Annotated in this window: 51 protein-coding genes and 1 pseudogene (1 of these 52 only partly in view); 25 read left to right on the top strand and 27 right to left on the bottom strand. The window is 55.7% G+C overall.

The annotated features are described in order from the left end of the window. The first annotated feature begins 27 nt into the window (after positions 1–27). Positions 28–1,038 (top strand): alcohol dehydrogenase AdhP, encoded by a 1,011-nt coding sequence (gene adhP, locus CKK19_RS05860; protein WP_022648199.1) that lies wholly within the window; start codon positions 28–30, stop codon positions 1,036–1,038. Positions 1,039–1,077: 39 nt separating this feature from the next. On the opposite strand, the gene CKK19_RS05855 is transcribed toward adhP, so the two are convergent. Next, positions 1,078–1,587, bottom strand: coding sequence for an RrF2 family transcriptional regulator (locus CKK19_RS05855; RefSeq protein WP_022648200.1), 510 nt, complete (start codon positions 1,585–1,587; stop codon positions 1,078–1,080). A 130-nt stretch (positions 1,588–1,717) separates the two neighbouring features. Here CKK19_RS05855 and CKK19_RS05850 point away from each other — a divergent pair, with 130 nt between their 5' ends. After that, positions 1,718–2,920 carry an NAD(P)/FAD-dependent oxidoreductase gene (locus CKK19_RS05850; RefSeq protein ID WP_022648201.1) on the top strand — a complete coding sequence of 401 codons (1,203 nt, stop codon included), beginning with the start codon at positions 1,718–1,720 and terminating at the stop codon, positions 2,918–2,920. A gap of 39 nt (positions 2,921–2,959) precedes the next feature. Here the strand turns inward: CKK19_RS05850 and araJ are convergent, their stop codons facing one another. Beyond that, positions 2,960–4,135, bottom strand: a complete 1,176-nt coding sequence (gene araJ, locus CKK19_RS05845; protein ID WP_023306256.1) for an MFS transporter AraJ — start codon at positions 4,133–4,135, stop codon at positions 2,960–2,962. Positions 4,136–4,296: 161 nt separating this feature from the next. Here araJ and ppk2 point away from each other — a divergent pair, with 161 nt between their 5' ends. Genes ppk2 through CKK19_RS05830 form a run of 3 tightly spaced genes read left to right on the top strand, consistent with a single transcriptional unit; the run spans position 4,297 to position 5,728 of the window. Continuing rightward, positions 4,297–5,115, top strand: a complete 819-nt coding sequence (gene ppk2, locus CKK19_RS05840; protein WP_022648203.1) for a polyphosphate kinase 2 — start codon at positions 4,297–4,299, stop codon at positions 5,113–5,115. After that, positions 5,112–5,405 (top strand): hypothetical protein, encoded by a 294-nt coding sequence (locus tag CKK19_RS05835; protein ID WP_126514228.1) that lies wholly within the window; start codon positions 5,112–5,114, stop codon positions 5,403–5,405. The genes ppk2 and CKK19_RS05835 overlap by 4 nt, the downstream gene beginning before the upstream one ends. Further along, positions 5,405–5,728, top strand: a complete 324-nt coding sequence (locus tag CKK19_RS05830; RefSeq protein ID WP_022648204.1) for a CcdB family protein — start codon at positions 5,405–5,407, stop codon at positions 5,726–5,728. The genes CKK19_RS05835 and CKK19_RS05830 overlap by 1 nt, the downstream gene beginning before the upstream one ends. Positions 5,729–5,779: 51 nt before the next feature. Here CKK19_RS05830 and fdnI read toward each other — a convergent pair whose 3' ends face one another. From fdnI to fdnG, 3 genes are read right to left on the bottom strand one after another with little or no spacing between them, the layout of a single operon-like run. Then, complete coding sequence (gene fdnI, locus CKK19_RS05825) at positions 5,780–6,436, bottom strand: formate dehydrogenase-N subunit gamma (protein WP_063853477.1); 657 nt, start codon at positions 6,434–6,436, stop codon at positions 5,780–5,782. Beyond that, positions 6,429–7,313, bottom strand: a complete 885-nt coding sequence (gene fdxH, locus CKK19_RS05820; protein ID WP_003857048.1) for a formate dehydrogenase subunit beta — start codon at positions 7,311–7,313, stop codon at positions 6,429–6,431. The genes fdnI and fdxH overlap by 8 nt, the downstream gene beginning before the upstream one ends. 11 nt (positions 7,314–7,324) lie before the next feature. Further along, positions 7,325–10,372, bottom strand: a complete 3,048-nt coding sequence (fdnG, locus tag CKK19_RS05815) for a formate dehydrogenase-N subunit alpha (RefSeq protein ID WP_154819155.1) — start codon at positions 10,370–10,372, stop codon at positions 7,325–7,327. A 220-nt stretch (positions 10,373–10,592) separates the two neighbouring features. Here fdnG and yddG point away from each other — a divergent pair, with 220 nt between their 5' ends. Continuing rightward, positions 10,593–11,471, top strand: a complete 879-nt coding sequence (gene yddG, locus CKK19_RS05810; RefSeq protein ID WP_063853475.1) for an aromatic amino acid DMT transporter YddG — start codon at positions 10,593–10,595, stop codon at positions 11,469–11,471. 624 nt (positions 11,472–12,095) lie between these two features. Next, positions 12,096–13,169: a porin OmpC gene (ompC, locus tag CKK19_RS05805; RefSeq protein ID WP_063853474.1), complete on the top strand. Its 1,074-nt coding sequence runs from the start codon at positions 12,096–12,098 to the stop codon at positions 13,167–13,169. Between the two features lie 44 nt (positions 13,170–13,213). Here the strand turns inward: ompC and CKK19_RS05800 are convergent, their stop codons facing one another. Next, entirely contained in the window at positions 13,214–14,704 is a 1,491-nt protein-coding gene (locus tag CKK19_RS05800) for an MFS transporter (protein ID WP_063853473.1), read from the bottom strand. 116 nt (positions 14,705–14,820) lie between these two features. Between CKK19_RS05800 and CKK19_RS05795 the strand changes: the two genes are divergently transcribed. The 6 genes from CKK19_RS05795 (at position 14,821) to narI (ending at position 23,713) form a co-directional block, all read left to right on the top strand. Continuing rightward, positions 14,821–15,396 carry a TetR family transcriptional regulator gene (locus tag CKK19_RS05795; protein ID WP_015570471.1) on the top strand — a complete coding sequence of 192 codons (576 nt, stop codon included), beginning with the start codon at positions 14,821–14,823 and terminating at the stop codon, positions 15,394–15,396. 210 nt (positions 15,397–15,606) lie between these two features. After that, the gene (locus CKK19_RS05790; protein WP_063853501.1) at positions 15,607–16,992 is read left to right on the top strand and encodes a NarK family nitrate/nitrite MFS transporter; all 1,386 of its coding nucleotides are present in this window, start codon (positions 15,607–15,609) and stop codon (positions 16,990–16,992) included. A 67-nt stretch (positions 16,993–17,059) separates the two neighbouring features. Beyond that, positions 17,060–20,800 (top strand): nitrate reductase subunit alpha, encoded by a 3,741-nt coding sequence (locus CKK19_RS05785; RefSeq protein WP_225455054.1) that lies wholly within the window; start codon positions 17,060–17,062, stop codon positions 20,798–20,800. Beyond that, positions 20,797–22,341, top strand: a complete 1,545-nt coding sequence (gene narH, locus CKK19_RS05780) for a nitrate reductase subunit beta (RefSeq protein ID WP_225455053.1) — start codon at positions 20,797–20,799, stop codon at positions 22,339–22,341. The genes CKK19_RS05785 and narH overlap by 4 nt, the downstream gene beginning before the upstream one ends. After that, the gene (narW, locus tag CKK19_RS05775) at positions 22,341–23,036 is read left to right on the top strand and encodes a nitrate reductase molybdenum cofactor assembly chaperone (RefSeq protein WP_022648213.1); all 696 of its coding nucleotides are present in this window, start codon (positions 22,341–22,343) and stop codon (positions 23,034–23,036) included. Before narH ends, narW begins: the two co-directional genes overlap by 1 nt. Next, entirely contained in the window at positions 23,033–23,713 is a 681-nt protein-coding gene (gene narI / locus CKK19_RS05770) for a respiratory nitrate reductase subunit gamma (protein ID WP_022648214.1), read from the top strand. The genes narW and narI overlap by 4 nt, the downstream gene beginning before the upstream one ends. A 76-nt stretch (positions 23,714–23,789) precedes the next feature. Here the strand turns inward: narI and nhoA are convergent, their stop codons facing one another. Further along, complete coding sequence (gene nhoA / locus CKK19_RS05765; protein WP_063137777.1) at positions 23,790–24,635, bottom strand: N-hydroxyarylamine O-acetyltransferase; 846 nt, start codon at positions 24,633–24,635, stop codon at positions 23,790–23,792. Between the two features lie 105 nt (positions 24,636–24,740). Here nhoA and CKK19_RS05760 point away from each other — a divergent pair, with 105 nt between their 5' ends. From CKK19_RS05760 to CKK19_RS05750, 3 genes are all read left to right on the top strand, one after another. Beyond that, a complete protein-coding gene (locus CKK19_RS05760; protein WP_045622528.1) occupies positions 24,741–25,313 on the top strand; it encodes a flavin reductase family protein in 573 nt (190 codons plus the stop codon). A 125-nt stretch (positions 25,314–25,438) separates the two neighbouring features. After that, positions 25,439–25,801: a CHAP domain-containing protein gene (locus CKK19_RS05755; protein WP_074174386.1), complete on the top strand. Its 363-nt coding sequence runs from the start codon at positions 25,439–25,441 to the stop codon at positions 25,799–25,801. Continuing rightward, positions 25,801–26,226: a DUF3828 domain-containing protein gene (locus CKK19_RS05750; protein WP_063853471.1), complete on the top strand. Its 426-nt coding sequence runs from the start codon at positions 25,801–25,803 to the stop codon at positions 26,224–26,226. Before CKK19_RS05755 ends, CKK19_RS05750 begins: the two co-directional genes overlap by 1 nt. A gap of 67 nt (positions 26,227–26,293) precedes the next feature. Here the strand turns inward: CKK19_RS05750 and fusA are convergent, their stop codons facing one another. Next, positions 26,294–28,396, bottom strand: a complete 2,103-nt coding sequence (fusA, locus tag CKK19_RS05745) for an elongation factor G (protein WP_225455052.1) — start codon at positions 28,394–28,396, stop codon at positions 26,294–26,296. 161 nt (positions 28,397–28,557) lie between these two features. On the opposite strand from fusA, the gene CKK19_RS05740 reads away from it, so the two are divergent. Continuing rightward, on the top strand, positions 28,558–28,860 hold the full coding sequence (locus tag CKK19_RS05740; RefSeq protein WP_022648218.1) for an ArsR/SmtB family transcription factor: 303 nt from the start codon (positions 28,558–28,560) through the stop codon (positions 28,858–28,860). Here CKK19_RS05740 and CKK19_RS05735 read toward each other — a convergent pair. Then, positions 28,855–29,790 (bottom strand): LysR family transcriptional regulator, encoded by a 936-nt coding sequence (locus CKK19_RS05735; protein ID WP_063853469.1) that lies wholly within the window; start codon positions 29,788–29,790, stop codon positions 28,855–28,857. The genes CKK19_RS05740 and CKK19_RS05735 overlap by 6 nt on opposite strands. Before the next feature lie 85 nt (positions 29,791–29,875). Between CKK19_RS05735 and CKK19_RS05730 the strand changes: the two genes are divergently transcribed. Then, on the top strand, positions 29,876–30,352 hold the full coding sequence (locus tag CKK19_RS05730) for a GNAT family N-acetyltransferase (protein ID WP_022648220.1): 477 nt from the start codon (positions 29,876–29,878) through the stop codon (positions 30,350–30,352). A 140-nt stretch (positions 30,353–30,492) separates the two neighbouring features. Here CKK19_RS05730 and CKK19_RS05725 read toward each other — a convergent pair whose 3' ends face one another. From CKK19_RS05725 to CKK19_RS05670, 12 genes and pseudogenes are all read right to left on the bottom strand, one after another. Further along, positions 30,493–31,128, bottom strand: coding sequence for a helix-turn-helix domain-containing protein (locus CKK19_RS05725; protein WP_063853500.1), 636 nt, complete (start codon positions 31,126–31,128; stop codon positions 30,493–30,495). A 90-nt stretch (positions 31,129–31,218) separates the two neighbouring features. Beyond that, the gene (locus CKK19_RS05720) at positions 31,219–32,220 is read right to left on the bottom strand and encodes a Kdo(2)-lipid IV(A) acyltransferase (protein ID WP_022648222.1); all 1,002 of its coding nucleotides are present in this window, start codon (positions 32,218–32,220) and stop codon (positions 31,219–31,221) included. Positions 32,221–32,404: 184 nt separating this feature from the next. Beyond that, entirely contained in the window at positions 32,405–32,635 is a 231-nt protein-coding gene (pptA, locus tag CKK19_RS05715) for a tautomerase PptA (protein WP_022648223.1), read from the bottom strand. 37 nt (positions 32,636–32,672) lie between these two features. Then, positions 32,673–33,290 (bottom strand): glutathione S-transferase family protein, encoded by a 618-nt coding sequence (locus CKK19_RS05710; RefSeq protein WP_022648224.1) that lies wholly within the window; start codon positions 33,288–33,290, stop codon positions 32,673–32,675. 166 nt (positions 33,291–33,456) lie between these two features. Next, positions 33,457–34,344: a transporter substrate-binding domain-containing protein gene (locus CKK19_RS05705; protein WP_022648225.1), complete on the bottom strand. Its 888-nt coding sequence runs from the start codon at positions 34,342–34,344 to the stop codon at positions 33,457–33,459. Between the two features lie 9 nt (positions 34,345–34,353). Next, positions 34,354–35,127 (bottom strand): amino acid ABC transporter ATP-binding protein, encoded by a 774-nt coding sequence (locus tag CKK19_RS05700; RefSeq protein ID WP_063853468.1) that lies wholly within the window; start codon positions 35,125–35,127, stop codon positions 34,354–34,356. Continuing rightward, positions 35,111–36,037 (bottom strand): amino acid ABC transporter permease, encoded by a 927-nt coding sequence (locus tag CKK19_RS05695; RefSeq protein ID WP_023300190.1) that lies wholly within the window; start codon positions 36,035–36,037, stop codon positions 35,111–35,113. The genes CKK19_RS05700 and CKK19_RS05695 overlap by 17 nt, the downstream gene beginning before the upstream one ends. A 9-nt stretch (positions 36,038–36,046) precedes the next feature. Further along, positions 36,047–36,556 (bottom strand): GNAT family N-acetyltransferase, encoded by a 510-nt coding sequence (locus tag CKK19_RS05690; protein WP_063853467.1) that lies wholly within the window; start codon positions 36,554–36,556, stop codon positions 36,047–36,049. Positions 36,557–36,565: 9 nt separating this feature from the next. Further along, a pseudogene (locus CKK19_RS05685) lies at positions 36,566–38,829 on the bottom strand (NtaA/DmoA family FMN-dependent monooxygenase). Between the two features lie 16 nt (positions 38,830–38,845). Then, positions 38,846–39,967: an amidohydrolase gene (locus tag CKK19_RS05680; protein ID WP_017382285.1), complete on the bottom strand. Its 1,122-nt coding sequence runs from the start codon at positions 39,965–39,967 to the stop codon at positions 38,846–38,848. Further along, the gene (locus CKK19_RS05675) at positions 39,964–40,965 is read right to left on the bottom strand and encodes an MsnO8 family LLM class oxidoreductase (RefSeq protein ID WP_063163010.1); all 1,002 of its coding nucleotides are present in this window, start codon (positions 40,963–40,965) and stop codon (positions 39,964–39,966) included. Before CKK19_RS05675 ends, CKK19_RS05680 begins: the two co-directional genes overlap by 4 nt. Before the next feature lie 108 nt (positions 40,966–41,073). Continuing rightward, complete coding sequence (locus CKK19_RS05670; protein ID WP_032624190.1) at positions 41,074–41,472, bottom strand: cupin domain-containing protein; 399 nt, start codon at positions 41,470–41,472, stop codon at positions 41,074–41,076. Between the two features lie 112 nt (positions 41,473–41,584). On the opposite strand from CKK19_RS05670, the gene CKK19_RS05665 reads away from it, so the two are divergent. Beyond that, positions 41,585–42,475: a LysR family transcriptional regulator gene (locus CKK19_RS05665; RefSeq protein ID WP_063841748.1), complete on the top strand. Its 891-nt coding sequence runs from the start codon at positions 41,585–41,587 to the stop codon at positions 42,473–42,475. A gap of 327 nt (positions 42,476–42,802) precedes the next feature. Beyond that, positions 42,803–44,299 (top strand): L-asparagine permease, encoded by a 1,497-nt coding sequence (ansP, locus tag CKK19_RS05660; RefSeq protein ID WP_022648235.1) that lies wholly within the window; start codon positions 42,803–42,805, stop codon positions 44,297–44,299. 92 nt (positions 44,300–44,391) lie between these two features. Here ansP and CKK19_RS05655 read toward each other — a convergent pair whose 3' ends face one another. Beyond that, the gene (locus CKK19_RS05655) at positions 44,392–45,453 is read right to left on the bottom strand and encodes a YncE family protein (protein ID WP_022648236.1); all 1,062 of its coding nucleotides are present in this window, start codon (positions 45,451–45,453) and stop codon (positions 44,392–44,394) included. Positions 45,454–45,700: 247 nt separating this feature from the next. On the opposite strand from CKK19_RS05655, the gene pqqU reads away from it, so the two are divergent. Then, positions 45,701–47,818: a TonB-dependent receptor PqqU gene (gene pqqU / locus CKK19_RS05650; protein WP_225455051.1), complete on the top strand. Its 2,118-nt coding sequence runs from the start codon at positions 45,701–45,703 to the stop codon at positions 47,816–47,818. Positions 47,819–47,950: 132 nt separating this feature from the next. Here pqqU and CKK19_RS05645 read toward each other — a convergent pair whose 3' ends face one another. The 3 genes from CKK19_RS05645 to CKK19_RS05635 form a co-directional block, all read right to left on the bottom strand. Beyond that, positions 47,951–48,619: a GntR family transcriptional regulator gene (locus tag CKK19_RS05645; RefSeq protein WP_022648238.1), complete on the bottom strand. Its 669-nt coding sequence runs from the start codon at positions 48,617–48,619 to the stop codon at positions 47,951–47,953. Positions 48,620–48,875: 256 nt separating this feature from the next. Then, positions 48,876–49,910: an NADP-dependent oxidoreductase gene (locus CKK19_RS05640; protein WP_022648239.1), complete on the bottom strand. Its 1,035-nt coding sequence runs from the start codon at positions 49,908–49,910 to the stop codon at positions 48,876–48,878. A gap of 66 nt (positions 49,911–49,976) precedes the next feature. Then, positions 49,977–50,552, bottom strand: coding sequence for a helix-turn-helix domain-containing protein (locus tag CKK19_RS05635; RefSeq protein WP_017382277.1), 576 nt, complete (start codon positions 50,550–50,552; stop codon positions 49,977–49,979). 148 nt (positions 50,553–50,700) lie between these two features. Here CKK19_RS05635 and CKK19_RS05630 point away from each other — a divergent pair, with 148 nt between their 5' ends. Together CKK19_RS05630 and CKK19_RS05625 are read left to right on the top strand one after the other, a co-directional pair. After that, a complete protein-coding gene (locus CKK19_RS05630; RefSeq protein WP_023306282.1) occupies positions 50,701–51,219 on the top strand; it encodes a GNAT family N-acetyltransferase in 519 nt (172 codons plus the stop codon). Beyond that, on the top strand, positions 51,216–51,665 hold the full coding sequence (locus CKK19_RS05625; RefSeq protein ID WP_022648242.1) for a DMT family transporter: 450 nt from the start codon (positions 51,216–51,218) through the stop codon (positions 51,663–51,665). Before CKK19_RS05630 ends, CKK19_RS05625 begins: the two co-directional genes overlap by 4 nt. 3 nt (positions 51,666–51,668) lie before the next feature. Here the strand turns inward: CKK19_RS05625 and CKK19_RS05620 are convergent, their stop codons facing one another. Then, positions 51,669–51,902, bottom strand: coding sequence for a YdcY family protein (locus CKK19_RS05620; protein ID WP_058646539.1), 234 nt, complete (start codon positions 51,900–51,902; stop codon positions 51,669–51,671). Between the two features lie 100 nt (positions 51,903–52,002). Beyond that, positions 52,003–53,601: an ABC transporter substrate-binding protein gene (locus CKK19_RS05615; RefSeq protein WP_058646538.1), complete on the bottom strand. Its 1,599-nt coding sequence runs from the start codon at positions 53,599–53,601 to the stop codon at positions 52,003–52,005. Positions 53,602–53,883: 282 nt separating this feature from the next. Here CKK19_RS05615 and CKK19_RS05610 point away from each other — a divergent pair, with 282 nt between their 5' ends. Continuing rightward, entirely contained in the window at positions 53,884–55,221 is a 1,338-nt protein-coding gene (locus CKK19_RS05610; RefSeq protein WP_063853464.1) for an SrfA family protein, read from the top strand. 4 nt (positions 55,222–55,225) lie between these two features. Continuing rightward, on the top strand, positions 55,226–57,671 hold the 5' portion of the coding sequence (locus CKK19_RS05605) for a virulence factor SrfB (RefSeq protein WP_063853463.1). It continues 536 nt past the right edge of the window; the window shows 2,446 of its 2,982 coding nt (coding positions 1–2,446); its start codon is at positions 55,226–55,228; its stop codon lies beyond the right edge, outside the window.

The following is a 57,671-nucleotide window of genomic DNA, read 5'->3' as shown; positions in this document are numbered from 1 at the left end:
GATACTCATTAGTAAAAGGAGAAACACATGAAGGCTGCTGTTGTCACTCAGGATCATCAGGTTAACGTTACAGAGAAAACCTTACGCGCGCTCAAACATGGTGAAGCGCTGCTGAAGATGGAGTGCTGTGGCGTTTGCCATACCGATCTCCATGTTAAAAATGGCGATTTTGGCGACAAAACCGGGGTGATCCTCGGCCATGAAGGGATTGGTATTGTCAAAGAGATTGGTCCGGGCGTCACGTCACTGAAAGTTGGCGATCGTGCAAGCGTGGCGTGGTTCTTCGAAGGCTGTGGCCACTGTGAATATTGTAATACCGGCAACGAAACTCTGTGCCGTGACGTAAAAAACGCGGGTTACTCCGTCGACGGCGGCATGGCAGAAGAGTGCATCGTGACCGCGGATTACGCGGTTAAAGTCCCGGAGGGGCTGGACTCTGCGGCGGCCAGCAGCATCACCTGCGCTGGGGTCACCACCTACAAAGCGGTAAAAGTCTCTGAGATCAAACCCGGCCAGTGGATTGCGATCTATGGCCTTGGCGGTCTGGGCAACCTCGCACTGCAATACGCCAAAAATGTCTTTAATGCGAAAGTTATCGCCATTGACGTGAATGACGAGCAGTTGAAGCTCGCTGCCAGCATGGGCGCAGACTTAACCGTGAACTCCCGCAGTGAAGATGCGGCAAAAGTGATTCAGGAGAAAACCGGCGGCGCACATGCGGCAGTGGTGACGGCGGTAGCGAAAGCGGCCTTCAACTCTGCTGTTGACGCGGTTCGCGCCGGAGGCCGCGTGGTGGCTGTTGGCCTGCCGCCGGAAGCGATGAGCCTGGATATTCCACGTCTGGTCCTGGATGGGATTCAGGTGGTGGGCTCTCTGGTGGGTACTCGTCAGGATCTGCTCGAAGCCTTCCAGTTTGCGGCTGAAGGTAAGGTGGTTCCGAAAGTCACGCTGCGCCCACTGGAAGATATCAACGCCATCTTTAAAGAGATGGAACAGGGCCAGATCCGTGGCCGTATGGTGATTGATTTACGTTCTTAACCGCGGTGGCCGGGTAGCGGGTTTGCCCTGCCCGGCCTGTCACGTAGACGAACGGCGATCGGAAATCCACTCCTGAACCTCGATCTGGAATGTGTCCGGCGCTTTTCGATACATCTTCCGCGCCAGATCCAGGATGGTATGGCGTCCTAACTCCTCTTCCATCCGCTGCTGCGCGCTATCCATAACCGATCGCACCCCGCACGGTCCGTCACAGACCCAGGCCGGTGGCGTTTCATCAAATACCGCCAGGCGCTGACGCACTTCCCGACATTCGAACATATTCTTATCGCCGTCGATGGCGTGCGCCACGTCCAGCACGCTGATCAGCTCTGCCGGACGCGCCAGCCGGAATCCTCCCCCCTTGCCTTCGGTGCTGATAACCAGCCCCGCGCGTGACAAACGAGTGAAAATCTTCCCAAGATAGTCGTACGGTACGCCCTGCAAGGCCGCCATCTCCCGGACGCTCATCTCACGCTCATTGCCTTTTGCATCCACCATACACATCAGGCTATGAATGCCATATTCCACACCAGAACTGTAAAACGCCATGGCTCACTCCGGGTCATTGTTCGCTGCATTATAACGAATTTTAACTCAGAAAGAAGTTGTCGCAGTTAACTCCGACAAGTATAGTGGCAGTTATGTCAGACACACAGCCTGACGAACAAAAGGATCGAGTATGAAAAAGCAGATTTTAATTGTGGGTAGTGGGTTTTCCGGTATGTGGGCTGCGGTCAGCGCCGCGCGTCTTTCTGCTCTGGAAGGTAATAATAGCCTCAGCATTGCCGTGCTGGCCCCGGTGCCGGAACTGCGCGTTCGTCCACGTTTTTATGAAGAGAACGTGTCGACGATGGTCGCGCCACTGACCGAACTGTTTGCTGAACTGGGTATTGCCTTTATTTCGGGCGAAGCACAACGTATTGATACCTCTTCTAAAACCGTTTTGTATCGCGATTCAAACGGCGCCATTGCCGAAGTCAACTGGGAACGTCTGATCCTCGCAACCGGTAGCCAGACTAAACGTCCGCCGATTGCCGGTCTGACTGAATACGCATTTGATATCGACCAACTCGACTCCGCCAGGTTGTTCGAGCAACATCTTGATTCGCTGGTTTCGCGCCCCTCCACCCCAGAACGCAATACCGTGGTCGTGTGTGGAGGCGGTTTTACCGGCATTGAGCTGGCAACGGAACTCCCTGCTCGTCTTCGCACCCGCTTCGGTGTAAATACAAAGACTAAAGTAATCGTAGTTGAAAGGGGTGAAACCATTGGCGGGCGTTACAGCGAGGCGCTGCGTAACACCATTGAAGAAGCAAGCAACGCGCTGGACGTTGAATGGCGTTTAAACAGTGAAATTGAAGCTATTGATGCCAGCGGCGTGACGCTGAAAAACGGAGAGCGCATTGCCAGCGCGACTGTAGTGTGGACGGCAGGGGTAGAAGCTAACCCCCTCAGCCTGCAAATTGACGGGGAACGCGACACTCAGGGACGCCTTATCGTTACCGACACGTTGCAGATCCCTGCGCATCCGGAGGTTTACGCGACGGGTGATATGGCGCACGCCAAAACGGACGATGCGGGCAACACGGCACTGATGACCTGCCAGCACGCGATCCAGCTGGGGAAATTCGCCGGACATAACGCAGCTGCCAGCCTGTTAAATCTGGAGCCGTACCCTTACCGTCAGGTGAATTACGTCACCTGTCTGGATCTGGGTGGCTGGGGCGCGGTGTACACCGAGGGCTGGGAACAGCGTGTTAAATCCGTGCGCGAGGAAGGCAAAAAGATCAAAGTCGCCATCACCAACGAACTGATTTACCCGCCAGCAGCAGACAAAGCTGTCGCATTTGCCGCCGCTGACCCGCTGGCGAAATTCGTGTAGTCACCTCCTGTGCCCGCGACCAGCGGGCAAAGCGTGAAATCAGGCCAGCGCTCCTGCGTTGGCCTGACGCTTTTTGGCACATAAAAAACCGTACATCAACAGAGAGGTCATTGCTGAGAAGGATAAGATCGCTGCCGGAAGCGTGACATAGCTCCAGCTAAAGCCGAGCGTAATCATCATTCCACCGAAATACGCGCCTATTGCGCTGCCGAGGTTAAACGCCATTTGCCCGCCTGCGGCCCCCAGCATTTCGCCGCCTTTCGCATTTTGCAGCAGCAGTATTTGCAGCGGCGCAGAGAGCGCAAACAGCCCGGCGCAGCAAACAAATCCCATTACCAGTGAAGCTGTTTTAAGCTCGCCAAACGCGAACAGTAACAGCAGCGAAGCCACAATCACCATGTCGGTGGTGGCAGCAATGCGCAGCGGGCTAAAGCGCGACGACAGCTTGCCGCTGAAGACATTACCCAGCACCATGCCCAGCCCCATCAGCATCATGATCGCGGTCATGACGCCCTCGGAAAAGCCTGACACGTTGACCATAAACGGCTTCACGAAGCTAAACCAGGCAAACACCCCGGCATTGCCAAACATCGTTGCGGCAAAAATTAGCCACGGTTCCGGTTTTTTCAGGAAGTGGAATTGTTCTGTCAGCCGGGTGGTTGTCGTGTCGTGAATGTCTGGCACCCACAGCAGAACAGAGAGGATCACCAGCGCATCAAAGACGGCAATCAAAAAGAAGGTGTAGCGCCAGTTAAATTCATGTCCCAGCCACGTCCCGAGCGGGACGCCAAGCAAATTGGCAACGGTCATCCCGGCAATCATCCCTGCTACAGCAACCGTCACCTTACCCGGTGGCGCAATTTTTGACAGGATTATCGCCCCCACACCGAAAATCGCGCCATGCGGGAAACCAGAGATTAAGCGCCCCGCCGCCAGCCCTATGTAGGTGTCAGAGAAGGTAAAGAGCGCGTTACCGACGACGCACATCGCCACCAGAAACAGCAGCGTTGTTTTCAGCGAAAATTTACTGGAGAACAGCGCCACAATCGGCGCGCCGATCACTACGCCAAAAGCGTAAAACGAAATCATATTTCCGGCGGAGGGAATCGAAATGCCCGTATCATGAGCCAGTTCTGTCAGCACGCCCATGATGCCAAATTCAGCCATACCCAGGCCAAAGGTAGCCAGTGCTAACGAAAAAATTGTTTTTTTCATACCGCGACCACTGTTAAAAAATACGCAGCGTGCATTATTGATTAAACTTGTATGGTGAACCAGTTCAAATCAGCTTTCTGACACATTAATCCATTCATTCAGGCCGATTACACGCTTAGTACGGCCTCGATCCCGCGACCGGACCCATAGGGAGACCCGCCATGGTCAGTAAGAAGAAAACCCGTGTTGTTGATGATGTCGTTAAAAACGCGCCGCTCAAAACCAAAGCGTACGAGCAAGAGCTTCGCCGCCTCCATGTTGAACTGGTTAAGCTCCAGCAATGGGTGGTCGCCAAAGGGTTAAAGGTCTGTATTGTTTTTGAAGGGCGAGACGGCGCGGGTAAAGGCGGCGCCATCAAAGCCATCACCGAACGCGTCAGCCCCCGGGTGTTTCGCGTTGTTGCATTACCGGCCCCCACCGATAAAGAGAAAAGTCAGCTCTATTTTCAGCGTTACGTTCCCCATCTGCCCTCTGCCGGTGAAATCGTCATTTTTGACCGTAGCTGGTACAACCGCGCAGGCGTGGAAAGAGTAATGGGTTTCTGTACCGAAGAGCAGGCCGACAAATTTCTTGATGGAACGCCGGTGATGGAAAAAGCGATGGTCGATGCCGGTATCATATTGTTGAAATACTGGCTCGAAGTAACGCCAAAAGAGCAGGAACGCCGCCTGCGCGATCGAATTAATGATGGTCGCAAGATCTGGAAGCTGTCTCCAATGGACATAAAATCTTTCAATCTGTGGGATGAATATACCCTCGCCCGTGATGCGATGTTTAAAGCGACCGACACCGCCTGGGCGCCGTGGTTTGTGGCGCGCTCAGAAGATAAAAAACGGGTTCGGTTGAATATTATTTCGCATCTGCTTTCACAGATCCCCTATAAAGAAATTCACGTTGACAAGGTGGATTTACCGAAACGCAAGATCGGCAAAGTGAAGCCAACAAAATATCCCTTCCGGTATATTGCAGAGCGGTTTTGATATTACTGGAAGACGGCTCGCATAATGTAGATTACCAGGGGAAACAGTATTGTTTTTTGTTGGCTGCGGTTGATAATGACCGCACCAACAAAGGAGAAAACATGAAACCGAACCGCACAGAAAGATGTGCTACGACAGAGCGCCCTACGGGGAATAGACCTCGCCCACTCTCTACAGCAGGAGAGCTCAAGCGGCAGCGTCAACAGGATCAAGGATTTATTAAAGCAATGAATGAATTAACGGCCAAAGCCGGGCTATTATCGGATGACCCTTATTTCGGAGGGCTTTGATGTGTTTTCAGTTTGACGTTTACCGCAATCCATCAAACAGAACGTGTGAATATCAACCCTATTTTATGATTATTCAGCACGATTATTATGACGACTTATCAACGAGACTTATTGTCCCGTTAAGCTATCACAATCATTTAAGAGGATATTCAAACGCTGCAACGCCACTGGTGAACCTTGAATTCCAGACATATTTTCTTAATACAGCCAACATCACACACGTGGAGACAAAAAAACTTAATAATAAGGATTATGTATGTAATCTGCGCAGTGCAAGAAGCAGTGTTCTTGCAGGAATTGATGCGTTAATTACCAATACGTAGCTAAAAGCCGCGCAAGCGCAGCGCCGCCGGACAATGCCGACGGCGCAAGGTTTACTTCAACCCTTCCGAACTCTCTTTTTGCGCTTCAAGACGCTCAATGTCGCGGTACCAGCGCGGATGGTGCTTCTGCGCCCAGCGGCGGCTCACCTTCCCTTCAATCATGCCTTTAATCGATCCTTTCACCCAGAATGCCATATACATATGGATCAGAATGGCGTGGATCAGAATAATGGCCGAGGTCGCGTGGATCAGCAGCGCATAACGCACCACCTGAATCGGGAAATAGTGCGCAAAATACGGACGCCAGATGATCACCCCGGTCACCAGCAGCACAAAAATCATGCTCATGATGGTCCAGAACATCATCTTCTGCCCGGCGTTATATTTGCCCACCCTCGCGACTTTATGCTCGTTGCCTTTCAGAACCTCAATAATCCCTTTTAGCCACGGAATATCCTGCTTGTCAGGGATGTTGTGATGAACGAAACGTACAAACATAAACATCAGCACCACGAAAATCAGTACGCCGAAGAACGGATGCAGAATGCGCCCCATCTGCGGTGTCCCGAAGGTTTCCGTTAGCCACTGTAGCGTCGGGAAGAAGAACGAAATGCCGGATACCGCCACCAGGAAGAAGCAGATGACCACCGTCCAGTGACAGGCGCGATCGACAAATTTTGTGCGCACTATCATTTTCGACTTACTCATGATGCTCCTCCTCGTCGTCATCCACCTCTTTATTCGGCCCGATACCGATGTAGTGATAAATCAGCCCGGCAAAGGTGGCGATAAAGCCCGCCGCTGAGAGCGGCTTAAGCGCCCCTTTCCAGAGGTTGATTGAGGTATCGATCGCCGGATCCTTCGGCAGATTGTGATACAGCTCCGGCTGGTCATTGTGGTGCAGAACATACATGACGTGCGTACCGCCCACGCCCTGCGGGTTATAAATCCCGGCCTTGTCATAGCCGCGCGCTTTGAGCTTATCCACCCGCTGCTGCGCCACTTCCAGCATCTCTTTTTTGGTGCCGAAGTGGATAGCCCCGGTAGGACAGGTCTTCACGCAGGCAGGCTCCTGTCCGACGCTGACGCGATCGACACACAGCGTGCATTTATAGACCCGGTTATCTTCTTTATTGAGGCGCGGGATATTAAACGGACAGCCTGCGATGCAGTAGCCGCAGCCGATACAGTTATCCTGCTGGAAGTCGACGATCCCGTTGGCGTACTGAATAATTGCACCCGCAGACGGGCATGCCTTCAGGCAGCCCGGATCTTCACAGTGCATACAGCCGTCTTTACGGATTAGCCACTCCAGCTTGCCGTTCTGGTCGGTTTCGCTAAAGCGCATCACCGTCCAGGACTTGGCGCTCAGATCAGCCGGGTTATCGTAAACGCCAACGCAGTGCCCCACCTCGTCGCGGATATCGTTCCACTCCGAGCAGGCCACCTGGCAGGCCTTACAGCCCACGCAGGAGGAGACATCGATCAGCTTGGCGACTTCTGCCTTGTAGTCCCGCGCGCGAGGCGCGGGCGTTATCGGGTTGGTCGCGGAGCGTTTAATAATGTCTTGTGTTTCCATCGCCATTTAATCGCTCCTTACGCTTTCTCGATGTTGACCAGAAACGCTTTATACTCCGGCGTTTGCGAGTTGGAATCGCCGACGTTTGGCGTCAGGGTATTGGCGATGTAACCTTTCTGCGCCACCCCTTCAAAGCCCCAGTGCAGCGGGATGCCGACGGTTTCTACCTGCTGGCCGTGTACGTTCAGACTTTGCAGACGACGGGTGACCACCGCTACCGCGCGAATAAAGCCGCGTTTGCTGCTCACCGTCACGCGATCGCCATTGGCAATGCCTTTCGCCTTCGCCAGCGTTTCGCTTATCTCCACAAACTGTTCCGGCTGCGCGATGGCGTTAAGCCGCGCATGTTTGGTCCAGGTATGGAAATGCTCAGTCAGGCGGTAGGTAGTTCCGACATACGGGAACTTGTCCTTTTTACCTAAACGCATCACGTCATCTTCATAGATACGCACTACCGGGCTGGAGACCACGTTCGGGTGCAGCGGGTTAGTGCCGAGCGGCGTTTCCATCGGCTCGTAATGTTCCGGGAACGGCCCTTCCGCCAGCTTGTCGATGGCAAACAGACGCCCCAACCCTTCCGGCTGCATGATAAACGGCCCGGTGTTGCTGCCCGGCGCGGCGGTGTTGAAGTCCGGGATATCGTTCCCCGTCCACTTCGTGCCGTTCCACTCGATCAGCATGCGTTTCGGATCCCACGGCTTACCGTTCACGTCTGCGGAGGCACGGTTGTACAGTACGCGGCGGTTCAACGGCCACGCCCATGCCCAGCCCAGCGTGTTGCCCAGGCCTGACGGATCGGCGTTATCACGGTTGGCCATCTGATTACCCTGCTCCGTCCAGCTACCGGTGTAGATCCAGCAAGACGAGGCCGTGGTGCCGTCGTCACGCAACAGCGCGAAGCTATTGAGCAACTGGCCTTTCTTCGCCACCAGATTGCCGTTGGCATCGTACAGGTCGGCCAGCGCCACGCCGTTGTTCTCTTTTGCCACCTCTTCAGACTCAGGATGATCCGGCTGCTTGTAGTTCCAGCTCATCTTCAGCAGCGGCTCTGCGCCTTTGCCGCCTTCGGTGCGGTACATCTCGCGCAGACGATGGTAAATACCGGCCAGAATTTCGCCGTCATTACGCGCTTCACCCGGCGCATCCTGACCTTTCCAGTGCCACTGTAGCCAGCGGCCAGAGTTGGCAATAGAACCGTCCTCTTCCGCAAAGCAGGTCGAGGGCAGGCGGAACACCTCGGTCTGAATGGATGCCGGATCGACATCGTTAGACTCGCCGTGGTTCTGCCAGAACGTAGACGTTTCGGTGACCAGCGGATCGATAACCACCATGTACTTCAGCTTGCTCAGGCTGCGAACGACTTTGTTTTTATCCGGGAATGACGCCACCGGGTTAAAGCCCTGGCAGATATACCCCGTGACGTCGCCCTTATCCATCATGTTGAAATACTTGATGACATCGTAAGCCTGATCCCATTTCGGCAACCACTCAAAGCCCCAGTCATTCTCTTTCTGCGCCGCATCGCCGTAGAACGATTTCATCAGACTGACGGCAAACTTTGGGTAGTTACTCCAGTAGTTCACCTGGTCCGGACGCGTCGCTTTTGGCGTGTTGGCGTCAAGCCAGCTTTGCCAGTCGGTCTGCTTCTCCGACGGCAGGGTCAGGTAACCCGGCAGGCTGGTCGACAGCAGGCCGAGATCGGTTAAGCCCTGAATGTTGGAGTGTCCGCGCAGGGCGTTCACGCCCCCACCGGCCATCCCCATGTTGCCGAGCAGCAGCTGGATCATCGCCATGGTACGGATGTTCTGCGCGCCCACGGTATGCTGCGTCCAGCCCAGCGCGTACAGGAAGGTGGTTGTTCTGTCGGCGGCACTGGTGGAGGCCAGCACTTCACATACTTTCAGGAAGTCTGCTTTCGGCGTACCGCAGATGTTTTCCACCACGTCTGGCGTATAACGGGAAACATGCTGTTTCAGCAAGTTCCACACGCAGCGCGGATCGGTCAGGGTCTCATCGCGTTTCGCGTAGCCGTTTTCGTCGAATTGATAGTTCCAGGACGATTTATCGTACTGACGTTTCTCTGCGTCATAGCCGCTGAACAGGCCATCTTCGAAGGCGAAATCTTCCCGCACCAGCAGGCCGGCATTGGTGTAATGCTTAACGTATTCCGCGTTAATCTTATTGTTTTCGATCAGGTACAACAGCACGCCGGAAAGGAACGTAATATCCGTACCGGAGCGGATCGGCGCATAAATATCAGCCACCGATGCCGTACGCGTAAAGCGTGGATCGACGACAATCAGCGTCGCATCGTTGTTGTTTTTCGCTTCCATCGCCCAGCGGAATCCCACCGGATGGGCTTCAGCGGCGTTACCGCCCATCACCACCACGACGTTTGCGTTTTTGATATCAACCCAGTGGTTGGTCATCGCACCGCGACCAAATGTTGGAGCAAGACTTGCTACCGTTGGTCCGTGTCAGACGCGCGCCTGGTTATCAACCGCCAGCATGCCGAGGGAGCGCACAAATTTTTGCGTCAGCATGCCGGTCTCATTACTTGCCGCAGACGCACACAGCATCCCGGTGGAGGTCCAGCGGTTTACCGTAACGCCCTGCTCGTTCTTTTCAATAAAGTTGGCGTCGCGATCCGCTTTCATCAGTTTTGCAATACGTGAGAAGGCCTCGTCCCAGGAGATGCGCTGCCATTTATCAGAGCCCGGCGCACGATATTCCGGATAGCGCAGACGGTTTTCACTGTGGACGTAGTCCAGCAGCCCCGCCCCTTTCGGGCAAAGCGCCCCGCGGCTCACCGGATGGTCCGGATCCCCTTCAATATGATAAATCGCTTCTTTGGCGTTCTTCGCGCCATCACCCAGGCTATACATTAATAGCCCACAACCCACGGAGCAGTATGTGCAGGTGTTACGGATCTCTTTCGCGCGCAGCAGTTTATAGTTGCGTGCCTGAGCCAGCGCCATTTTGGGAGCGAATCCCAGCATTGCGGCTGTTGTTCCGGCCATACCGCCCGCGCAGATTTTAAAAAATTGTCTGCGGCTGACGTCCATTGCTGTCCTCGTTATCTGATAAGACTTCGCGCCGCAAACTAACAGCAAAGCCCCTGTTTTTTTTGCGTCAAATCAAGGTCGCCGAACTTCGCCCCCTTAATAGTCACCGCCGGTATGATTTATTACTCCTTTCGGGTTAACCGCGAAACAGAAAATTCGCCTGGTGAATGGGTTAGATGCTATAAGTTTACCCTTTGATTTTTATGAGACTGGCAGGGTAATGGACAGAAAAAGAGCAACGCTGATTGGCCTGGTGGCCATACTGCTGTGGAGTACCATGGTGGGTCTCATCCGCAGCGTCAGTGAGGGACTTGGCCCGGTGGGGGGCGCAGCAATGATCTACACCGTCAGCGGATTATTGTGTCTGGCGACGGTAGGTTTCCCTGATATTAAACGGTTTTCGAAAGGCTATCTCATTGCGGGCAGCGTCCTGTTTGTCAGCTATGAAATGTGCCTTGCCCTGTCGCTTGGCTTTGCCGCGACGCGCTCGCAGGCAATTGAGGTGGGCATGGTCAATTATCTCTGGCCAAGCCTGACGATTGTGTTCGCCATTTTGTTCAACGGACAAAAATCCACCCTGTGGGTGATCCCCGGCTTAGCGATCTCCCTGTTGGGCGTGGGCTGGGTCTTAGGCGGCGAAAACGGGCTGCACGTTCACGACATCATGCAAAACATCGTTTCCAGCCCGCTGAGCTACGGGCTGGCATTTGCCGGTGCCTTTATCTGGGCCGCCTACTGCACCGTCACCAGCAGGTATGCCAGAGGGCAAAATGGCATTACTCTTTTCGTCCTGCTGACCGCCCTGAGCCTGTGGGTCAAATATGCCGTCAGCGATCAGCCCGAAATGGTATTCAGCGTGCCGGTAGTCGTGAAGCTGTTGATGTGTGGTGTTGCCCTTGGCTTTGGCTACGCCGCCTGGAACATTGGGATCCTCCACGGTAACGTCACGGTGCTTGCGGCCGTCTCCTACTTCACCCCGGTACTCTCTGCCGCGCTGGCGGCTATTATACTGAGCTCTCCGCTTTCATTCTCATTCTGGCAAGGGGCATTAATGGTTTGCGCCGGATCATTACTTTGCTGGTATGCCACCCGCAAATAGCATTTTAATTTTACCGGGCACGAATCATGCCCGGTAAAAATTAACATTATTTTAATATGTGATCACAATAAAGAATATTATTTATAACATTCGTATGTATTTCTATTTCTGTATAGAGTACTCACAGAAAGTCAGATCCGTTGTGGAAATTGACACAAACTGACAACGAAGGTAATTAATTCAACCCCAATATTCCCGCGCTATATAGCACATAGTGCAATAGTTTATTTCTGGATGTTTCTTTTAAAAAGCAGTTGCTGGCTTCCGGATAAATCCACAAACCACTGTTTTAAAAGTCAATAACGCGCCCCATTCCTTGACATTATCTGCCAAGCCCTTTTATCTCTCTCTAAAAACAAAAACGCATGGCAACTATTTCCAGCCTTATTATCGTGTTTTGTTAATAATCAATTTATGTATATAAATTAACCTTATTGAGCGATTTAAGGGAAATTTATCGGATCAGGATCACACTAATTGAAATTATCTTTAATATTTTGAAACTTATTATTGAAAGCAGTCTACGGAATTTTAAAAATAGTCTGCCATTGACGATAAGCCTCGTTTAAAAATCGCTCAGGTGGCTTAGGAAATACCTAAATAAAATTATAAGGGTTAGTTAAGATGAAACTTAAATTAGTTGCAGTGGCAGTGACTTCCATGTTGGCGGCTGGCGTTGTTAACGCGGCTGAAGTTTTTAACAAAGACGGTAACAAACTGGATCTGTACGGCAAAGTTACTGGTCTGCACTATTTTTCTGATGATGCTGGTAGCGACGGCGACAAAACATACGTTCGTCTGGGCTTCAAAGGTGAAACTCAGATCAACGAACAGCTGACCGGATACGGCCAGTGGGAATATGAGTTCAAGGGCAACCGCTCTGAAGCTCAGGGTTCCGATGGCAACAAAACCCGTCTGGCCTTCGCTGGTCTGAAATTCGATGAATTCGGTTCCTTCGACTACGGTCGTAACTACGGTGTTGCTTATGACATCGGCGCATGGACTGACGTTCTGCCAGAGTTCGGTGGCGATACCTGGACGCAGACTGACGGCTTCATGACCGGTCGTACCACTGGCGTTGCCACCTACCGTAACACCGACTTCTTTGGTCTGGTTGACGGCCTGAACGTGGCTGCCCAGTACCAGGGTAAAAACGACCGTTCAGAGATCACCGAATCCAACGGTGACGGCTGGGGTCTGTCTTCTACCTATGAATTCGACGGCTTCGGTGTGGGTGCGACCTACGCGAAATCTGACCGTACTGACCGTCAGGTTCGTGCTGCAAGCAACCTGAACGCCGGTGGCGAAAACGCAGAAGTCTGGGCTGCTGGCCTGAAGTACGATGCGAACAACATCTACCTGGCAACCACCTACTCTGAAACCCGCAACATGACGGCGTTCGGTAGCGGTCACGTTGCCAACAAAGCACAGAACTTCGAAGTTGTGGCTCAGTACCAGTTTGACTTCGGTCTGCGTCCATCCATCGCTTACCTGAAATCCAAAGGTAAAGACATCGGTTCTTATGGCGACCAGGACCTGGTTGAATACGTTGACGTTGGCGCGAGCTACTACTTCAACAAAAACATGTCCACCTACGTTGATTACAAAATCAACCTTGTGGATGACAGCCAGTTCACCAAAGATGCCAAAGTGGCTACCGACAACATCGTGGCTGTAGGTCTGACCTACCAGTTCTAAGAGGTGTTAGTTCAAAAGGCCAGCCCTCGCGGCTGGCCTTTTTTTTACTGCTGCCCTCCGACCTTCGCCAGACTAAACCAGATCCCGATCGCCAGAATCATCAGCATGGCTCCCGCACTGCCCAGGGCCACGCTGTGCGAGGTGATGAACGCGGTTTTCGCCGCCGTCATCACCGGCTCGGCCAGTGACGGCGTCAGCTCCTGCGCGACCTTCATCGCTTCACCGATGGACAACGAGGCTTTATCGGTCAGCGACGCGCTCAGCCCCTGCGGCAGTACAATTGACGCCGAAAAGCTGCGGGTTAACAACAGACCGAAAATGGCGATCCCGAGACCAGCGCCCAGCTCGTAGGACATGGTTTCGATCGCGCCTGCGGCGGCCGCTTTCTCTTTCGGCGCGGCAGCCATGATCGCTGACGTCGATGCCAGCAGTGCGCTGGCGGCACTGAAGCCCAGCAGCACCATCAGGCTCCACGCCTGCCACTGTTGGGTGCTGAAATCGAGCGTCGACAGGCCGATAAAACTGATCGCGCTTAGCCCCATGCCTCCGGCCGCGACAATGCGCAGCCCCAGACGCCCGACCAGCACACCCGCGATCGGCCCGCTAAATCCGCTCGCCACCATCACCGGCAGCATAAATATCCCTGCTTCAAACGGCGTAAAACCATGCACGAACTGCAACTCCTGCGCCATCAGCAGTTCAAAGCCCACCAGCGCAATCATGGCGGTCATCGCCATGACCACGCCGCTTAAAATAATGCGATGGCAAAACAGACGCATGTCGATCATTGGCACGCGCGCGCGCAGCTGGATACGGACGAAAATAAACAGCATCACCGCCCCGGTAAGCAGCGTAGAGGCCACCATCCACGGCGACAGCACCCCTTTCAGGGCGGTTTTGGCGCTGTAGACCAGCAGTAAAATGGCGACAATCAGCATAATGGCATGGCTGATATTGAGCGGCTGCTCGGGCCGACCCTGCTGAGCAGGCACAAAGCGCGCAGCAAGCGAAACCACGATCAGCACGATCGGCACGTTAATCAGGAAGACCGAACCCCAGTAAAAGTGCTCCAGCAGCATGCCGCCAATCAGCGGGCCAAACGCCGCGCCGCCCGACCCAACGGCAGCCCAGACGCCAAGGGCGATGTTACGGTGCCGCACGTCAATAAACAGCGTGCGGATCCCTGCAAGCGTAGCCGGAATGATCATCGCCGCGCCAATCGCCAGCGACGCGCGGGCGGCAATCAGCCAGCCCGCGGACGGCGCAAAAGCCGCCGCTAACGATGACAGGCCAAACAGCACGCTGCCGATCATCAGCAGGCGCTTAAAACCTATGCGATCGCCCAGCGCGCCCATCGGCAGCACCATCCCCGCCATCACCAGCGAGTAAATATCAATAATCCACAGCAATTCGTTGCCGCTGGCACCCAGCGTCATGCTCAATGTTGGCGCCGCCACGTGCAGCACCGTCGCGTCAATCGCCACCGGGATATACACCAGCACGATAATCACTAACGCTAACCACTGACGAAACATAAATTTCCTTTTCATTTAAAAACTGGACACATGTCCAGATTGCGATCCTACGTAAAGTTGAACACTTGTCCAGCTCTTTGTTACACTCGTTTCGTTGCCATTGAGAGTGAGAAATTATGCGTTATCTAAGCAAGGACGAGCGGCGGGAAGAGATCCTACAGGCCGCAATGCGCGTGGCGCTGACCGAAGGATTCGCTGCGATGACCGTGCGCCGAATCGCTACCGAAGCGGGCGTCGCCACCGGGCAGGTGCATCACCACTTTGCGTCGGCGGGCGAGCTTAAATCGCTGGCGTTTGTCAGGCTGATCCGCGATTTGCTGGATGCTGAAATCGTTGGCGAAAACGCAGGCTGGCGCGAGCGCCTGCATGCCATGCTCGGCAGCGATGACGGCGGGTTTGAGCCCTACATTCGACTGTGGCGGGAGGCGCAAATTCTCGCCAGCCGGGATAGCGATATCAAAGGCGCCTACGTTTTGACCATGGAGATGTGGCACCAGGAAACGGTCGCAATTATCCGCGCCGGGGCGGAGGCCAACGCCTTTACGCTTGCTGATCAGCCGGAAAATATCGCCTGGCGTTTAATTGGTCTGGTATGTGGCCTGGATGGCATATACGTCTTAAATATGCCTGAAATGGACGACGCGGCATTTAATAAGCATCTGGATAAACTTATCTCCCTCGAATTGTTTTAATACTCCCATCGGAGTATTAATTTCCGCAAAGAGTTACAATTAGTAACACATAAAGCGAACCCTGATTCCCATTCCAAACTCAGGGATTCGCTTTTTTATCTATCCTTTCAGATGTATCCCATAACATCCTATAAATTTCATAAACCACTGACAGGTATCTTTCTGTTTTTCCTTCTTTTTTCTCTCCACTTCGGTAAGCAAGAGGGTGATATGTCACATCAAAGCGAGAAGAGTAATCAGCATCTGTTGAGTAACTGGAAACCGGAAAACGCGCAATTTTGGGAGAATAAAGGGAAACATATCGCACGAAGAAACCTGTGGATTTCCGTGGCGTGTTTGTTGCTCGCATTTTGTGTCTGGATGTTGTTGAGCGCTATTGCGGTAAATCTTAATAAGGTCGGATTTAATTTCAGCACCGATCAGCTTTTTATGCTAACGGCATTACCTTCTCTCTCCGGCGCGATATTGCGTGTCCCCTACTCTTTTATGGTGCCGATATTTGGCGGGCGTTACTGGACCGTGTTAAGCACCGTTATCCTGGTCGCACCCTGTGTCTGGCTTGGGATCGCCATTCAGAATACCGCCACGCCCTATTGGATCTTCATCATCATCGCGCTGCTTTGCGGTTTTGCCGGTGCCAACTTCGCTTCCAGTATGGGAAACATCAGCTTCTTCTTCCCGAAAGCCAGACAGGGCAGCGCACTGGGCATTAACGGCGGGCTGGGTAACCTGGGCGTGAGTGTGATGCAGCTGGTTGCGCCGCTGGTGATTTTCCTGCCGATGTTTACCTTCCTCGGCGTGCACGGCGTACCGCAGGAGGATGGATCGACGATGTGGCTGGCGAACGCGGCGTGGATCTGGGCGCCGCTGCTGATTCTGGCCACCATTGCGGCGTTTTTAGGCATGAATGACATCGCCAGCTCGAAAGCGTCCATTGCCAGCCAGCTTCCGGTGCTTAAGCGCTTTCATCTCTGGCTGCTGAGCCTGCTTTATCTGGCAACCTTCGGCTCGTTTATCGGTTTCTCGGCAGGCTTTGCCATGCTGTCGAAAACCCAGTTTCCGGACGTTAATATCCTCCACCTCGCCTTCTTTGGCCCACTGATCGGCGCCCTGGCGCGTTCGGCTGGCGGAATGATTTCGGACAGACTGGGCGGCGTAAGGGTGACGCTGATCAACTTCGTCTTTATGGCCATCTTTAGCGCCCTGATTTTCCTGACGCTCCCCGGGTCTGGTTCAGGCAGCTTTATCGCCTTCTATCTGGTCTTTATGGGCCTGTTTCTGACCGCAGGCCTGGGTAGCGGCTCGACCTTCCAGATGATCGCGATTATCTTTCGCCAAATCACCCTCGACCGCGTGAAAAAACAGGGCGGGAGCGATGAACAGGCACAGCATGAAGCGGTGACCGAAACGGCTGCGGCGCTGGGCTTTATCTCTGCCATCGGTGCGGTGGGCGGGTTCTTTATTCCCAAAGCCTTTGGCACCTCCCTGGCGATGACCGGTTCCCCGGTGGGCGCCATGAAAGTCTTCCTCGTGTTTTACATCGTCTGCGTGCTCGTCACCTGGCTGGTGTACGGCCGCAAATCCTCACAAAAATAATAACTACCTCTTCGCCGGAGCGTGATGCCTCACCCTCCGGCCATGTTATCGAAGCAGGAGAAATGTCATGAGCAAACTGTTGGACCGCTTCCGTTACTTCAAAACAAAAGGCGACAGTTTCGCCGATGGGCACGGCCAGGTGTACCACACCAACCGCGACTGGGAGGACAGTTACCGTCAGCGCTGGCAGTTCGACAAGATTGTGCGATCCACCCACGGCGTTAACTGCACCGGCTCCTGTAGCTGGAAGATTTATGTCAAAAATGGCCTGGTGACATGGGAAACCCAGCAGACCGACTACCCGCGTACCCGCCCTGACCTGCCTAACCACGAACCGCGCGGCTGCCCGCGTGGCGCAAGCTACTCCTGGTATCTCTACAGCGCCAACCGTCTCAAGTACCCGCTGGTACGCCGCAGGCTGATCGAGCTCTGGCGCGAGGCGCTGGCGCAGCATACCGATCCGGTGCTGGCCTGGGATGCCATTCAGAACGATCCACAGAAAGCGCAAAGCTACAGAAAGGCGCGCGGTAAAGGCGGGTTTATCCGCTCAAACTGGAAAGAGCTTAACCAGCTGATTGCTGCCGCCAACGTCTGGACCATCAAAAACTACGGCCCGGATCGGGTAGCCGGTTTTTCCCCCATCCCGGCCATGTCGATGGTCTCTTATGCCGCCGGTACGCGCTATCTCTCCCTGCTCGGCGGCACGTGCCTGAGTTTCTATGACTGGTACTGCGATCTGCCTCCGGCATCGCCGATGACCTGGGGCGAGCAGACCGACGTGCCGGAATCGGCGGACTGGTACAACTCCAGCTATATCATTGCCTGGGGCTCGAACGTGCCACAGACGCGTACCCCGGACGCCCACTTCTTTACCGAAGTGCGTTACAAAGGCACCAAGACCGTCGCCATTACGCCGGACTTCTCGGAGGTGGCGAAGCTCAGCGACCAGTGGCTGGCCCCCAAACAGGGTACCGACAGTGCCCTTGCCATGGCGATGGGGCATGTGATCCTCAAAGAGTTCCACCTTGATAACCCGAGCGATTACTTCCTCAACTATTGCCGCCGCTACACCGACATGCCGATGCTGGTCCTGCTGGATGAACAGGCTGACGGTCGCGTGGTGCCGGGCCGCATGCTGCGCGCGTCGGATCTGGCCGACGGGCTGGGTGAAACCAATAATCCGGAGTGGAAAACCATCGCCTTTGACGTCGCCGGAAATCTGGTGGCGCCGAACGGCTCTATCGGTTTCCGCTGGGGCGAAAAAGGCAAATGGAACCTGGAGTCGCTGGCCGCGGGACAGGAGACCGAGCTGACGCTTTCCCTGCTCATCACCCACGACAGTGTGGCAGACGTGGCCTTCCCTTACTTCGGGGGCAACGAGAACCCGCATTTCCGCAGCGTGAAGCAGGAGCCGGTGCTGACGCGCCGCGTACCGAGTAAAACCCTGACGCTGGCCGACGGCAGCCAGAGACGCGTGGTCAGCGTGTACGATCTGGTGCTCGCAAACTACGGCCTCGATCGCGGTCTGGAAGACAGTAACGCGGCGGCAAACTACGCCGAGATCAAAGCCTACACCCCGGCCTGGGGCGAACAAATTACCGGCGTACCCGCTTACCTGATAGAAAAAATCGCCCGTGAATTTGCCGACACGGCGCACAAAACCCATGGTCGTTCGATGATCATCCTCGGAGCCGGTGTGAACCACTGGTACCACATGGACATGAACTACCGCGGGATGATCAACATGCTGGTCTTCTGCGGCTGCGTCGGGCAAAGCGGCGGCGGCTGGTCGCACTATGTCGGCCAGGAGAAACTGCGCCCGCAAACCGGCTGGCTGCCGCTGGCCTTCGCACTGGACTGGAACCGTCCGCCGCGCCAGATGAACAGCACCTCTTACTTCTACAACCACGCCAGCCAGTGGCGCTATGAGAAGCTCACCGCACAGGAGCTGCTTTCTCCTCTTGCAGACGCGTCGAAATTCACCGGACATCTGATTGATTTCAACGTCCGCGCCGAGCGCATGGGCTGGCTCCCTTCCGCGCCGCAGCTCAACCTCAACCCGCTGCACGTTAAGGCCCGTGCCGACGCCGCCGGGATGTCGCCGCAGGATTACACCGTGCAGGCGTTAAAATCGGGCGATATTCGCTTCGCCTGCGAACAGCCGGACAACGGCAAGAACCACCCGCGCAACCTGTTTGTCTGGCGTTCTAACCTGCTTGGCTCGTCCGGAAAAGGCCATGAGTACATGCTCAAATACCTGCTTGGCACCGAGAGCGGGATCCAGGGCGAGGATTTAGGCTCAACGGATGATGTCAAACCTGAAGAGGTGGAATGGCAAACCGCCGCCATTGAGGGCAAGCTGGATCTGCTGGTGACGCTCGATTTCCGTATGTCCAGCACCTGCCTGTTCTCCGATATCGTCCTGCCGACCGCCACATGGTATGAAAAAGACGATATGAATACCTCGGACATGCATCCGTTTATTCACCCGCTCTCTGCCGCCGTTGACCCCGCGTGGGAGTCCCGCAGTGACTGGGAGATCTACAAAGGCATCGCCAAAGTCTTCTCTGAAGTGTGCGTCGGGCATCTCGGCACCGAAACTGACGTGGTGCTACAGCCGCTACAGCATGACTCCCCGGGGGAACTGTCGCAGCCTTTTGATATTCTGGACTGGCGCAAAGGCGAGTGCGATCTCATCCCCGGTAAAACCGCGCCAAACATTGCGGTCGTCGAGCGCAACTATCCGGAAACCTACGAGCGCTTCACTTCTCTCGGTCCGCTGCTGGACAAACTCGGCAACGGCGGAAAAGGCATATCGTGGAACACGCAAAACGAAGTCGATTTCCTCGGCAAGCTCAATTACGTCAAGCTCTACGGCCCGGCCAAAGGCCGACCGCGCATTGAAACCGCCATTGATGCTTCAGAGGTGATCCTCGCTCTTGCGCCGGAAACCAACGGTCAGGTCGCGGTCAAAGCCTGGGAGGCCCTCGGCGAACTGACCGGGCGCGATCACACCCATCTGGCGCTGAACAAAGAAGACGAGAAAATTCGCTTCCGCGATATTCAGGCGCAGCCGCGCAAAATTATCTCCAGCCCAACGTGGTCCGGCCTTGAGAGCGAGCACGTGTCGTATAACGCAGGCTATACCAACGTTCACGAGCTGATCCCGTGGCGCACGATTTCCGGCCGCCAGCAGCTGTATCAGGATCACACCTGGATGCGCGCCTTCGGTGAAAGTCTGGTGGCCTATCGTCCACCGATTGATACCCGCAGCGTCACCCACATGCGCGAGATCCCGCCGAACGGCTTCCCGGAAAAAGCGCTTAACTTCCTGACGCCGCACCAGAAATGGGGCATTCACTCCACCTACAGCGAAAACCTGCTGATGCAGACCCTGTCACGCGGGGGGCCAATCGTCTGGATCAGCGAAACCGACGCGCGCGAGCTGGGGATTGAGGACAACGACTGGATCGAAGCCTTCAACGCCAACGGCGCCCTCACCGCCCGCGCGGTGGTTAGCCAGCGCGTGCCGCCGGGCATGACCATGATGTACCACGCTCAGGAGCGCATTCTGAACATTCCGGGGTCAGAAGTGACCGGACGGCGCGGCGGGATCCACAACTCGGTCACCCGCGTCTGTCCGAAACCGACCCACATGATTGGCGGCTACGCGCAGCTGGCGTACAGCTTTAACTATTACGGCACCGTCGGCTCGAATCGCGACGAGTTCATTATGATCCGCAAAATGAAAAACATTAACTGGCTGGACGGCGAAGGTCGGGATCAGGTTCAGGAGGCGAAAAAATGAAAATACGCTCACAGGTTGGCATGGTACTGAATCTCGATAAATGCATTGGCTGCCACACCTGCTCGGTCACCTGTAAGAACGTCTGGACCGGGCGCGAAGGGATGGAGTATGCGTGGTTTAATAACGTCGAAACCAAACCGGGTATCGGCTATCCGAAAAACTGGGAAGATCAGGATGAGTGGCAAGGCGGATGGATCCGCAGTATTCACGGCAAGCTGACCCCGCGCCTCGGCGGAAAAATGGGCGTCCTGTCGAAAATTTTCGCCAACCCCGTGTTGCCGCAGATTGACGATTACTATGAACCTTTCACCTTCGATTACCAGGATCTGCACCGCGCCCCGGAGGGGGATCACCTCCCTACCGCCCGCCCCCGCTCGCTGATTGACGGTAAGCGGATGGATAAGATCGTCTGGGGACCAAACTGGGAGGAGCTGCTGGGCGGCGAGTTCGAAAAACGCGCCCGCGATCGAAACTTTCAGAAGATCCAGAAAGAGATGTACGGCCAGTTCGAAAACACCTTCATGATGTACCTGCCGCGCCTGTGCGAGCATTGCCTCAACCCGAGCTGCGTCGCCACCTGCCCGAGCGGTGCGATTTACAAACGCGAAGAGGACGGCATTGTGCTGATCGACCAGGACAAATGCCGCGGCTGGCGTCTGTGTATTAGCGGCTGTCCGTACAAGAAAATCTACTTCAACTGGAAAAGCGGCAAGTCAGAGAAGTGCATCTTCTGCTATCCGCGCATCGAGTCCGGCCAGCCGACCGTCTGCTCAGAAACCTGCGTTGGACGCATCCGCTACCTTGGCGTGCTGTTGTATGACGCGGACCGTATTGAAGAGGCGGCCAGCACCGAGCATGAAACCGATCTGTATGAGCGCCAGTGCGACGTGTTCCTTAACCCGAACGATCCGGCGGTGATTGAAGAAGCCCTGAAGCAGGGCATCCCGCAGAACGTCATCGACGCAGCGCAGCGTTCCCCGGTTTACAAAATGGCGATGGACTGGAAGCTCGCCCTGCCGCTGCATCCGGAATACCGCACCCTGCCGATGGTCTGGTATGTGCCGCCGCTGTCACCGATTCAGTCCTACGCGGACGCGGGTGGTCTGCCGCAGAGCGACGGTGTACTGCCTGCGGTCGAAAGCCTGCGCATCCCGATGCAATACCTGGCAAATATGCTCAGCGCGGGCGATACCGGCCCGGTGCTGCGCGCTCTGAAGCGCATGATGGCGATGCGTCACTACAAACGCTCCCAGACCGTGGAAGGCGTGACCGATACCCGCGCCATTGAGGAAGTGGGCCTGACCGAAGCGCAGGTTGAGGAGATGTACCGCTATCTGGCCATCGCTAACTACGAAGACCGCTTCGTGATCCCGACCAGCCACCGCGAAATGGCGCGCGACGCCTTCCCGGAGAAAAACGGCTGCGGCTTCACCTTCGGTGACGGCTGTCACGGCTCCGACACCAAATTCAACCTCTTCAACAGCAGCCGCATCGACGCGATCAACATTACCGAGGTGCGCGATCACGGGGAGGGAGAATAATGCAGATCCTTAAAATCATCGCGCTACTGATTGAGTATCCCGATGAGCTGCTTTGGGATAACCGTGAAGAAGCGCTTTCCCTGGTGGAACAGGATGCGCCCATGCTACTGCCGTTTGCGCAGCAGCACCTGAGCGCCCCGCTGCTGGATAAGCAGGCCGAATGGTGTGAAGTTTTCGAGCGGGGGCGCGCGACTTCACTACTGCTGTTCGAGCACGTTCACGCCGAGTCCCGCGATCGCGGTCAGGCGATGGTCGACCTGATGAGCCAGTATGAGAAAGCCGGGCTGGAGCTGGATTGCCGCGAGCTGCCGGACTATCTGCCGCTCTATCTGGAATATCTCAGTATCGTCAGCGACGACGAGGCGCGTGAAGGGCTGCAAAACGTCGCGCCTATACTGGCGCTGATTGGAGGCCGCCTGAAACAGCGCGAGGTAGCGCATTACCAGCTGTTTGACGCCCTGCTGTCGCTGGCGGAAACACGGCTTTCCAGCGACAGCGTGGCGAAACAGGTATCCGGTGAAAAACGTGATGATACCCGTCAGGCGCTGGACGCCGTGTGGGAAGAGGAACAGGTCAAGTTTATCGAAGACAACGCCACATCGTGCGACAGTTCGCCGATGCAGCAATATCAACGACGCTTTAGCCAGGACGTCGCGCCGCAGTACGTGGACGTCAGCGCCGGAGGCCCAAAATGACTCATTACCTGAACGTGTTTTTCTATGACATTTATCCGTACATCTGCGCCACCGTCTTCTTCCTCGGCAGTTGGTTGCGCTACGACTATGGGCAGTACACCTGGCGGGCGTCATCAAGCCAGATGCTCAGCAAGCGCGGGATGAACTGGGCTTCGAACCTGTTTCATATTGGGATTCTGGGGATCTTCTTCGGGCACCTGTTCGGCATGTTAACCCCGCACTGGATGTACGCCTGGTTTTTACCCGTCGCGGTTAAACAGCAGTTAGCCATGATTGCGGGAGGTATTTGCGGGGTGCTGACGCTGATCGGTGGGTCGATGCTTTTGATCCGACGCCTGTTCAACCAGCGGGTGCGCGCCACGTCCACCACGCCGGATATTATCATCATGAGTATCCTGCTGCTTCAGTGCATCCTTGGGCTGTCGACCATTCCTTTCTCCGCTCAGTACCCTGACGGAAGCGAGATGATGAAGCTGGTTGGCTGGGCGCAGGGGATCGTCACGTTTAAGGGCGGCTCGTCGGAAATGCTGAGCGGCGTCGCGCCGATCTTCCGCGTGCATCTGGTGCTGGGGATGACGATCTTCCTCATCTTCCCGTTCACCCGCCTGGTGCACGTGTGGAGCGCGCCGTTTGAGTACTTCACGCGTCGGTATCAGGTGGTAAGATCGCGCCGTTGATTTGTCGGGTGGCGGCTACGCCTTACCCGACCTACGTATACTCCCGTAGGCCCGGTAAGGCGTAGTCGCCACCGGGCTATTTCCCTGCCTGCGGATGCGTATCAAACCCTGCCATTACTGCCGTCAGCTCTGCCAGTGTAAAGCCGTGCTTCGGGTCATCAACGCCCAGGCCAAACCGCTCCTGCATGAGCTTATATAGCGCCTCCGCATCCGGCAAATGGATCTGCTCCTCCACATGACCGTTCTGCCAGTGGGTAAAATTAAAGTTGGTCAGCGTCAGCTTGCCCCCGTCCGGCAGGTGGCGACACATCAGCAGGTGATGACGAAAATGGGACTGAGGCCAGTGCGCCGACCAGAAGTTACCCATCACGTAATCGTTGAAGTACTGCGTCCCCAGGTCAAATTGGTACATCGACTGCCAGTGCTCGTGATGGCGGAATTGCAGTACCCAGTCGTTACCCTCGCTCAGCAAACGATAACTCCCGTGCGGGGTTTCCTGCTCCTCGTTAGCGATCAAACGAATCGGCGCCGTCAGCGTTTGTCCGCCAAATCCTACATCAGCGATCCAGCGCTCGCCGTTCAGCTCAACCAGCAGCAACCGGTGCGTGCGCGGCGGCATCTGCGACGGATTCGCCAGCACAACCCGCCCCAGCACGCTGCGTACCGTAAACCCAACTTCGCGCAACACCCGTTCAAACAGGCCATTTTGCTCGAAGCAATATCCCCCCCGACGCGCGGTGACCAGTTTATCCACCAGACACCCGTCGTCCAGATGAATTTCCCGCGGCAAAACGACGTCAATATTTTCAAAAGGGATCGCGCAGTTATGGTGTAAATGGAGCCCCCGCAGGGTATCGATATTAACCTGTACGGGCTGCTGCCAGCCCGTGCGGGCAAAATAAGCACTCAGAAATGGGGACATGATTTGCTCCATGATGTGATATCCCCTGTTTATAAACTATTTTCCCTAATGCATATGCGCAAAAGTGCTTTTTCGGCATACTCATCGTGTACATGAGGAGATCCTATGAGCCACTTTCGTCCTGTTGAATTACGTCATGCCAGCCGTCTTCTGAATCACGGTCCAACCGTGCTCATCACCAGCCGGGATGAGACCATCGATCGTCGCAACGTCATGGCCGCCGCATGGTCTATGCCGGTGGAATTTGAACCCCCGCGTATCGCGATTGTGGTAGACAAAAGCGCGTGGTCACGGGAGTTGATCGAACGCAGCGGGAAATTCGGCATTGTGATCCCCGGCGTGGCGGCAGCCAACTGGACCTGGGCGGTCGGCAGCGTCAGCGGGCGCGACGAGGATAAATTTAACTGCTACGGGATCCCGGTTATTCATGGCCCTGAGCTTGGTCTGCCGGTTATAGAAGAGAAATGTCTGGCGTGGATGGAGTGTCGGTTATTACCTGTCACTTCTGCGGCCGAGAAATATGACACCCTGTTTGGCGAAGTGGTTTCCGCCGCGGCAGATGAACGCGCATTTGTCTCCGGACGCTGGCAGTTTGACGGGGATAAGCTGAATACGCTGCATCATCTGGGGGCCGGGACGTTTGTGACGAGTGGGAAGATGGTGAAGGCGCTGGATTGATTTTTTAATTATACCCATCTGAATTATATAAAATTTCTATGGCATTTTATGTTTATCATAACGATGTTAAACGGAGGATATTTCAGAAGCTGTTGCATAAACAATCTTTCGTAAAGGAAATATCCATGTCATGGAACAAAGATGGCGCAATATCATATGCGAAATCACACGCGCAGCCCAGCAGCACGGGCTATTGTGCTCGTTACGTAACAGAAGCGATCAGAGCGGGTGGTCGATTAAAAATCCCCAACACGCGTCTGGCAAAAGATATGGGGCGCACATTAGTCAATGCAGGCTTTCACCTGGTATATGATCAACCCCATGCTGGTGACGTCGCAGTTATCCAAAATATAGTTGGTCATGATAGCGGTCACGTTTGTATATACGATGGTCAACAGTGGATCAGCGATTTTGTGCAACGCACCATGTATCCTGGGCAGGCTTACCGCAACATACAACCTCATTACGAACTGTTCAGGCATGGTTAATGAAACCACTCTACTTTTTACTTTTCGCCCTGCCTCCGCTCGCGGCCGCAGAAAACATTTATGCACCGGGTCAGGCGGCGCTTAAATTCAATCAATGGTATATAGCGCAGTTAGATCAGAACAAACCGCCCGTACTCAATCCAGACATTATGAACGAGTACGTAGCCTCAGGGACCATTGCAGCAATTAAAGAAATGTACTCTGGCGACAGTAACGACAAAGATATGCCCGATGCGGATATGTTTATCAAAGCGCAGGACTGGGATGATGACTGGAATCAGATAACCGTCTTACATTCTGATTTTGACGCCGTTTGCACAAACGTCTATGTCGCATTTGGTAAGAAGCAAGATCATGTTATTGCAGATTGTCTCGTTGAAGAGCAAGGAAAATGGAAAGTGCGATCGGCGACGCTAATTAAGTAACAGGCATAAACTCCCTGTCGTAATAATAAAGGCACATGGTAGCCAAATGACTACCATGTGCAATTAATTAACTCTTCACGCGCTTCGCAATAATCTCATCCGCCACATTCCGCGGAGCTTCCGCAAAATGATGGAACTCCATCGTATACGTCGCGCGCCCCTGGGACATCGAGCGCAGCGTGGTGGCGTAGCCAAACATTTCAGCCAGCGGGACGTCAGCGCGAATAATCTGGCTGCCGTACTGCTCTGCCATCCCCTGCACCATGCCGCGGCGGGAGGAGAGATCGCCCATAATGTTCCCGGCATACTCTTCCGGCGTTTCCACCTCAACGTGCATCACCGGCTCAAGAATAACCGGATCCGCCCGCCGCGCGCCCTCTTTGAAGCCGAGGATCGCCGCCATGCGGAAGGCCATCTCCGAGGAGTCAACGTCATGGTAGGAACCAAACGTCAGGGTCGCTTTCACATCGACAACCGGATAGCCCGCCAGCACACCCGTATTCATGGCTTCTCGCAAGCCTTTTTCCACCGACGGGATGTACTCCCGCGGCACTACCCCGCCTTTGGTGGCATCTTCAAACACAAAACCACTTCCGGCTGCTATCGGCTCCAGACTCAGGACCACATGACCGTACTGCCCTTTCCCGCCGGACTGTCGGACAAATTTACCTTCAATATCCTTCACCGCTTTACGCAGGGTTTCACGGTAGGTGACCTGCGGACGACCAATGTTTGCCTCAACGCCAAACTCACGCTTCATGCGGTCAACGATGATTTCGAGATGCAGTTCGCCCATCCCGGAGATAATGGTCTGACCGGACTCTTCGTCCGTGTGCAGGCGGAAAGACGGATCCTCCGCCGCCAGGCGCTGTAGGGCGATCCCCATTTTCTCCTGATCGGCCTTGGTTTTCGGCTCAATCGCCAGCGAAATAACCGGGTCCGGGAACTCCATCCGTTCAAGGGTGATCACCGCATTCGGGTCGGTCAGCGTGTCACCGGTGGTGACGTCTTTCAGCCCGACACAGGCTGCGATATCCCCTGTGCGCAACTCGTCCACCTCATGGCGGTCGTTGGCATGCATCAGCACGATGCGCCCGATTCGCTCTTTTTTGCCCTTTACCGGGTTATATACCGCGTCGCCTTTGCGCAGTATGCCGGAATAGACACGAATAAAGGTCAACTGTCCGACGTACGGATCGCTCATCAGCTTGAAGGCCAGCGCAGAGAATGGTTCATCATCGCTTGGGTGGCGCTCGGCGTGCTGTCCATCTTCGTCTACCCCATCAATAGCGGGCACGTCCAGTGGAGACGGCATCAATTCAATCACCGCGTCGAGCATGCGCTGCACACCCTTGTTCTTGAAAGCGCTGCCGCACAGCATGGGCTGTATTTCACCGGAGATCGTCCGGATCCGTAACCCTTTGATGATTTCCGCCTCATCCAGTTCGCCCGTCTCAAGGTACTTATCCATAAGCTCATCGCTGGCTTCTGCCGCAGACGAGACCATTTTTTCTCGCCACGTCTGCGCGGTGCTCAGCAGATCGTCGGGCACCGGCGCGTAGGTGAACGCCATGCCCTGGGTCGCATCATCCCAAAGAATGGTGCGCATCTTGTTGAGATCAACCACGCCGGTGAAGTGTTCCTCTGCGCCCACGGGGATCACAATCGGGACCGGATTAGCTTTCAGCCGCTCCTGCATCATCCGCACTACGCGGAAGAAATCCGCACCCGGGCGGTCCATTTTGTTGACGAATGCCAGACGCGGGACGTGATATTTATTCGCCTGACGCCAGACGGTTTCCGACTGCGGCTGCACGCCGCCGACGGAGTCATAAACCATCACCGCGCCGTCGAGCACACGCATGGAACGTTCCACCTCAATGGTGAAATCCACATGCCCGGGGGTGTCGATAATATTGATGCGGTGCGGTTCAAAGCCTCTGTCCATGCCGGGCCAAAAACAGCTCACCGCCGCCGACGTAATGGTGATCCCGCGCTCCTGCTCCTGCGCCATCCAGTCGGTGGTTGCCGCGCCATCGTGTACTTCACCCAGCTTGTGGCTCATCCCGGTGTAAAACAGGATGCGCTCAGTGGTGGTTGTTTTGCCCGCATCGATATGCGCGGAGATACCGATGTTGCGATAACGTTCGAGTGGAATGGGTCGGGGCATGATATTTCCTTACGTCTTCATGACGGGTTTGTGACGACCAGGATAGTCGCGTGTTTGTTCGTTTGTTATAATAGTCCTATTGTACGAGTATTATCGAACTATTTTTTAACGGTTGACCTATTGTTGATATAGCTCAATCTCACGCGAGACGCAGGAAAACGATGATCCCAAACCACCCGGAACCTGAACAAATACTGCTGGAAAATGTGCTGTTCGCCCTCGGCAATCCGCTGCGGCTGGCGATTATTCGACGGCTGGCCGACGGCAGTGAGCTGAGCTGCAACGCGCTGCGCCCGGACGAGGTGGTGAAATCAACCATGACTCACCACTGGCGTGTACTGCGCGACAGCGGCGTGATCTGGCAGCGCCCGCAGGGGCGCGAGAATATGATTTCACTGAGAAGAGAAGATCTGGACGCCCGCTTTCCGGGGCTGATGGCGATCCTGTTACAGTCGAAATCATAAGCGCTCTGACTGTTGCCCTTCGGCCAGCGCGCGCAGCGTAGCTTTGAGCCAGTTCGTGACGCCTCGTTTCCCGCTGCGCTTGTGCGAATAAATTTTTACTTCAAACGGACTGATGTGGAACGGTAAATCAAAAATTTTAATACGGGTAGCTGGCAGCAGCTTTTCAGCGGCGAATCGAGGTAACGCCATCAGCAGATCGCTTTCTGCAATAACAAACGGGGCGCTGAGCATAGACGGGGTTTTGATCGCAATGTGTCGGGTATAACCCATGCGTTCCAGCTGCAAATCCAGCACCCCCTGCTTCTCATTCCACGGCGTAACCACAAGATGCCGGGCGGCGAGATAATCCTCCAGCGTGAGCGCGCTCCGGCTCGCATTGCTAATCACCACATATTCATCTTCGAACCAGCTGATCTCTTCCAGCTCCGGGTACCGGCGATCCTCAATGGTGCTGAATCCCAGGGCCAGATCCACCTCTCCTGCCAGTAATTCCGTCAACGCCGGGCTGTGCGGCAAATATCGTAATTCCAGACGCAAGCCAGGCGCCGCATGTTGAAGCGTATTCATGAGCGCAGGGAATATGCAGAACGCGGTAAAGTCCGTTATCGCGATCTGCAAACACGCTGTACTAATAGCAGAATCAAATTCCGGCTGCGGCGACAGCTCCTGGTCGAGATATTTCAGGGCCGATGCAATAACTGGCGCAAGCTGGGTGGCATAGACGCTGGGACACATTCGATGTCCTTCCCGGTAGAACAGCGGGTCGTTGAGCGAAACACGCAGCCGTGACAGGGTATGGCTGAGCGCCGAGGTGCTCATCGCCAGCTCATCTGCCGCAAGTCGAACGGAACTGTGGCGATAAATCGCGTCAAAAACCGGCAGAAGGTTTAAATCAAGGCGCCTTAAGGCTGGATGCATAATATTCATCATTTATTGATTTCATTGCACTTAATTCTTCTGACATTAGCCTTTATGCTTATCCCCATCAACTACAAACAAAGATAAAGGGAAAGGAATGAGCATTACGATTCGTCAGGCGCGACCTGAAGATGCAGCGGCAATATACGATATGATTTACGAACTCGCAGTCTATGAAAAAGCGCCAGAAGAAGTGGTCACCACGCCGGACGAAATCCGTAAAACGCTGTTTGGTGCAGACAGTAAAACCGAAGCGCTGGTTGCCGAATATGCAGGCCATGCTGTGGGGTATGCCGTTTTTTTCACCAGCTATTCCACCTGGCTTGGTCGCAACGGCATCTATATGGAAGATTTGTATGTCTCCCCGGAATACCGCAGCAAGGGTGCGGGAAAAGCACTGCTTAAAAATATCGCGCAATGCGCAGTGGAACGTCACTGCGGCCGGCTGGAATGGAGCGTGCTTGACTGGAACCAGTCTGCAATTGATTTTTATCTGAGCATCGGCGCGGTACCGCAGTCCGAATGGGTACGCTATCGTCTTGATGGCGAGGCATTGCGGGCATTTGCTGAGTAGCAATGCCATCGCGTGAAATGCCCCTCTTTCTAAGGGGCATAATGTCAATGAAAGCGTTGCTGAAGCACGATATATCTGAGAAAGAGCTTACCGTCTTTTTTTGTTTTCTCTGAGACGCTCGACGATTCAGCGACCGAGGCTCATTCCGGCTGCGTCAGGCTGTAGACAGGGATCCGCCGGGTTGTCATCGTTAGCGTATCAAATACCTCAGTCTCTGACGTCACAATCCTCGTGCCCGTTTTTCTTAGCCTCTGCACATCGGCCGCGATGCGCTGAATGCCAAACCAGAAAAGCCTGTCGAGCGCCGTTACAGATAGTCCATTTTCGAGTGCCAGTTTGAGTCGTTCCCTGGGCGCTTTCACCTGCTGTGCAATTTGCCGGTAAGGTACTTCACTTCCGCCAGTGCTGTCGCTTCGCTGGATCCGCGTTTTCAGGTGATAGGTAAATTCGTCAGGAACGCCTTCCAGGTCCTGTTTAAGGCTGTAAACGCAGCCAAACCGCTTGCCGTTGAACAGGACATTTTTTTGACTGAGCTGGAACTCATTTCTGATCCCATCAATCAACTGCGGGGCGCGGGTGAGGAGTAACCGGAAGGGAAGCTCAAAGCTGGTCACATAATCCACATTCAGCAGCGCGAGACGCAAACGCTCTTCCGCACCGGATTTTTGCTCGCGACACTCGCGCATCACTTCTGCCCACTGGCGGGTCAGACGTTCTGGCTCGACGACTTCGGTGAGGAGATATTTTTCAAGGTGATAGTCGACTCTTCCGGTCATATTTTGCATCCCGACAAGGTGGATGCGGTAATTCTATCCAGCGGCGCAGATTTTATAAAGGGCGGAGCGCAACGGCATCCGCCCCCTGTGCTACTGCTGGATACTCGACCGATCCGACATATCGCTGGCAGAGAAAGTTCTGACTGAGGACTGGACCTGTTTTTTTCGCGCATACCGGTCCGGTTGCCCTTCAGGACGCGTTTTGAAGCGACGATGCAGCCACATATATTGCTCGGGTGCCATCATCACCGCACGCTCAATCGCCCTGTTCATCTGCGTAGCCACGGCCACTTTATCGCCTCCCTGCAAGGTATCGCTAATATCGTCCAGGATAATCAGCTCATACCCTGTGCCGTCTGCTTTTCTGCGTGGTACAAACGGGATCACGGCCGGTCTGGCACTTTTCACCAGCATATAGCTCCCGGCAGTTGTCGCGGCGTCCGGGACGGCAAAAAACGGCACAAACACGCTATTCGTTTTTCCATAGTCGTGATCCGGGGCATACCAAAGGATCTCGTTTTGCTTAAGCGCGCGGATCATGCCCTTCAAATCGTAGCGGTCGAGCATGGTTTTATTGGAACGCAGACGACCGCGCGTCTGTAGCCAGTCGAGCAACGCATTGTTGTTGGGACGATAGACGCCAATACCCGCGTTGAGCATGCCAAAGATGCGTGCGCCTAATTCCAGCGTGAGAAAATGCATGCCAATGAGCACCACGCCCCTTCCTTGCGCCCGTGCCTGTTCCATATGTTCGTAGCCGGTCACGCTGAAGTGTTTGCGCACGCGCCAGTCAGGCCAGAACCACGCGATGCCCGTTTCGATGACGCCCATTCCAACCGATTCAAAATTACGCTCAAGCAAACGCTCGCGCTCACCCTCTTTCATCTCCGGAAAGCAAAGCTCAAGATTTCGTCTGGCGATTTCCACGCGGCGTGGAAGCATGCGCATAGCCAGACGCCCGAGTCCGTGCCCTGCTTTTAACAGAAGCGAATATGGGAGCTGGACCGTACACCAGAGTGCGGCGATGCCTGCCCAACTGAACCAGTAACGAGGATGAATAAAGGCGAGTGAAAACCGAGGTAATTTTGTCATGAAAAAATTATCCTTTTCTATCTGTACTTAATCTGGCGCAGTTGTAGTGCTTACCTGCTGATTTAACGAATATTGTTCGGAGGAGTGAATTGTAGCGGAAACGTTGTGCTGTTTATTATCGATTTTTGCGAAAGGAATGAAAGGCGGGGATCGCCGGGTGATACTGCACCACCCGGCAGGCGAGTTACATCGAATAGCCGGGCTTCTTAATCAGTTCATCCAGTTTAGGTCCAATCTCGGTATCCCAGACCTGCGCCTTCCAGTCAGCTTCCTGGACTTCGTGAAGCGCCACGGAGATTGAGCGATCTTTGCTGTTCAGATGACGGACTATCGTTTCGGCGATATCCGCCGCCAGGGCCGTTTTTTGTTCGTCAGTCAGATCGCGTGGAAAACATTTGATATCAACGTGAGGCATGGGCAGGGCTCCTTTTATAGGTTAGCGTTCCACGTTATCAGATTATGTCGTTAGCTTTTAGCACCTTGTGCAGTTCTGGCAACGCGCAGACGGCATCCGCGATGGCGGTGATATTAGGTGCGTTGGTGGTAAACCACTCATGACCTGGCCCCCAGGTACGCACGACGGCAATATAGACGTCAAGCAGCGTTAGCTGTTGGCCAAAGGCATAAGGCGAGGCGCTGAGCTGGCTGTCAAACCATAGATAGAGGGATTTCCGGTACTCAATACAGTTTTTCTTCAGCTGTTCCGGGGCATCAGGCACCCAGCGTTCCGGGTAATCTGCATACGTAAAGGTGGGATAGACGTTCGCCACAAACCAGATGAGCAGGCGCTGAAACTGCTGGCGCTCGGCCTGCCCAACGGGCGGCGCGAGGTCGGGTCGTCTGTCGAGCACCATCAGGGCGATCGCCGCGGTTTCCGTCACGATCGCCCCATTTTCCAGCTCCAGCGTCGGCACCTGGCACAGCGGGTTCAGTTTCAACAGCAGTTCGCGCTGCGGGCCGGGCTGGTCAAACCCATCCACGTTGACGAACTGATACGGGATGTCTGCCAGAGTCAGCATCACCTCACTGATTGCCGATCCCCAGCCGGGTACGCCATAGAGTTTGATCATGTTGCCTCCTCAGGGATGAAAACCCTAAGTGTATACCCGTCATACTTCAAGTTGCAGGTGTGTTGGCTGCATTCACTCACCCCAGTCACGTACTTATGTACGCTCCCGGGGATTCGTTCCCTTGCCGCCTTCCTGCAACTCGAATTATTTAGGGTATAGAGCACCATTAGTAGGTTATCCCGGGCGGATTAACGTCTGAAGACGTCACCGCTTCGCCCGCTTCCCCCCAGCGCGCCAGCACCTTTTGATAATCCCCGCGCTTAATCGCACCGTCCAGCGCAGCCTGCAACGCATACACCAGCCCATTGCCTTTTTTGGTTGTGGTGGCGACATAGGCTTTCTTCGGGCCTAATCCCACGACGCGGGTTTTGCCGGTTAACGCGGCTTTGTAGGCCGAAACGGACTGCGGTCCAAAGAAGACATCCGCCCTGCCGGACTGAATATAGAGATTGCCTGAGGCGTCGTCGGTCAGATAAACCGGCAACGCAGGCTCGCGTCCGGCCTTTTTATTCTCTTCGTTCCAGCCCAGCAGAATACGTTCCTGATTGGTGCCTGACCCGACAATCACCTTTTTACCGGCCAGATCTTTCGCACTGGTGATCGACTGTACGTTGCTGGTGGATTTCACCGAGAAGGCCAGGGAATCGACGCGATAGGTTGCAAAATCGAACTTCTCCTTACGTTGCTCGGTGACGGCGATATTCACCAACGCCACGTCATAGCGCCCGGAAGTGATCCCCAGCGGCCAGTCTTCCCACGCCGTTGGCACCAGCTTCAGCTTCAGCCCCAGACTGCCCGCCAGCAACCGGGCGATATCCGGGTCGCTGCCAATACGGGTGCGGTTATCACTGGCCAGCAGCGCCAGCGGCGGAGAATTCAGGGCTGAAATCGCCACCGTGAGGGTACCCGGCTCAACAAATTTATAGTTCGCCGGGATTTTCGCCACTGCCTGTTGATCAACCGTCACTGGCAGCGGCTGTTCGTTGGCCTTTAAATCAATGCTGGCGTGGCTCGCTGTCGTGAAGACCAGCCCCGCCAGGAGTCCATATTTCATCTGCGCTCCTTACAGCACTTTTGAGAGGAACTGGCGCGTTCGCGGATGCGACGGTCGGTTTAACACGTCGTCGCTGCTGCCCTGCTCCACAATTTTACCGTCGACCATAAATACCACCTGGTCCGCCACTTCCCGTGCAAAGCCGATCTCATGGGTGACCACCACCAGCGTAGTGCCGGAGCGGGCGAGCTTTTTAATCACGTCCAGCACTTCGCCAACCAGCTCCGGATCCAGCGCCGAAGTTGGCTCATCAAACAGCATCACGCGCGGGCGCAGCGCCAGCGCGCGGGCAATGGCAATGCGCTGCTGTTGGCCGCCGGAGAGGTGACGCGACCAGGCATCGGCTTTATCGCGCAGACCTACCACATCCAGAAGGCTGTTGGCGTTTTCAACAGCCTCTTTTTTACTGAACTTTTTATGCGCGATGGGTGCTTCAATCAGGTTTTCCAGCACCGTGAGATGCGGAAAAAGATTGAAGTTCTGAAACACGTACCCAACGTTGACGCGCTGTTTGAGGATCTCTTTCTCTTTGAGCTCGTAGAGTTTGTCACCCTGACGGCGATAGCCGATGTAATCCCCGTCAATCTGGATAAAGCCTTCGTCTACGCGCTCCAGATGGTTAATAGTGCGCAGCAGCGTCAATTTTCCCGATCCAGAGGGTCCGAGGATCACCGTCACGGAGCCCGGTGGGATCTCAAGCGTGACGTTATCGAGCGCTTTATGTCGGCCAAACAACTTACTGACGCCGGTTATGGAAATGTGTCCTTCAGGAGAGGCTTGCATGAACGGGCTCCTGTGCTGACGAAGTGGTGACGGAACGCGCGCGGCTGGTCGCCCGGCTCTGGTTTACGGCGGAGCGGCGCTCGCTGCGGGCGAGTCCACGCTCAATAACATGCTGGATGGCAGACAGTACGGTGGTGATCACCAGATACCAGACGGCCCCCACCATCAACAGCGGGATCACCTCCTGGGTGCGGTTGTAGATCATCTGGATCGTGTAGAACAGTTCCGGCATCGCCAGCACGTAAACCATCGCCGTCCCTTTGGCGAGGCTGATGATTTCGTTAAACCCGGACGGCAGGATGGTACGCAGCGCCTGGGGGAGAATTATGCGCACGGTGCGACGCCACGCCGGCAGACCCAGCGCAGCGGCCGCCTCATACTGACCGTGGTCGACCCCAAGGAAGCCCCCGCGAATGATCTCCGCCGTATAGGCGCTCTGCACCAGCGTCAGCCCCACGATGGCGGTAGAAAACTGCCCGAGAACGTTGATGGTTTCAAAGCTGCCCCAGGTAATGCCGGTAAAAGGCACGCCGAGAGAGAGCGTGTCGTAGAGATAGGAGAAGTTATAGAGGATAATCAGTACCACGATCAGCGGCAGCGATCGGAACAGCCAGATGTAACCCCACGCCAGGCTGTTCAACAGCCATGATGACGAGAGCCGAGCCAGCGCCAGCATGCCGCCAATCACCACGCTCAGTACGGTACTTATCAACGTCAGCAGCAGCGTCTGTCCGACGCCTTCGAGGATCACCGGGTCAAAGAACCAGCGGGCAAATACCGCCCACTCCCAGCGCGGATTAAAGGCCACGGACTGGATCACGACAGCCAGCACAAACAGCGCCACCACGGCGCCAGCAGCGCGCAGCGGATAACGTGCCGGGACCACTTTTATGGTTTCAACGTTGCTCATCGTCGCTCCTTATGCGGTTTTGCTGAGCGCTTCGCGGATCAGCGTCTTGGTGAAACGCAGCCGACCGTCGAACGGCGGCTGGCTATACTCTTCCGGGTCGCGGTTGAGATCGAACTGCGGCTGATACCCCTGACTGAGATAGAGCCGCACCGCCTCCGGCTGACGAAACCCCGTAGTCAGGTAGATGTGGCTGTAACCCGCCAGCACCGCCCGGCGCTCCAGCTCCTGTACCAGGCGCGCGGCCAGTCCCTGCTGGCGCAGCGTTTTATTCGTCCAGATACGTTTGATCTCTGCGGTATGTTCGTCGAAGGGCTTGTACGCCCCGGTGGCGATGATCTCGCCATCGCGCTCCAGGACGATAAACAGCCCCTGCGGCGCCAGGTACCACTCTGTCAGCTCGACTTCCGCATCCTTTGAAAAGTAGTCGCCGTAACGAGCGGCGTACTCACCGAAAAGCCCCGCGATAATGGGCTGAAGATCGACATCTTCCGGCGAAACGTCACGAAATTGTTCGCGCATAGCGCCTCCTTAATCGCCCAGACCCGCCGGGTTAACTTCGGAACTGGAGATACGCTCCACGCCTTCCCCCCAGCGGTTTAGCACTTTGTCGTAATCTCCGTTCTTGATCGCGCCGTTCAGCGCGGTTTGTACCGGTTCGACCAGGCCGCTGCCTTTTTTCAGCGTCACCGCGATATGCGCCGCCTTCGGCCAGCCGCCGTCGACGCTGCCGACAAGTTTGGTTTTACCGTTGAGCGCCGCTTTCCAGGCGCCGATCACGTTCGGGCCAAAGTAGGCGTCCGCGCGTCCGGACTGAAGCGCCAGCGTTTGGGCCGCGTCGTCTTTGGTGTAGATCGGCGTAAAGGGTTTAAGCCCTTTTTTGAGGTTCTCTTCGTTCCATGCCAGCAGAATGGCTTCCTGGTTGGTGCCGGAACCCACGATGATGCGCAGCCCGGCGATATCCTCTGCCTTCACAAGCGAGTTGATGGGACTGGTGGATTTCACGTAGAAGCCAAGTGAATCCTTGCGATAGGTGGCGAAGTCGAACTTCTCTTTGCGCGCTTTGGTGACGGTGATGTTGCTGATAGCCGCATCGTATTTCCCGGAGGCCACCCCCAGCGGCCAGTCCTCCCAGGAGGTGGGAACCACGTTCAGCTCCAGCCCAAGGCTGTCCGCCACCAGACGCGCAATGTCGACCTCACTTCCCAGCAGGGTCTTGTTGTCGTCGGAAAAGACCGTCAGCGGCGGTTGATTCAGTCCCGCTACCGCCACGGTAAATTTCCCCGGCACGGCAAAGCGATAGTCTTTCGGCAGTTGCGCGATCGCATCGCTGTTTTTGGCGGTATTGATCGGCGTTTTATTGGCCTCAATGCTCACGCCGGTGCCGTTAATATTGACGTTCTCTGCCCAGACGGCAGGGGTAAAAGCCAGCGCAAGCGCCAGAATAAGCGATGATTTCTGCATAGCGTTTTTCTCTTTTATTGTTGTGTGAACTGATTTTTGGGCTCGTCTAAGCCCAGACTTTCGCGCAGCGTGGTGCCGGGATAGTCGGTGCGGAACAGGCCGCGCGCCTGTAAAAGGGGGACCACCTGGTCGACAAAGCGCGGGAAGGTGTCCGGCGTACCGCCCTGAATGATGAAGCCATCCGCCGCCTTCTCCTCGAACCAGGCCTGTAAACCATCGGCCACCTGCTCCGGTGTGCCGGAAAAACGCGGGCGCGGCGATGCGGCTTCCAGCGCGACCTGACGCAGAGTTAAGTTGCGCTCACGGGCGTTACGCTTGATTTCATCGGTGGTGCTGCGGAAGCTGTTTTTGCCCAAATCGCCAATATCCGGGAACGGCGCGTCGAGGGAATACTGGCTGAAGTCGTGATGCTCGAAATAACGTCCAAGGTAATGCAGCGCATCATTAATGGAGACCAGTGCCGCCGTGGTTTGATACTGGTTTTCTACGTCATCGGCGTCGTTTCCAACAATCACGCTGACGCCCTGGAATATATGTAAATCCCCTGCGCGGCGGCCGTGACTTTCCAGCTGCTGTTTAACATCGCGGTAAAAAGCCTGGGCTTCTTCCAGCGTGTCATGGTGGGTAAAAATCGCGTCAGCATGTTTTGCCGCCAGCTTTTTACCGTCGTCGGACGCACCAGCCTGAAAGACAATCGGACGTCCCTGTGGGGTGCGGCCAATATTCAGCGGGCCAGAAACCCGGAAGAAATCACCGTGGTGATCCAGAGTATGCAGTTTCGACGCATCAAAGAACTGTCCGCTCTCTTTATTGCGGATAAAGGCATCCCCTTCCCAGGAGTCCCACAGCCCTTTCACCACGTCGAGATACTCATCGGCAATGCGGTAGCGCAGCGCATGCTCCGGGTGTTTTTCGCGGGAGAAGTTCTTCGCTGACCCTTCCAGCGGCGACGTCACCACGTTCCAGCCCGCGCGTCCGTTGCTCAGGTGATCGAGGCTGGCGAACTGGCGTGCAACGGTGAAAGGCTCGCTGTACGAGGTGGATAACGTGCCGACCAGCCCCAGGCGCGAGGTGATACTCGCCAGCGCGGACAACAGCGTCAGCGGCTCAAAGCGGTTTAAAAAATGCGGAATGGATTTCTCGTTAATATAAAGACCGTCGGCCACAAATATAAAGTCGAGCTTGCCCTCTTCTGCTTTTAAAGCCGTTTCTTTGACGAAATCAAAATTAATGCTGGCATCCGCGACCGCCGCGGGATGGCGCCAGGCAGACATATTTCCGGATGCACCATGCAAAATGGTCCCCAGCCGCAATTGACGATGTGCAGACATATTCACCTCAAATTAATTAAACGTGTTGCAGGGCTTTTTCCGCGAGCTGAGCAAAATAGCGGGCAGCGGGTTCGATTAATGCTTCGTCCGGGTTAAATGCCGGGTGATGTAACCCAAACGGACTGTTGCTGCCAATGCTGACAAACGCGCCGGGTATGTTTTGCAGATAGACCGCGAAATCCTCCCCGCCCATGTGCAGTTCCGCATGCCGGGTTTCATATCCCGCTTCGCGCGCAACCGAGGTGGCAAACCCGGCCCAGTGCTCATCGTTCACCAGCGCGGTGGGCCCGGCGTACCAGGTGATGTTGATCTGCGCGCTAAAGGCGCTGGCAAATCCGGCGGCGATTTCACCGACGCGCGCTTTCACGTTCTGCTGCACTTCCGTACGGTGCGTGCGCAGCGTGCCCTCCAGCTCAACGCTTTCCGGCAGCACGTTCCAGGTATTCCCCCCGGCGATGCGCGTCACGCTCAGAACAACCGAATCCAGCGTATTGACGTTACGGCTGGCAACGCTTTGCAGCGCGGTCACCAGCTGGCTTGCCAGCACGATGGCGTCGTTGCCTTCATGGGGACGTGCGGCATGCGCGCCTTTGCCGGTAACATGAATAACGAAGCGATCGACGTTGGCATAGAACGGGCCGCCGCGCGTGGCAAACTCGCCGACCGGCAGTGAAGGCTCGTTATGCATTCCGAAAATCGCGCGTACGTCACGTAACGCCCCGGCCCGCACCATACTTTTTGCTCCGCCGAAATTCTCTTCCGCAGGCTGGAACAGGATCCGCACGCGACCGTTGAGCGAGGCTTCCCGCTCCTTTAGCTTTAACGCAGCGCCGAGGATCACGCTGGTGTGGATGTCATGGCCACAGGCATGCATCACCCCCGCACGCCGGGAGCTAAACGGCACCCCACTGCGCTCGTCGATGGGTAACGCGTCGATATCGGCGCGCAGCGCAACCAGTGCGTTGCCCGTGCCGATCTCCGCAACCAGCCCGGTCTGGAGATCGTAAGGCAGCGGTGCAATACCGGCCGCCGTCAGCCACTCGCGCAGGCGCGCCGTTGTTTCGACCTCCTGACCGGAGAGTTCAGGGTTTTGGTGCAGCTCACGGCGCCAGGCAATCAGTTGTTCGCTAAAGCTCATACGGTCACCTCCCTGTTAAATCGCGCCTCGGCCAGCAGTCGCAGTGACTGCACGCGCGTTGCGCCATCAGCGACCGGCGTGTCGATGATAAATTCGTCAATCCCCCACTGCTGATGCAGCGCGTTGAGCTGTTCAAGCACCGACGCCGCCGTTCCGGCCAGCAGAGACTGCGCCCGACGCGCGATGCGCACCGGTTCACTCCCCGCCTGCCGCGCAAAGGCGTAGGCCTGTTCTTCGCTGGCCACGGTAACGCGCTGTCCGTTTACCAGCTCCACGCCCCACACTTCAACCTTCTGCGCCAGCGCATCGGCCTCAGCCTGGGTTGGGGCAACAATGACCTGCACGGCCACAATCACCTCCCGGACGCTGTGTTGACGCCACGCTGTGACGACCTCGCGCAGCAGCTCAGGATCACCGTTCAGATGGGCGGCAAAGACAAAATGCCAGTCGAGGGAGGCCGCCAGTAGCGCGCTTTCGGTACTGGCGCCCAGCAGAAATCCCCGGGCAGGCACCGGCGGCAGCGGCGTGGCGCGAACGTCCTCCTCCGCTGACTGATTTTCAGGGCGGATCCAGCGATCAAGCTGCGTCAGTTGTTCAGTAAAGCTGCCTTTTTCCTGCGGATTTAGGCCGTACTGCAAGGCGCGGGTAGAGAGCGGCAGACCGCCGGGCGCTTTGCCAACGCCCAGATCAACCCGGCCCGGCGCAATGGCGGCCAGTACGTTAAAATTTTCGGCGACTTTATAGGGGCTGTAATGTTGCAGCATGACGCCGCCTGAGCCCACGCGAATACGTTTTGTTTGCCCGAGGATCCAGGCAATCAGCAGCTCCGGCGAGGGGCTGGCAAGCTGCGGGGTATTGTGGTGTTCGGCAATCCAGAAGCGGTGATAACCCAGCGTTTCTGCCTGTTGCGCCAGTGCTAAGGTTCGCGCCAGCGCATCGGCGGCTGTTTCGTGTTCTGCGACGGGGCTTTTATCCAGAATGCTGATTCGCCATGACATGTTGCGTTCTCGTTTGACTTAACATGTCGTCATTATTAAAGGCGGATTTCACCTCTGAGAAACAATTAATTTACATTTGGATTGCCGGAAATCAGCTATAGCTTACCGCTACTCGTTCGGATACTGCTCGTCGGTGACCTTCTCCAGCCATGCCACCGGGCTCCCGTCGACAGCTTCTGCGATGGCGATATGGGTCATGGCCGTCTGCACGCTTGCACCGTGCCAGTGCTTCACGCCGGGTGGGATCCAGGCGATATCACCCTGATTCAGCGGTTCCGCCTCTTTCCCCCACTCCTGTAACCAGCCGCGCCCCTGCGTCACGATCAGCGTTTGTCCAAGAGGATGCGTATGCCAGGCGGTACGTGCGCCGGGTTCAAAGGTGACGGTCGCGCCGCCGACTTTTGCCGGTTCAGTCGCCTGGAAAGGTGCGTCAATGCGCACGCTGCCGGTAAACCAGGCCTCTGGCCCATGAACGGAAGGTAGCGAACCGCTACGGATAATTTTCATGATCTACTCCTCGTTTGCTATTGCGTTAACAGTAGCGTAAAGCCATGGGGAGCATTAGAGTGCATAATCAGAAAGGAACTATGAGTTCAATTCATAAATAGGATAAGCCGCCATGTTAAAAGACAACTTCAACGATCTGCTCTCCTTTATGGTTGTCGCCCGGGAGCGCAGTTTTACCCGCGCCGCGGCGCAGCTTGGGGTATCTCAGTCGGCGCTCAGTCACGCAATGCGCAATCTGGAAGCGAGGCTGGAAGTCCGTCTGTTAACCCGCACCACCCGCAGCGTGGCCCCTACCGAGGCCGGCGAGCAACTTTTCATGCGCTTAAGCCCCCATCTGCTGGAGATCGAGCAGGAACTTACCGCGCTGCGTGATACCCGCGACAGACCTGCCGGGAATATTCGCCTAACCGCCGGGGAGCACGCCATGTCTGCCGTGCTGTGGCCTGTGCTTAAACCCTTTATGGCGCAGTATCCTGACATCAACGTTGAAGTCACGGTGGACGATGGGCTGACAGATATTGTCGATGGCCGCTTTGACGCGGGGGTGCGTCTGGGTGAGCAGGTGGCGAAAGATATGATTGCGGTACGTATTGCGCCGGACATGCGCATGGCGGTCGTCGGGTCGGCAGACTATTTGCATCGTTTCGGGGTACCGGAAACGCCGGAGCAGCTTGATCAGCACCGCTGCATTAATATGCGCCTGCCCACACGCGGCGGATTATATGCCTGGGAATTTGAACGGGACGGACGTGAGCTGCGCGTGCGGGTTGACGGCCAGTTGATCCTCAACAGCCTGCCGCAACGCATCGATGCCGCCGAAAACGGTCTGGGGCTGGCGTACGTCCCGGAAGATGCGGTTCAGGACGCCCTTGCTGAGGGCCGGTTAGTGCGTGTGCTTGAAGCCTGGTGTCCGGCTTTTGCCGGTTATCATCTCTATTATCCGAGCCGCCGCCAGCACACTTCCGCGTTTTCATTACTTATCGCAGCTCTGCGGCATCCATAAGTTCTACCTATAGGTAACTATTAAGTAAACCTGATGATTAAATCAGTATTGGCCGACCTTTTTGCCTAAAAAAACGTCACGATTCAGCGCGTTGTGATCGCAGTCTGCTCTGACCACACGATTTCCTTCGACGAGCATCACTTTCGGCACGGTTATATTTTGCGTCGCTTATCAATTGCGGGTAGGATGCCTCGCCATGTTTTGCCTTATCCATACACAGAATGACTGGAAAGGCAGCATGTGTCTGCGCAGAAGCAATCGTTTGTTTCGGCTTCTGCCAGGCAGGACTATCACGTTAATGGTTCAGACAGGCAAACAGGTAACTCAATGAAAACAAGCAATAAAAGCGCAGCCGATCATCATGCTGCTAAACGTCGCTGGTTGAACTCTCATGAAGAGGGCTATCACAAGGCGATGGGCAACCGTCAGGTGCAGATGATCGCCATCGGCGGCGCTATCGGTACAGGTCTTTTTTTAGGTGCAGGCGCACGTCTGCAAATGGCTGGCCCCGCTCTCGCCCTGGTCTATCTGGTGTGCGGGATCTTCTCTTTCTTCATTCTTCGCGCCCTCGGCGAGCTGGTGCTCCACCGCCCTTCCAGCGGCAGCTTTGTCTCTTACGCCCGTGAATTTCTCGGTGAAAAAGCCGCGTATGTCGCGGGCTGGATGTACTTCGTTAACTGGGCAATGACCGGTATCGTCGATATCACCGCCGTTGCGCTGTACATGCACTACTGGGGCGCGTTTGGCGATGTGCCGCAGTGGGTGTTCGCCCTCGGGGCGCTGGCAATCGTCGGGACCATGAACATGATCGGCGTGAAATGGTTCGCCGAGATGGAGTTCTGGTTCGCGCTGGTGAAGGTGCTGGCCATTGTGATCTTCCTGGTGGTCGGGACCGTATTCCTCGGCACCGGTAAACCGCTGGACGGCAACGCCACCGGCTTCCACCTGATTACCGATAACGGTGGTTTCTTCCCGCACGGCCTGCTGCCAGCGCTGGTTCTGGTCCAGGGCGTGGTATTCGCCTTTGCCTCCATCGAACTGGTCGGTACGGCGGCAGGTGAATGTAAAGATCCGCAGACGATGGTGCCAAAAGCCATCAACAGCGTGATCTGGCGTATCGGTCTGTTCTATGTGGGCTCCGTGGTATTGCTGGTACTGCTGCTGCCGTGGAATGCATACCAGGCGGGGCAAAGTCCGTTTGTGACCTTCTTCTCTAAGCTGGGCGTGCCGTACGTGGGCAGCATCATGAACATCGTGGTACTGACTGCCGCGCTCTCCAGCCTGAACTCCGGGCTCTATTCGACGGGCCGTATCCTGCGCTCCATGTCGATGGGGGGCTCTGCGCCGAAGTTTATGTCGAAGATGAGCAAGCAGCAGGTGCCTTACGCGGGTATTCTGGCTACGCTGGTGGTGTATATCTTTGGCGTGTTCCTGAACTATCTCGTGCCGTCTCAGGTGTTTGAGATCGTGCTGAACGTCGCTGCGCTGGGCATCATCGCCTCCTGGGCCTTTATCGTGGTGTGTCAGATGCGTCTGCGCAAAGCAATTAAAGAAGGGAAAGCGGCTGACGTCAGCTTCAAGCTGCCGGGCGCGCCGGTAACATCCTGGCTTACCCTGCTATTCCTGTTGAGCGTGCTGGTGCTGATGGCGTTCGACTACCCTAACGGCACCTACACCATCGCTACAATCCCGCTGCTGGCGGTGCTGTTGATTGCTGGCTGGTTTGGCGTGCGTAAACGCGTGAATGAAATCCACAGTACCGCCCCGGTTCATCCTGGAGATGACAAACAGGATGGTCCGCTGGTGGAAGAGACGTCGCGTTAATAAAAAAGCCGGGTGGCGGCTACGCCTTACCCGGCCTGCATTTCATGGTTTTCCAGGCCCGGTAAGCGCAGCGCCACCGGGCAATTCCCACCTTAAAGCGCGATACGAATCACATCGTCAGGCTGAGTGGCTTCCTGCTGACGGGTAGACTTCTGTTTCACCGTCACGTACAGCGTTTTACCGTCCGCAGACAGCGCCAGGCTGTTCGGGTAAACCGGCGTATCGAAGGTTTTGGTCACTTTGTAAGTTTTGGCGTCAATCACGCTCACCTTGCCCGCCTCGCGGTGCGTCACATAGGCTTCGTTACGCGCCGGGTTAAACAGTACGGCCAGCGATTCTGGCGCGGCGATTTTCTGCATTACGCTGCCATCTTTCAAATTCACCACCAGCACTTCAGGCTGTTTTGAATCCGTCACAAACGCACGCTGGCCGGCAGTGTCCAGGCTCAGGTTCAGGTAGAAGTGCTCTTTTCCGTCTTCCTGTACTTTCTTACGGCTGAGGATTTTGTTGGTCGCGGTATCAATGGTCACCAGCTCACCGTCCGCATTGGTGGTATACAGGCGTTTTGCCTTCGCATCCAGCGCCAGTCCGGTGCTGAACGTGCCGGTGTTCGTGATGGTGTCCTTCAGCTTCAGCGTTGCGCCATCAACAACCCAGATCACGCTCTCCTTGCCGATGCCGGTAATGTATACCGTATTGGTCGTGTCATCGGCCACCAGCTGGCGCGGCTGAAGCGGCTTCACCGTGTCGCTACGTTTGCGATCGTCCAGCACCAGGCGCCCTTTCACCTCGCTCGTTTTGGCGTCAATCGCCGTCACGGCACTGTTGACGGTGTTACCGAACCACAGCGTCTGGGTGGCGTTATCGATCGTGGCGCCAAACGGCTTGAGATCGTTATGAATCGCCTGCGTCACTTCCAGCGTGACCGGATCCAGACGATAGACCACGCCGCCCTTATCGGTTTTGCGGCTTTGTGACGTCGCAACCCACAGCGCGTTTTCCTGCTGGCTGACGGCCATTTCATACGCGCCCTTGCCGACCGCTTTGCGCAGCATCTCTTCAGCGGCATGAACCTGGAACGTACCGGCAAACAGTAAAGAGCCCAACAGCAGAGACCCACGCAGGCGCGGCGAGCACAGATGACGTAAAGACATAACAATTCCTTTTTAAATGAGGATATTTACCGCTGACATCGCTTCCGGCGGGCAAAGTCATCGCTTTGCCGTTATTTTAATGAGAATAGTAATCATTAATGAGTTGAATGTGGAGTCTTTCTTTCCTGCAAAACCTTACATTCACGAAATGTGCGGTTATAGTTTTCATAACATTTACAAAGGATTTAACATATATACACAGGTTCCAGTTGATTTGGTTCGAAATTTTTCTTAACCGGCTTACTCCATGAAAATTATTACTGCCCATAAGGCATCACTACCCCTGTTGTTCGTTCCCGTCATTTTTGGCCCGCTGAGTGCGATGGCCGCGGATGAACAGACCCTGATCGTCAGCGCCACGCCGCAAACCGTCTCCGAACTGGACACCCCGGCCGCAGTCAGCGTGGTGAGCGGCGAGGATATGCGACATGCCACACCGCGCATCAACCTTTCTGAATCCCTTGGGAGCGTACCTGGCCTGCAAATCCAGAACCGCCAGAACTATGCTCAGGATCTGCAACTTTCCGTTCGCGGATTCGGCGCGCGCTCAACCTTCGGCGTACGCGGGATCCGCATGTACGTGGACGGCATTCCGGCAACCATGCCCGATGGCCAGGGGCAGACATCAAACATTGACCTCAACAGCATAGAGAGCGTCGACGTGCTGCGCGGCCCCTTCTCGGCCCTGTACGGTAATGCCTCCGGCGGCGTGATCAACATCAACACCCAGACCGGACAACAGCCAGCCACCATTGAAGCCAGCAGCTATTACGGCAGCTACGGCACCTGGCGTTACGGCATGAAGGCCACCGGGGCGGTGGGTGATGGTACTCAGGCGGGCGATGTGGATTACGCCGTATCCACTACCCGTTTAACCACCCATGGCTATCGCGACCACAGCGGCGCGCGCAAAAACCTCGCCAACGCGAAACTGGGCGTGCGTATTGATGATGTCAGCAAGCTGACGCTGATTTTTAACAGCGTGGACATGAAAGCCAACGATCCGGGCGGACTGAGCTATCAGGAGTGGCAGAATAACCCGCGCCAGTCACCACGTGGCGATCAGTACAACACGCGTAAGACCATTAAGCAGACCCAGGCCGGGATCCGCTACGACCGTCAGCTGAGCGAACAGGACGACCTCAGCGTGATGATGTATGCCGGTGAGCGTGAAATGACTCAGTACCAGTCCATTCCGGCGTCCACTCAGCGCGAGAATCCTGCGCATTCGGGCGGTGTGATTGATATGCAGCGTCACTATCAGGGTATTGATACGCGCTGGACCCACCGCGGTGAGCTGCTGGTTCCGGTGACATTCACCACCGGGCTGAACTACGAAAATATGAGTGAAAATCGTCGCGGGTATGAGAACTTCGTGATGGACAACGGCGTGCCGGATTATGGCGTGAAGGGTAATAAACGCCGTGACGAACGCAATCTGATGTGGAACCTGGATCCCTACCTACAAACCCAGTGGCAGCTAACGCAAAAACTGTCCTTAGAGGCGGGCGTACGTTATAGCTCCGTCTGGTTTGACTCCAACGATCGTTACATTACCCCGCAAAACGGCGATGACAGCGGTGACGCCAGCTACCACAAATGGCTCCCGGCAGGTGCGGTGAAATACGCCGTGACCGACGCATGGAACCTGTATGCCGCGGCAGGACGGGGATTTGAGACGCCGACCATCAACGAACTTTCCTACCGTTCTGATGGCAAAGGTGGCCTCAATATGAACCTGCAACCGTCCACCAACAACACCTATGAGATTGGCAGCAAAACCCGCATCGGCAATGGCATCCTGACGGCGGCGCTGTTCCGCACGGATACCGACAACGAGATCGTGGTGGACGAAAGCAAGGATGGTCGCACGACTTATAAAAACGCGGGAAAAACGCGCCGTCAGGGTGTGGAAATTGCGCTCGACCAGCAGTTTGCCGAGAACTGGAAGCTGAAGATGGCGTGGACCTATCTTGATGCCACCTACCGCACCAACGTCTGTAGCAATGCAGACTGTAGCGGCAACCGGATGCCGGGGATCGCCCGTAACATGGGATATGCGTCGTTTGGCTGGGAGCCTGAGGAAGGCTGGTACGCAGGGGCAGATGCCCGCTACATGAGTGATGTCATGGCCAACGATACCAACACCGCTAAAGCGCCCTCTTATACCGTAGTGGGCCTGAATACCGGGTATAAACTCAACTACGGCAAATGGGGAATGGACGTCTTTGGTCGCGTCGATAACCTGTTCGATAAAGAGTACGCCGGTTCAGAGATTGTTAACGCTGGCTACAACCGCTATTACGAACCTTCCCCTGGTCGTAACTATGGCGTGGGCCTGTCGGTCTCTTATCGTTTTGAGTAAACCATTCTCCGGCAGCGCACGTTGCCGGTAAAAAAATAAGCAAAATAACATCATTCCCGGTTGCCTGATGCGCCGGGAATATAATCAAGGACGTTTGATACAAATAAACAAATAAGTGCGCCAGAGGGATCCTTAACTGTAGTATTGCCGTTGCAGAAGAATATTGGCTTCATCAATGGCTTTGTCGATCGCTTCCCGGCTGGCCGTCACATCCCTTTGCTCAAGCGCAGAAAGCAGATCGTCATAATGATAGGTCGCTGCGGGAACCTCGCTTAACTCTTCATGCAGATAGTGAATGCACGGACCAATCCGTACCCAGAGCTGCTCAATCAGCGAGTGAAGGGTCGGCATCTCGGCATACTGATAGAGCGTGAACCGGAACACGCGGTTGGCATGGATCGCTTTCTGTACATCGCCCTGATGCATGGCGGCACTGAAGTTATCTGACAGCGCGCGTAACGCATCCAGTTTGGTCTCGGTCATATTCTGGCACGCCGCCGCAACGGCCATCGGTTCAAGCTGCTTTCTGATGGCGTTAATTTCGTTATAGCGTTCCAGCGTCACTTCTGGCACCAAAAACGCCTGCGCTGGCGTGGCCTGTAATGCCCCCGCCGACACCAGGCGCAGCAGGGCTTCGCGCACCGGTGTGATACTGGTGCCCAATTTATCCGCAATCTCTTTTGTAACGAGTCGAGCCCCAGGTTTTAATGAGCCCGTAATTAATGCTCCCTTTAAACTGTTCTCTACTTGCAAAGTCAGACTGATTCTTTGTGCTTTTTCCATATGTTCCAAATCAAGCATGTTTAATTCCCGTAGCCAAACAAAATGCCATTTTCAGCGTCTGTTTAAAAAAACATCGCCGGTTAGATATATCCTGTATCGTCATGCCTGGTATGAGGGGCGCGCGTAATATTAAAATCGTTCAAATAATATTGCATTTTTCACTTCTGGCTCAGCTGGGCCGAGGCGCGCAAAGCTTATGGATTAATTAAAGACAATATATCGTATCTTCACAAATAATTATGGCGGACACTGCCCGCCATAACCGATGCTCTGTTTAGTCGGCCGCCACGCGGATCACAACCTTGCCGAAGTTTTTCCCCTCAAGCAGGCCAATCAGGGCGTCCGGCGCCGCGTCCAGCCCTTCCGTAACCTGCTCGCGATAGTGAATTTTGCCTTCCTGCACCCAGCGGCCCATTTCCTGCTGGAACTCGTCAATACGATGACCATAGTCCTGCGCGATAATAAAACCCTGCATACGGATGCGTTTTTTCAGGATGGTCCCCATCAGTAGCGGTAAGCGGTCCGGACCCTCCGGCAGGTTGGTCGCATTGTAGCCGCTGACCAGTCCGCAAACCGGCACGCGCGCGGAGGTATTCAAGAGCGGCAGCACGGCGTCAAAGACTTTACCGCCGACGTTTTCGTAATACACATCAATGCCCTGCGGGCAGGCTTTAGCCAGTTGTTCGTCAAAATCATCCGCATGGTGATCCAGACAGGCATCGAAACCGAGCACGTCGACCGCATGACGGCATTTCTCCTCCCCGCCAGCCACGCCGATGACCCGGCATCCTTTGATTTTACCGATCTGCCCCACCGTTGCGCCGACCGGCCCCGTGGCCGCCGCCACGACAAGGGTTTCCCCTGCCTGAGGCTGGCCGATATCGAGCAGCCCCATATACGCGGTGAAGCCCGGCATCCCCAGCACACCGAGTGCCCATGAAGGATGCGACGGGTTTTCACCCAACTTCACCAGCCCCTGCCCGTCGGATAGTTCATACTCCTGCCAGCCGCTGTAACCCAGAACCCATTCACCCTCTTTATAATCCGGATGACGGGAGGTCTCGACGCGGCTTACCGTGCCGCCCACCATCACCGCGCCAATCTCGACCGGAGGTGAATAGGATGGCGCATCGCTCATACGGCCTCGCATGTACGGATCAAGCGAGAGCCATACGGTGCGTAATAACACCTGCCCCTCTGCGGGCGCGGGGATCGGCTGCTCTTCCAGGCGGAAATTATCGGCAACCGGCGCGCCGTGTGGACGGGAAGCCAGTACCCAGCGTCGGTTTTGCGTAGTAGATTGACTCATTCATCGCTCCTTACTGCTGAAAATGTCATTCAAGTCTGGCACGTTATCCTGCGGATCGCCTGTGCATTATGAGCCGGACTGATTAAGCCGCACGACCAGATAAAGGCACGATTCATCCGTTTCGTTGATAAACCGGCAGTCGTTCGGCGGCCCGAGTTCCAGACAATCTCCGGCCTTCATTTCATGGCGAGTATCCCCCTCCAGAAAGACCAGTTCACCTGCCTGCAACCAAATCAGCTGTCGTGCCAGCGCATAAGAGGAGGCGGGCATCGGCACATCGCTACCTGCGGGTAGCTCCACCTGGACGAGGTCGATAGGCATATCGCTGCGCGGCGACACATGGCGACGCAAATAGTGGGTTTGCGGATCGCGCCAGACGGGCTGGTTCGCCAGACGTAACAGTTTGCCCTCCTGCATTTCCGCGCGCGCAATAAGCGTAGACATGCTAATACCGAAGGCACCGGATAACCGCGCAAGCAGCGTCGCCGTTGGGCTACTGTCACCCCGTTCAATCTTATGGATCATGGCGCGTGAGATACCTGCCCGTTCGGCCAGTTCGCTTAATGACCAGCCCCGCGACTCGCGTTCAAGGCGTATGCGGGCGCTAATGCGTTGATTCATATTGTCTGTCATTGTATTCATGACGTCATACTATAGTGTACGGATGGTTTTTCGGGGCAGTTTTGTGACAAAAAAATAGGGATTTTGTCGTAGCGATGCAATATAAGAACTGTGTAATATTGTGAGTAAATCGTACTACTATAGTGAACAACACAGCCAGAGGTTACCCATGATTGTTCGTCATGCCTGCAAAGAAGATTGTGCCGCTATCGGTGAAATTTATAACCATGCGGTGCTGCACACCGCCGCCATCTGGAATGATAAAACTGTCGACACCGATAACCGTATCGCATGGTTTGAGGCGCGTACTCTGTCGGGTTATCCAGTGCTGGTCAGTGAAGAAGACGGAGTGGTGACGGGATACGCCTCATTTGGCGACTGGAGAGCGTTCGACGGATTTCGCCACACGGTGGAGCACTCGGTGTACGTTCATCCCGAACATCAGGGCAAAGGCATTGGCCGGCTGCTGATGACGGAGTTAATCAAGGAAGCCCGCCAGATCGGTAAACACGTGATGGTTGCCGGTATTGAGGCGCAGAACCAGGCGTCAATTCATCTGCACGAAACCCTTGGCTTTATTACCACCGGCAATATGCCGCAGGTGGGAACCAAATTCGGTCGCTGGCTGGACTTAACCTTTATGCAGCTCCAGCTTGATGAGCGCAGCGATCCGGATGCTCTGCCATGAATCAATCGTTGACGTTAGCGTTTCTGGTAGCCGCCGGGATTGGGCTGGTGGTGCAAAACACCCTGATGGTGCGCATTACGCAATCTTCCTCCACCATTCTTATCGCCATGCTGCTGAACTCGCTGGTGGGGATTGTGCTGTTTGTCAGCATTTTGCTGGTGAAAAATGGCCTGGCGGGGTTTAACGAACTGGCGTCAACGGTGCGCTGGTGGACGTTGATCCCCGGCCTGCTGGGGTCTTTTTTTGTCTTTGCCAGTATTAGCGGCTATCAGAATGTGGGCGCGGCAACGACCATTGCCGTCCTGGTGGCAAGCCAGCTGATTGGCGGCCTGGTGATGGACATCCTTAAGAGCAACGGCGTTCCCCTGCGCGCGCTGGTTGGCCCGGTCTGCGGCGCAGTGATGCTGGTGGTCGGCGCCTGGCTGGTGGCGCGGCGCCAGTTTTAACCCTTACAGAATAGTCCCACCCTGCGTAAGGTGGGCATGGCGCGCCTCCGCCTCTTCTTTATGCTGCTTACCATGATGCGCAATCGCGGTACGCAGGCGCTGCTGCTGGGTATAGCGATCTTCACGGCTGAGCTCTGCATCATCGCTTAATTCGATCAGCAGTTCGTTCATGTGAGTAATTACGCTCTCTTGGATGGTGGCATCGACGCGGGCGATAACATCATTTAAATGTGACATTGTCACTCCTTTTCACGTGCCCGGTGGCGCTACGCTTACCGGGCCTACATTTGAAACCCGTAGGCCGGGTAAGGCATAGCCGCCACCCGGCAAAATACGATCAGTTCAGCTTCGCTTTCGAGAAATCGCTGCCCATCAGGCTTACGCTGTACCCGGTCACATTGCTGCGGGTCGCGTAGAACGTTTTGCCGTTAGCTAACGCAATCCACGGTGCCTGCTGGTAGAAAATCTCCTGTGCCTGACCATACAGCTTCGCACGTTCGTCCGGGTTGCTGGTCAGTTTGGCCTTTTGCACCAGCTCATCATACCCCTTATCACACCAGCGCGCGGCGTTAGATCCGGTTTTGATGCTGTTACAACCCAGTAGCACATCGGCGAAGTTGTCCGGATCGCCGTTATCAGACATCCAGCCGAACAGCGCGGAATCATGCTCGCCTTTGCGCATGCCGGAGAGATATTCCCCCCACTCGTAAGAGACGATTTTCGCCTTCACGCCCACCTTCGCCCAGTCAGCCTGGATCATCTCTGCAATGCGTCGGGAGTTCGGGTTGTACGGACGCTGAACCGGCATGGACCAGAGGGTCACTTCCGCGCCTTTCTCCAGACCCGCCTGCTTCAGCAGCGCTTTCGCTTTTTGCGGATCGTAGCCGTAATCCTTCAGGTCTTTATTAAAGCCGAGCATGTTCGGCGGGATCGGCGATTTAGCGACCGTACCAGACCCCATAAAGACCGCGTTCACAATGGCCTTTTTGTCCGTCGCGTAATTCAGAGCCTGGCGCACCAGCACGTTATCAAACGGTTTTTTCTCCGTGTTGAACGCCAGGTACCCCACGTTCAGCGCATCCACCGAGTGCAGCGTCAGGTCTTTGTTTTTCTTGATCGCTTCAAACTGCACCGGCGACGGCGCAGGAATGATCTGACACTCGTTCGTTTGCAGCTTCGCCAGACGCGTCTCAACGTTTGGCGTGATGGAGAAGATCAGGTGTTTGGTCGGCACCTCACCGTCCCAGTAGTTCGGATTGGCGACGTAGCGGATCAGCGAATCCACCTTGTACTGCTGAAGCACATACGGCCCGGTGCCGATTGGCCAGGTGTCCACATTTTCAGGCGTGCCCTTTTTCAGCATCGCGTCCGCGTACTCGGCAGAGAGGATCGAGGCGAAGTCCATTCCCCAGTCGGCCAGGAAAGCCGCGTTGGGTTCGCTCAGCGTGAACTGAACGTGATAATCGTCGATCTTTTTCACATCCTGAATGAGCTTGTCGAGGCCCACGTCATTAAAGTATTCGTAATTACCCTGGGAAACATTGTGATAGGGATGCTTAGGGTCTTTCTGACGCATAACGGAGAAAATAACGTCATCAGCGTTAAAATCACGGGTCGGTTTGAAATATTTATTGCTGTTGAATTTTACCCCTTTACGTAGGGTAAACGTGTATGTTTTGCCGTCTGGCGAAATGGTCCACGACTCCGCAAGAGAAGGCACCGGCGTGTTTTTTACCGGGTCGAAGTTAATCAGACGGTTATACAGCGTTTGCGAGCTGGCGACAAACGAGGGGCCAGAGCTGGCGATCTGCGGGTTAAACGACTCCGGCGACGCCTCGGAGCAGTAGATAATGGTGTCTTTGTTTGCCGCCCATGCGGCGCTTGCCGGTAGCAGCGCGCTCAGCGCGAGGGCGAGCACGGTTTTCCCTGTAAACATGGTTATTACCCTTTCGGTTTTATTATAGTGAACAGTAATAACAGCACAGACGTTTTGGCCTGACAAATAACGAATCACTATCAGGTTATTCTAAAGCCGTACATTTCGCTGGTTTTAGCATCAGCCCGCAGAAACCGATTTGCCTTAAGGTCCATTATTCGTCAAGCACAACCGTTACGATCAATGCCGCAAGAAATCGTCCCTTTTGTCGTCTCCTCCGCCGTTTGCTTGCTTACCTGTTTCGTTAAAGTAATGGCGTGAAGAAGTCTACAGGACCAAATCGTGGCAAAAACACTTTTACGCAGCGGCAATCTGGATGATTTTCAGGCCGTTGGCGGCGGCGGACAGGCCGTTTTTGAATCAGCGCTGCAAATCCGCGAAGCGCTTCGGTTGCGCAAACAGCAGGCTATCGTCGATTGCCTGGCCATTCCTCAGGTCAATGACGGCGGCGATCGCGTTGACTGGTACTCCCCGGTTGAGGGAACCGTCTCCAGCTGGAAGGCGGCGGATGAAGACGATCGTTTTCGCGCCCTGCGCTATCTGGAAAACACGCTCGCCAGCATGGAGTCGCTGAGTAAAAAATGCCTTCAGTCACCGAAAATGGCGCAGCAACTGTTTGGATCTCTGCTCTCTAAAGCTTTCCAGTTTCCCGGTGAAAACTTTGTTTTCCTGGTGGATGGCAAACCGGTGATCTGCTTCTGGGGTTTCGTCAGTCTTAACGAAAACGCGCGCGACGACGTGCTGGACTGCCTGCGCGAATCGTTGGTCCCTGAACCTGAACCCGTGATGATTAACGAACCTGAACCTGAACCTGAGCCAGAACCGGCCCCGGTGGTGACCTTCGAGCAGGCCGACGCGCCGCTTATCACGCCTGTGGCTACCGTGCGTATCACCGAAGATGAGCTGTATACGCCAGAGCCGGTGCGCATGAACACCGTGCCGTCAGAGCCCGCACCATCGGTGGTGCAGAAAAAACGTCGCTCCCCCCTGTGGTTGCTGCCGGTTGCCGCCGTCATTATTGCAGCCATTGCCACGCCGCTGCTCTGGCCAAAACAGGCCCCGACCGCAGCGCCAGTTACCTCACCAGCGCCAGCACCTGTCGCCATTGCTCCGGCCCCCGTGAAGACGGTTGAGCCGCTTGAGCTGAAACTCCCACTGCATCAGGCAGAAGTGGTAGTGCCGAAGGTGAAGACGCCTGCCCCGGCAGCCGAACCGGTGGTCATTACCGCGATACCGAAAGATGCGATGGTGATGGAAGCAAACCAGGTCAAAGCGGGGTTAACGCGCTTCCTGAACGGCACCTGGCGCGCGTTTCTCGATGTGCAGGATCCGCTCACCGGCAAACCGCCGTCTCTGCGCTACCAGATCCAGAACAATAAAGGTTTCGCCCGGGTCGTGCATGGCGACAACATTGTCTGCCGGGTAGACGTCTTTTCCGGATTACACAGCAACGGCGAGCTGTTGATCAAAACGCGCGGAAACGCTCGTTGCACCGACGGTTCACGCTATCCGATGCCGGAAGTGACCTGTAAGGCAGGTGCCAGCGACGTGGCGGAATGCACCGCACGTTACGATGCCAACACCGTCGTTCCTCTGACGTTCAAGAAAGCAGGTGTCTGATCCTATGCTGGTTAATCTTTGCGACTATAAACAGAGCGTGACGCTGATTGCTAACAGCGGCGTACAGTTTCTCGATTTTGGCCTGACTCCGCAGGACACCGCCAGCAACGGGCGTTTCGTGCGTAAAACGGCAAATGGCCCGCTGCTGCGCCTGGATTTTGACCTGGTCAACGGCCGGTACACGCTGCCTGCCACCGATGGTGGGAAGCCGGAAGTGGTCAAGCCTGAAAGCACCATTCCACTGCATGACTCCCTGACCGTGCTGGACGGTGTCTGGCTGCCGCTCCCTTTCCTGCGCTTTAACCCGCCGCGGACGTTTGTTGATGGCCCGGATAACTGGGCGCGCGTCCAGGTACGGAAGCTGTCCACGCCCGACGCGGCTGGCAATACGCACCGGGTCACCGTCGCGCTCGACAGCCAGATTGCGGAGCATGCGACGTCTGCCCTGTCGCCGGTTGAAAACGACATTCTTAACGGCACGCGTTTCGCCCTCGCCTGGCGCGACAATGAGGTTGAGAGTTTCCTCGACCAGACCTGGATTGACGGCTGGCTGCGTGAAGCCTTCACACAATATGCTGACGGTGTTGAAAAACGCGCCGAGCGCGAGCTGCATCAGGCCATGCGCAGCTTTGAATATCAGGCGCACTGGCTCAACCTGCTCTCTATGCTCGGTGAACAACTCACCGTGCCGGAAGTGAAGTTTGTCACCCATACCCTGAGCACCCCTGCTATTCCTGTCGATCTGATCCTTGACGTAGGCAACACCCACACCTGCGGCGTGATTATTGAAGATCATGGTGATGCCAACGACGGCCTGCGCCAGACGGCTGAGCTCCAGGTGCGTTCCCTGAGTGAGCCGCAGTTCCTGAATGAGCCGCTTTTTACCAGCCGTCTTGAATTTTCCGAAGCGCGTTTTGGCAAGCAGCACTTCTCGGTGGAAAGCGGCCGGGAGGATGCGTTCGTCTGGCCGTCGATAGTCCGCGTGGGTGATGAAGCGCGTAAGCTGGCGATGCAGCGTCTGGGCACGGAGGGCAACAGCGGTATCTCCAGCCCGCGTCGCTATCTGTGGGACGAGACGCCGGTGGTGCAGGACTGGCGCTTTAGCCAGATGAACAGCAAAACTCAGCGCGAACCGCTGGCAACCGCGTTTCCGCTGATGAACCTGATGAACGACGACGGGGAACCGCTCTTTACGCTGCCGCAGGATGAGCGCCTGCCGGTGTTCTCTCCGCAGTACAGCCGCAGCACCCTTATGACGCACATGCTCTGCGAGCTGCTGGCTCAGGCGCTTGGCCAGATTAACAGCGTAGCCACCCGCTTGCGGCTCGGCTTCCCGGCCTCTCCCCGCCAGCTGCGGACGCTGATCCTCACCCTGCCTTCGGCGATGCCGAAACAGGAGCGCGAGATTTTCCGGCGCCGCATGTTCGAAGCCATCGCCATCGTCTGGAAAGCGATGGGCTGGCACCCGCAGGATGAAGATTTTGCCAGCCGTAAACAGCAGGAAAAAAGCGTGGTGCCGGTCCCTGAGATCCAGATGGAGTGGGACGAGGCCAGCTGCGGCCAGCTGGTGTGGCTGTATAACGAAGCCATTTCCCACTTCGGTGGCCAGACCGAGGCCTTTTTCGCCTCCCTTGCCCGTCCGGATCGCGCGCCTGAGCCTGGCGTCCAGCCGGGGCGCGCTCTGCGCGTGGCCTCGATTGATATCGGCGGCGGCACGACGGATATGGCCATCACGCACTATCAGCTAGATGATGGTACCGGTAATAACGTCAAAATCACCCCGCAACTACTGTTCCGCGAAGGGTTCAAGGTCGCTGGCGACGACACGCTGCTGGACGTGATCCAGCGCTACGTTTTGCCCGCGCTGCAAACCCAGCTTCAGAAATCCGGCATTGCCGATGCCTCCCAGCTGATGGCATCCCTGTTCGGCGACTCCGGGCGGATCGATACCCAGGCGGTCCTGCGCCAGCAGACGGCACTTCAGCTCTTTATGCCGATCGGCCACGCGATCCTGGCGGCGTGGGAATCGAGCGATGTTGACGATCCGCTGGCCGGGCTGCATGCCAGCTTTGGCGATCTGCTTGCGCAAAAACCGACCCGCAACGTGATGAACTATCTCCGGCAGGCGATCGACCATGCGTTGCCTGCCGGCTCAGAACACTTTGATCTGTTCAGCGTCCCGCTGCACGTCAGTTTCCGCGAGATGCAGGACGCGATGCTGGCGGGTCAGTTCACGCTTGCCGCCCCGCTGCATGCAGTATGTGAGGCGATCTCTCACTACAGCTGCGATATTCTGCTGATCACGGGACGGCCAGGCTGTCTGCCAGGCGTTCAGGCCTTGATTCGCCACCTGCAACCGGTGCCCGTCAACCGCATCGTCTGGCTGGATAAATACCAGGTTCATGAATGGTATCCGTTCAGCCAGCAGGGACGGATCGGCAACCCGAAAT

Source organism: Enterobacter sp. CCUG 70166 (assembly GCF_020224095.1).
Classification (GTDB): domain Bacteria; phylum Pseudomonadota; class Gammaproteobacteria; order Enterobacterales; family Enterobacteriaceae; genus Enterobacter; species Enterobacter intestinihominis.
This window is presented reverse-complemented; position numbering and strand designations above follow the sequence as displayed.

Bases quoted from the DNA above. Each gene is read 5' to 3' on its own strand.
- CKK19_RS05675 (WP_063163010.1), bottom strand. From the start codon at position 40,965: ATGTCATGGCGAATCAGCATTCTGGATAAAAGCCCCGTCGCAGAACAC.
- narW (WP_022648213.1), top strand. From the start codon at position 22,341: ATGCAGATCCTTAAAATCATCGCGCTACTGATTGAGTATCCCGATGAG.
- ansP (WP_022648235.1), top strand. From the start codon at position 42,803: ATGAAAACAAGCAATAAAAGCGCAGCCGATCATCATGCTGCTAAACGT.
- CKK19_RS05670 (WP_032624190.1), bottom strand. From the start codon at position 41,472: ATGAAAATTATCCGTAGCGGTTCGCTACCTTCCGTTCATGGGCCAGAG.
- CKK19_RS05800 (WP_063853473.1), bottom strand. From the start codon at position 14,704: ATGTTTCGTCAGTGGTTAGCGTTAGTGATTATCGTGCTGGTGTATATC.
- CKK19_RS05655 (WP_022648236.1), bottom strand. From the start codon at position 45,453: ATGTCTTTACGTCATCTGTGCTCGCCGCGCCTGCGTGGGTCTCTGCTG.
- CKK19_RS05645 (WP_022648238.1), bottom strand. From the start codon at position 48,619: ATGCTTGATTTGGAACATATGGAAAAAGCACAAAGAATCAGTCTGACT.
- CKK19_RS05855 (WP_022648200.1), bottom strand. From the start codon at position 1,587: ATGGCGTTTTACAGTTCTGGTGTGGAATATGGCATTCATAGCCTGATG.
- pqqU (WP_225455051.1), top strand. From the start codon at position 45,701: ATGAAAATTATTACTGCCCATAAGGCATCACTACCCCTGTTGTTCGTT.
- nhoA (WP_063137777.1), bottom strand. From the start codon at position 24,635: ATGTCCCCATTTCTGAGTGCTTATTTTGCCCGCACGGGCTGGCAGCAG.
- CKK19_RS05705 (WP_022648225.1), bottom strand. From the start codon at position 34,344: ATGAAATATGGACTCCTGGCGGGGCTGGTCTTCACGACAGCGAGCCAC.
- ppk2 (WP_022648203.1), top strand. From the start codon at position 4,297: ATGGTCAGTAAGAAGAAAACCCGTGTTGTTGATGATGTCGTTAAAAAC.
- CKK19_RS05760 (WP_045622528.1), top strand. From the start codon at position 24,741: ATGAGCCACTTTCGTCCTGTTGAATTACGTCATGCCAGCCGTCTTCTG.
- CKK19_RS05785 (WP_225455054.1), top strand. From the start codon at position 17,060: ATGAGCAAACTGTTGGACCGCTTCCGTTACTTCAAAACAAAAGGCGAC.
- CKK19_RS05830 (WP_022648204.1), top strand. From the start codon at position 5,405: ATGTGTTTTCAGTTTGACGTTTACCGCAATCCATCAAACAGAACGTGT.
- ompC (WP_063853474.1), top strand. From the start codon at position 12,096: ATGAAACTTAAATTAGTTGCAGTGGCAGTGACTTCCATGTTGGCGGCT.
- fusA (WP_225455052.1), bottom strand. From the start codon at position 28,396: ATGCCCCGACCCATTCCACTCGAACGTTATCGCAACATCGGTATCTCC.
- CKK19_RS05720 (WP_022648222.1), bottom strand. From the start codon at position 32,220: ATGACAAAATTACCTCGGTTTTCACTCGCCTTTATTCATCCTCGTTAC.
- narI (WP_022648214.1), top strand. From the start codon at position 23,033: ATGACTCATTACCTGAACGTGTTTTTCTATGACATTTATCCGTACATC.
- araJ (WP_023306256.1), bottom strand. From the start codon at position 4,135: ATGAAAAAAACAATTTTTTCGTTAGCACTGGCTACCTTTGGCCTGGGT.
- yddG (WP_063853475.1), top strand. From the start codon at position 10,593: ATGGACAGAAAAAGAGCAACGCTGATTGGCCTGGTGGCCATACTGCTG.
- pptA (WP_022648223.1), bottom strand. From the start codon at position 32,635: ATGCCTCACGTTGATATCAAATGTTTTCCACGCGATCTGACTGACGAA.
- CKK19_RS05680 (WP_017382285.1), bottom strand. From the start codon at position 39,967: ATGAGCTTTAGCGAACAACTGATTGCCTGGCGCCGTGAGCTGCACCAA.
- CKK19_RS05630 (WP_023306282.1), top strand. From the start codon at position 50,701: ATGATTGTTCGTCATGCCTGCAAAGAAGATTGTGCCGCTATCGGTGAA.
- CKK19_RS05850 (WP_022648201.1), top strand. From the start codon at position 1,718: ATGAAAAAGCAGATTTTAATTGTGGGTAGTGGGTTTTCCGGTATGTGG.
- CKK19_RS05790 (WP_063853501.1), top strand. From the start codon at position 15,607: ATGTCACATCAAAGCGAGAAGAGTAATCAGCATCTGTTGAGTAACTGG.
- CKK19_RS05625 (WP_022648242.1), top strand. From the start codon at position 51,216: ATGAATCAATCGTTGACGTTAGCGTTTCTGGTAGCCGCCGGGATTGGG.
- CKK19_RS05725 (WP_063853500.1), bottom strand. From the start codon at position 31,128: ATGACCGGAAGAGTCGACTATCACCTTGAAAAATATCTCCTCACCGAA.
- CKK19_RS05710 (WP_022648224.1), bottom strand. From the start codon at position 33,290: ATGATCAAACTCTATGGCGTACCCGGCTGGGGATCGGCAATCAGTGAG.
- CKK19_RS05665 (WP_063841748.1), top strand. From the start codon at position 41,585: ATGTTAAAAGACAACTTCAACGATCTGCTCTCCTTTATGGTTGTCGCC.
- CKK19_RS05740 (WP_022648218.1), top strand. From the start codon at position 28,558: ATGATCCCAAACCACCCGGAACCTGAACAAATACTGCTGGAAAATGTG.
- fdxH (WP_003857048.1), bottom strand. From the start codon at position 7,313: ATGGCGATGGAAACACAAGACATTATTAAACGCTCCGCGACCAACCCG.
- CKK19_RS05620 (WP_058646539.1), bottom strand. From the start codon at position 51,902: ATGTCACATTTAAATGATGTTATCGCCCGCGTCGATGCCACCATCCAA.
- CKK19_RS05795 (WP_015570471.1), top strand. From the start codon at position 14,821: ATGCGTTATCTAAGCAAGGACGAGCGGCGGGAAGAGATCCTACAGGCC.
- CKK19_RS05695 (WP_023300190.1), bottom strand. From the start codon at position 36,037: ATGAGCAACGTTGAAACCATAAAAGTGGTCCCGGCACGTTATCCGCTG.
- CKK19_RS05730 (WP_022648220.1), top strand. From the start codon at position 29,876: ATGAGCATTACGATTCGTCAGGCGCGACCTGAAGATGCAGCGGCAATA.
- adhP (WP_022648199.1), top strand. From the start codon at position 28: ATGAAGGCTGCTGTTGTCACTCAGGATCATCAGGTTAACGTTACAGAG.
- fdnI (WP_063853477.1), bottom strand. From the start codon at position 6,436: ATGAGTAAGTCGAAAATGATAGTGCGCACAAAATTTGTCGATCGCGCC.
- CKK19_RS05615 (WP_058646538.1), bottom strand. From the start codon at position 53,601: ATGTTTACAGGGAAAACCGTGCTCGCCCTCGCGCTGAGCGCGCTGCTA.
- CKK19_RS05640 (WP_022648239.1), bottom strand. From the start codon at position 49,910: ATGAGTCAATCTACTACGCAAAACCGACGCTGGGTACTGGCTTCCCGT.
- CKK19_RS05735 (WP_063853469.1), bottom strand. From the start codon at position 29,790: ATGATGAATATTATGCATCCAGCCTTAAGGCGCCTTGATTTAAACCTT.
- CKK19_RS05690 (WP_063853467.1), bottom strand. From the start codon at position 36,556: ATGCGCGAACAATTTCGTGACGTTTCGCCGGAAGATGTCGATCTTCAG.
- CKK19_RS05755 (WP_074174386.1), top strand. From the start codon at position 25,439: ATGTCATGGAACAAAGATGGCGCAATATCATATGCGAAATCACACGCG.
- CKK19_RS05700 (WP_063853468.1), bottom strand. From the start codon at position 35,127: ATGCAAGCCTCTCCTGAAGGACACATTTCCATAACCGGCGTCAGTAAG.
- narH (WP_225455053.1), top strand. From the start codon at position 20,797: ATGAAAATACGCTCACAGGTTGGCATGGTACTGAATCTCGATAAATGC.
- CKK19_RS05750 (WP_063853471.1), top strand. From the start codon at position 25,801: ATGAAACCACTCTACTTTTTACTTTTCGCCCTGCCTCCGCTCGCGGCC.
- CKK19_RS05635 (WP_017382277.1), bottom strand. From the start codon at position 50,552: ATGAATACAATGACAGACAATATGAATCAACGCATTAGCGCCCGCATA.